Source organism: Roseibium sp. AWQ4_254, from assembly GCF_056161025.1.
Genome location: NZ_JBSWYH010000010.1, coordinates 112,609 through 164,074, shown reverse-complemented (window position 1 = coordinate 164,074; position 51,466 = coordinate 112,609). Strand labels below are relative to the sequence as shown.

Genomic DNA, 51,466 nt, shown 5'->3' with positions numbered 1-51,466 from the left:
GGTTGTTCATCCTTGAAACCTTTCGGTGAATGTTTGGTCGCAAACACCTTCAGGCTTTCAATCTGGATGAACAACCTTCTCAGAACTCACAACTAGGTGGAAAAACCTTCCAGCACATTCACACAATTTGTGCCAAGTGCGTCCACCGCATAGCCGCCTTCCATCACGAACAGGGTCGGCACCTTCAGCTTTTGAAGGCGTTGTCCGAGCAGGAGATAGTCTTCGCTCTTGAATTTGAACCCGGAAATCGGGTCCCTTTCAAAACAGTCAAGCCCAAGGGAGACGATCATGGCATCGGGCTTATAGACCAGAAGCCAACGGCACGCCTCGTCGAGCGCTGGCTTGTACCCGTCCCAGCCGGTCCCAAGGGGCAAGGGCCAGTTCCGGGTAAAGCCTGTTCCGGCATGTTCGCCGGTTTCATCCGAATAGCCAAGGAAATACGGGTATTCGGTCTTCGGGTCGGCATGAATGGACAGGAATAGAATGTCCGGCCGGTCATAGAACAGCGCCTGTGTGCCATTGCCGTGGTGATAGTCCACATCCAGGATCGCGATCCGGTTCATGCCATTGTCGCGCATATATTGCGCAGCCACAGCCGCATTGTTGAAAAAACAATAGCCGCCGAAGAAATCAAAACCCGCATGATGTCCGGGGGGACGGCACAGCGAGAAGGCCGATGCCTCACCGTCCAGAATCAGTTTTGCGCCGGTCAGTGCCGTGTCGGCCGAGGCGCGCGCGGCCTGATAGGTGTGCTCGCCCAGCGGCGTGCCCGCATCCATGGAATAGCGGCCGAGCAATCCGTCAATATTGTTCAGCTCCACATCCTGGCGCAGGCTGCGGATGGGCCAGACAAACGGAAAGGCTTCCTTGGTCCGCCCGACAGCCGTCCATCTGTCCCAGAAGCTTTCCAGAAAGGAAACGTAGTGCGGGGAATGGACCTGATGGATTGGACGAATCGGGAAGTCTTCCGGAGTCACGATCTCGCCGACGCCCCGCTCCCGGACGGTTTTCAAAACGATTTCGGCACGGCTCGGGATTTCCACGGCGGGCTTGAGCTCACCGTCGGAAATCTCCTGAGCAGGCGCATGCGCAAACTGAAGGTCAGAAAATACCGTCTTCAAATGCTGCCCTTTCTGCCGTCATCTGATGATCCTGCGGCGAACGCCGCTCCCCTACTGTAACCTAAATCAGGAAAAACGGAATTCCGTCACATGTGTATATGTTTCAGACGGGTGTAGCAGGACAGGCGTAAATTCTTTCTGATTGACGCTGTCCGGCCAGCGCTGCGCCTCCAGGCACAGTCCGGCATGGGGCCCGTAGCGCTGTCCATTGAGCCCCGGCACCGGCACAGTCATCCGGCTGGCATCATAAAGCTGCAGGCCCGGTTCGCTGGTCCAGACTTCCATGCGCCGGTCCCCGTCCGGGTCCTCCAGCGCGGCCGCAAATTCAACCGCTGGCCGCACCTTATCGTCCAAACAAAAATTGTGGTCATATTCGATGGCCTCCTCGCCCGGCTTGCGGCGCAGCTTGCGGCCGTCGCGAAAGTCAAACGGGGTCCATTCCACCCGCCGGATCTCACCGGTCGGGATCAGCATCTCATCGACCGGAAGATAGTGTTCTGCCGCAATTTCCAGAGTGTGGTCCAGGATCGTGCCGCCCCCGGCGAGATTGAAATAGCTGTGCTGGGTCAGATTGACCGGCGTGGTCTTGTCCGTCACAGCCGTGATCTTGATCCGCAGCGCACCAGCACCGGTCAGGGTGTAGCGCACCAGCGCTTCGACCCGCCCCGGATACCCCATGTCGCCATCCTCAGAGACCATCTTCAGAAGCACGCTTGCCTTGTCGCTCTGCTCCAGGCTCCAGACACGCGCAGAAAATCCCTGGCTGCCCCCGTGAAGGTGGTGCCGCCCGGCTTCGTTCCGGTCGAGCTGGTAGATGGTGCCCCCGGCTTCAAACCGCCCTTCGGCAATGCGGTTGGCACAGCGTCCGGCGATCACGCCGAAATAGGGAGACTGATCAAGATAACTCTGAAGATCATCAAACCCCAGAACAACAGTTTGGCCGTTGACTTTCAGATCCCGGATAATGGCACCATAGGTCAGAACCGCCATCTCCAGCGGCCCCTTTTTCAAGGTGATTTCCTGAACAGCGGTTCCGTCCGCAAGAGTGCCGAACTCTCTGATCATCCCGTTTCCCATTGCCCCGTCTTCCTCCAAGCAGCTCTGAGCAGCCAGCCTGGCTGAAACCTTCCCTCAAATCGTCTGATTGTACGCGCCGACTTCCGGGTTCTCCCGCAAGATCCCGTCGACAGCCTTGAACATGGCATGAAGCCGGTCTTCAGAAACCGGGCTTTCCACCACGACCACCAGTTCCGGCTTGTTGGAGGAGGCCCGTACAAGGCCCCAGGTGCCGTCTTCGCTGACTATACGAACCCCGTTGACCGTGATCAGCTCTGTGATGGCCTGTCCGGCAAGCTGGTCTCCCTGCACCTTCATGGCCTCGAACCGGGAAACGACCCGGTCCACAACATCATATTTGATCTCGTCGGCGCATGTGGGAGACATGGTCGGCGAGCCCCAGGTCCTGGGCAAGGCGCGCCGCAGATCCGCCATGGTCTCGTCCGGCGCCCGGTCGAGCATATCGAGAATGGCAATTGCGGACACCAGCCCGTCATCATAGCCCCGGCCAATCGGCCCGTTGAAGAAATAATGGCCGGACTTTTCAAAGCCGACAATCGCCTCCAGATCGCGCACCCGGCGCTTGATATAGGAATGCCCGGTCTTGAAATAGTCCGTCCGGGCGCCGTTTTCCTGCAGCACGGGATCGGTGTTGAACAGGCCGGTCGACTTCACATCGACCACAAACCGGCAGCCTGGGTGAAGCGCTGAAATGTCCCTGGCCAGCATGACACCGACCTTGTCGGCGAAAATTTCCTCGCCCTCATTGTCGACAACACCACAGCGGTCACCATCCCCGTCAAAGCCCAGCCCGAGATCCGCCCCGGTTTCCAGAACCTTGTCCCGCAGGGCATGCAGCATTTTCAGGTCTTCCGGGTTGGGATTGTAGCGCGGAAACGTGTGGTCCAGCTCCGCATCCAGCGGGACAACATCGGCGCCAAGCGCTTCCAGCACCTTCGGCGCGAAGGCTCCGGCCGTGCCGTTGCCGCAAGCGGCGACCACTTTCAAGGGCCGGTTCAATTTCGGCCGGCTGGTCAAGTCCTTGAAATAAACCTCAGGGAACCCGTCAACAAAGCGGTAGCTGCCCGCCCCTTTAACGACAAACGCAGCCTCCAGAACAATCTCCTTCAGCCGGGCCATTTCCCCCGGCCCAAAGGTCAGTGGCCGGTCGATGCCCATTTTCACACCCGTCCAGCCATTGTCATTGTGGGACGCGGTGATCATGGCAACAGCCGGGACATCTAGGGCAAACTGGGCGAAATACGCCATGGGCGACAGGGCAAGACCGATGTCATGCACGTTGATGCCCGAAGCCATCAGGCCGTTTATGACCGCCATCTTGATCGAGGCGGAATAGCCCCGGAAGTCGTGCCCCACCACAATCTCCGGCGCAACGCCCCGCTCATGCATCAGCGTTCCGATTCCCAGCCCCAGAGCCTGCATGCCCATGAGATTGATTTCTTTTTCGAACAGCCAGCGTGCGTCATATTCCCGGAAGCCCGTCGGCTTCACCATGGGCAGGGCTTCATATTCAAACGTATTGGGCGCCAGGGCCGGACGCGGTCTGGGAAACATCTGTGCCTCTTGCGTGGCGAAAAGGAAAACGCTCAGCGACGCCAGACAGGACGGACGTCAAAGCTATTGAACAAGTACTAGCGTGCCACTTGAAAAGTCAAACCGCTTGAGCTGGCCCAGCACCGACATGCCCAGAAGCGGTGAGCTCAGGCGTTCGTCTGAAAGGACAACCGCCTCCACATTTCGCAGGCGGATCGCGCCGATGCGCAGCCGGTCGATCACCGCGCCCGCGCCGTAGATCCTGCCATTGGCCGTTCCGATGGGCATATCGAAATCTGACGGGCGCAAGTGAATGCCGATATCCTCGGCAACCGATACAGGCAGCACGGTCAGGGTCGCCCCCGTGTCGACCAGCATATCGATGGCACGGCCGTTCAGATAGGCATCGGCAACATAGTGCCCGCTGCGGTCAACGGAAATCCGGTGGGTTCTTGGCCCGGTCTCCCGGGTGGCTTCAGCGGCGTCCGGGCCGTCGTCCTGAAGGGCAGCCAGGCGTGTTTCAATCAGGCCCGGCACAAGTGGCGCCGCACCGGCAAGCAACACAAGAACAAACACATAGCGCCACATAGCGCCCCCAGGGTGTCACAACGGTCCCTGCCGGATAGCACAGTTTCCTTAGCGGCCCGTAAAATCAATTCAGACGATTTGACCGGCCAGCCGGTCAATATCGGCCCTTTGCGGTGCGCTCGACTGGGCGCCGGTCACAGTGCAGGCCAGGGAGCCTGCAGCGACCCCTTCCTTGAGCGCCCGATCAAAAGCTTTACCAGCATCGAGCGCGGCGGCCAGGGCCCCGCAAAAAGCGTCCCCGGCGCCGGTCGTGTCCACGGGATCGACCTTGGGGGCAGACAGGGAAAGACGGTCCGCCCCTCGTCCGGCCAAAACACCCTTGGCACCAAGGGTAACGACAACAGCCTCGAACTCTCCGGCAAGGGCGTCCACAAAGGCGGCCGGCTCTCCTGAATGTCCAAGCCGGGTGGCAATTTCGGCCGCTTCGCTTTCATTCACCACAAGGATGCTGACCTGTTTGAGTGCGGCGGTTAGATCCCCCATCGGAACAGGAGCCGGGTTCCAAACGACCCGGGCCCCGGACCGGCGGGCAGCGGACATGGCCGACACCGCTTCCTTTAGCGGCACTTCGCCTTGAAGCACCAGGAGGTCTGAGGCGGAAAGCGCCCCCTCCAGCCACGCGGCCTCCACCCGGGCATTTGCCCCGCTGGCCACAATGATCTGGTTTTCCCCGGAAGCCTCGATCCCGATCAGGGCGAGACCCGTTGCCCCGGGAAGGCTGCGCACACCGGACAGATCAACGCCCGCCGCCTTCAGATTGGCCAGAGCAAGAGCTGCAAAAGCGTCGCCGCCAACCGCGCCGATCATTTTGACCTCAGCCCCGGCCCGGCAGGCCGCGAGCGCCTGATTGGCGCCCTTGCCGCCGGCAAAGGTCTGATGATCCGGGCCGCTGACCGTTTCGCCCGCCGTGGGCAAGCGCTCCACGGCAACCACGAGATCCAGATTAATGGAACCGAAAACCGTAATCATGCATCCGCCATCATAGGGTTATTTGGTGCCATACATGCGGTCACCCGCGTCGCCGAGGCCGGGCACGATGTAGCCCTTCTCGTTGAGCTTCTCGTCAATGGCCGCCGTATAGATCGGAATGTCCGGATGGACCGCGTTGAAATTGGCCACCCCTTCCGGCGCTGCGAGCAGGCACAGGAAGCGGATATTGTTGGCGCCCCGTTCTTTCAGTTTCTGAACAGCGGCAATAGCTGAATTGGCCGTGGCCAGCATCGGGTCAACCACGATAACCAGCCGTTCATTCAGGTCTTCTGGCGCCTTGAAGTAATATTCCACCGGCTGCAGGGTTTCCGGATCGCGGTAAAGACCCACATGGGCAACGCGGGCGGAGGGCACCAGCTCCAGCATGCCTTCCAGAAGGCCGTTCCCGGCCCGCAGCACGGAGGCAAAGACCAGTTTCTTGCCAGCCAGCATCGGCGCCTGCATTTCGGCAAGCGGTGTTTCGATGGTCTGGCGGATCAAAGGCAGGTCCCGGGTCACCTCGTAGCACAACAGAGTGGAAATTTCGCGCAGCAGGCGGCGGAACCCCTGGGTGGACGTTCCCTTGTCGCGCATAATGGTCAGCTTGTGCTGGACCAACGGGTGACTGATGACGTTGGCTCCGGACATATCTGCCTCTCTTGCATTCAGGTCCCGCAGGAACCGGGACCGGTTTTCATTTTTATGTTCAGGACCTATGCCCCGAACGGCAACCAAAAAACAGCCCCCGGGTTGAGATAACGCCCGAGTTTTTGCACCTCCGGGCCCGATTGCTGCAAAATCCGGTGGCCCAACCGGCTTGTCCCCCCTTCCAGAATACAGGTCAGCGGCAATTGATCCGGCGGCACGTCGAGTTCCTGGCGCAGCAGATCGGCCAGCATGCCGGTCAGGGCAAGGGTGAGCGCGCGCAGTTCAATCATCCGGTCGCGCGCGCCCTCCGCGTCAAGGCTCCCATGGCCAGTGCGCAGCTGCAGCACACCGGCGTCCACAAACAGGGCCGCATGGGCGTCATCGGCAGGACCGGTGAGCTGCTCCAGATCCGACACCTCGAAGCCTGCCCAGGCGAAGGGCTCGATCAGGGAATAGACCATGTCCTGCGCAGCCAGGTGGAACGGGACCACCTGACGGCTGTCCAGACCGTGCCGCGTGTCGTCAGGCCCTTCGTCAGCCCCCTCTGCAGGTGCTGTCTCAACCTTGGCCACAGAATGGTGAAAACTGTCACCGAGAACGATATCGCCCAATTGCGCCCCGCCCTCCCAGACCGGCGCCAAAGCCCCAAGGAAGAGGTCCAGAATTCCGGCGGCACTGACCACGCCTGCCCCACTTGCCGCAGCCTGTTTCAACGCCAAAAGCCCCGGCCGGGTTGCCTCGCCTTCAGAAAAGAGATCCGGCCGCAGGGCCAGAGCCTCCCCAAACCGTTTCAGGTGCCTGCGCATGGCCTCCACCAGATCCCTGGCGGTCTCCGGGTCCCATTGCAGCGCAAATGCCAGTTCTTCCGGTTCCAGCCGGATCAAAGTGTCCGCATCCACCCGGTAAGGGTCGCTCATGTCGCTTGAAACCGACCCAGCAGCAAACATATGAAATGCTGCAAGACCTGACGCCTGCGACCCGCGCACTTTCGTGCCGGTCATCGGGTCCTCATAGACCCAGCCCTCCGGAGACATGGTTTTCATGACGCAGGCAAGACAAGCCAGATCCGCAGCGGAGACCAGCATCTCATCAGCGCTTTCAAACGCCCTGGCCCCGGCCAATGCGCCCCAGCGGTCAAGGCCGTCCGGTTCGAAGGCCCGCCACGCACCATAAGGGGGAATTTGAAAATCCGGATAGGTCTCCTTGGTAATCTCCAGCACGTTCAAAAGAACACCGCCCAGCCGGGAGAGATCCACCCGGGCATGGGCAAGATCCCCCGCCTCCGCCTGTTGCAACAGGGTCTGCGCCCGGCTCAGCACCTCAGCCGGCTTAAACAGCTTGAGCGTGTTTGTGGTGTTCAGATCGTTTTGGGCAATCTCCAAAGGCCCCGTCTCCCTCAGCTCCGGCCGCCGGACTGTTTGGCACTGTCCAGCCTGACCAGAAGTCTCTGTTTTGTTGCCGAATCGCAAAAGGCGGCTTCGATTGCGGTCCGGGTCACGGCCATCTGGTCGTCAAAAGACCAGCCGAAGGTCCCGGCGACCGACGTATATTCCTTGCCCAGCGTGGTGCCGAAAAAAGGCGGATCATCCGAGTTGAGGGTGATCCTTACTCCCGCATTGCGCAGGAGGTTCACCGGATGGAAGCGCAAATGTGTATAGACGCTGAGGGCGATATTCGACCCGGGGCAGACTTCAAGCACCACCTCCTCATCCACGAGTCGTTTCACCAGATCCTTGTCTTCGATGGCCCGCACGCCATGCCCGATACGTTTGACCCTCAGAAATTCCAGGGCCGCGATCACGCTGTCCGGACCGCCAAATTCGCCCGCATGGGCGGTGGTGCCAAGGCCCGCCTCGGCAGCCATCCGGAAAGCCTTGGAAAAATTCGCCGGGTGCCCTGAGCGCTCGTCCCCCGCCAGTCCAAATCCGGTCACAAGCGGATGCGGGTTGCCGACCACCTCCTTGGCCACCCGCTCCACGGACGCAGCGCCGAAATGGCGGACCCCAATGGCGATCATGCGCCCTTCGATGGCTGTATCCGTCTTGGCCCGCTCGATCCCGGCGGCAAGCCCTTCCACATAGGACCGATAGGACAGTCCCGTGGCCTGGGCATGGTCGGGCGAGATGGTGATCTCCCCATAGACCGCCCCTTCAGCGGCCAGCATGCGGAAATAGGTTTCCGACAGCAGGGAATAGTCAGCCGGTGTCTTGAAGACAGAGCTGGAGACATCATAAGCCTTCAGGAAGCTGGTGAAATCGGACCAGATATACTTACCGGCCCCGTCAATCACCTCGGACACGTCCACCCCGTGATGCTCTGCCAGGCGCAGCACCAGACTGGCCGGAGCCGCCCCTTCAATATGGCAATGCAATTCAGCTTTCGGGACGTTTATGGTGTCATTCATCTGTGGCGGACCCTGCCAAGCTGTTTCATCCGGGGACCGCACCGGCCCTCTCGGTCCCCTTTGCGGCGGCGGGACGTGTGACCTGCCCGCTCGTGCCCGCAGACCCTACAAGAAACTTGTCCCGTGGGGACCTTGCGCGATCCGAAGATGCTGCGCAACACTCTCGCCGATATCCGCATAGGTTTTCCGGCCGCCAATGCCCCTGCCGGGAACTCCGGGACCGGTGGCAATCACCGGAACATGCTCGCGCGTATGGTCCGTGCCCTGCCAGGTGGGATCGCAGCCATGGTCCGCAGTCAGGATCAAAAGATCCCCCTCGCGCAGCCGGGCAGTCAGTTCCGGCAGCCGCCGGTCGAAGGCTTCCAGGGCAGCGGCATAACCCGGCACGTCGCGCCGGTGGCCGTAGAGCGAATCAAAATCGATGAAGTTCGAAAAAACCAGATCCCCGTCCCCGGCCATCTCCATGGCCTCCAGCGTCCTGTCAAAGAGCTGATCATTGCCCGCGCCTTTGAGCACTTTGGCCACCCCCTGGTGGGCGAAAATGTCGGAGATCTTGCCGACACCGATCACTGTGCGGCCCGCGTCCGTCAGCCGGTCAAGCAAGGTCGGTTCGGGCGGCAGCACCGAATAGTCGCGCCGGTTAGCCGTGCGCTGGAAAGTTGCGGCTGTCTCTCCCTCAAAGGGGCGCGCGATCACCCGGCCAATTGTGTAGGGATCGGCAAATTCCCGGGTGATTTCACAAAGCTTGTAAAGGTTATCGAGCCCATACTGCGCTTCATGTGCCGCAATCTGAATCACAGAATCAGCGGATGTATAGAAAATCGGCTTGCCCGTGCGCAGGTGCTCTTCACCAAGTTCGGCGATGACCTGCGTACCCGACGCATGCTTGTTGCCCAATATGCCGGTCAGCCCCGCCGCCTCTTTGATCTTCCCGATCAGCTCATCGGGAAAGGCGGGAATGGTCTGGGGGAAATAGCCCCAGTCGAACCGCACCGGCACGCCGGCAATCTCCCAGTGTCCGGAGGGCGTGTCCTTGCCGTTGGACACTTCTGCAGCATAGCCCCACAAGCCGTCCGGCTCCGCCGCATGATCGAGACCGGGCAGGGTCTTTCCAGTCGACAGGCGCCCGGCCGCGCCCAGGCCCAGACGGTCCATGTTCGGCACTTTCAAGAGCCCCTGGCGCAGGCCGTCCCTGTCGCCGTTGCCACGGGCGCATTCTTCGGCAATGTGGCCCAATGTATCGGACCCGGAATCGCCAAAGGCGGCTGCATCTTCAGCTCCGCCAATGCCGAAACTGTCCAGGACGCACAGGATTGCACGGGGCATGGGGTTTCCTCACTTTGTTTTTTTACCGGTTGATGAAACCGGAGAACGCGCCGGACCCGTCCGGTCCGGCCCCCTATAAACCGGACGCGCTTACGGTGCGATCCGTTCAACCACGCTCGGGCGGTCGGGAACAGCGGACGCTGCCCCGATCTGATAAGCGTTGCGCACGGCAATGGCCGCAGCCGCAGCCTCGTCTTCAGAGCGGGCATGAACGATGGCCAGCGGCGCATCCGCATCCACCGTGTTGCCGATCCCGGCCAGATCCGTCAGACCGACGGACGGGTCGATCACATCGGCTGCGGCCCGGCGCCCGCCGCCAAGCGCCACAACCGCCACTCCGACAGCCCGCGCATCCACGCCGGTCACCGTGCCGTCCCGGTCCGCATAGACCGGGGCCTGGACCGGGGCCTTGGCGAGATAGAGCTCGCTTTTTTCCATGAAGTCGGCGGGCCCGCCAAGCGCGTGCACCATCTGGGCAAATTTTTCTGCCGCCTTGCCGCTGTCAAAGGCCTGGCGCATCATTTCAGCCCCGGCATCCGCCGTGGACGCAATCCCGCCGGAGGCCAGCAGCTCCCCGCCCTGGGCAACCGTTACGTCCCACAGGCGATTGTCCACCGCCGTGCCTTTCAGAAAATCGACCGCATTTTGCATTTCAACCGCGTTTCCAGCAGCCGACGCCAGCGGCTCGTTCATGTCGGTCAGGAGGGCTGTTGTCTTCAGGCCCGCCCCATTGGCAACCAGAACCAGGCTCTGGGCAAGCCCGCGGGCCTCGTCGAGCCCGGCCATAAACGCACCGGTGCCCCATTTCACATCCAGCACCAGGCCTTGCAGCCCGGCGGCCAGCTTCTTGGACAGGATCGAGGCGGTGATCAGATCAATGCTCTCCACCGTCGCCGTCACGTCGCGAATGGCATAAAAGCGCTTGTCGGCTGGTGCCAGATTGCCGGTCTGGCCGATAACCGCGCAGCCGATGTCCTTGACCACTTTCTTGAACAGCAGATTGTCCGGCTGGGTCTGATAGCCCGGAATGCTGTCGAATTTGTCCAGCGTACCGCCGGTATGGCCAAGGCCGCGCCCTGAGATCATCGGAACGGCAGCCCCGCAGGCTGCAAGCGCCGGGGCCAGCATGAGAGACACATTGTCCCCGATGCCACCGGTGGAATGTTTGTCCAGAACCGGTGCGTCAATGCCGGTCCAGTCCATAATATCTCCGCTGTCGCGCATGGCCAGCGTCAACGCGACCCTTTCCTCAACACTCAAGCCTTGAAAAAAGACGGCCATCGCCAGGGCAGAAACCTGCCCTTCTGTCACCGAGCCATCGGCGAGCCCTTTGACGAAAAACGCAATTTCGTCTGCGTTCAGGGCGTTCCCGTCACGCTTTTTGCGGATGACTTCCTGCGGCAGCATGTTGTTGTCCTTGTCTTGCAGGTCCCGCCTGTCGGGTGACCTGCAACAGGCACCTGAAAGGCTCTCGCATCTTGAAATCGAGCAGCATCTTGCCGGCATTGCCATGAGGCCTGAGCGGCCAGCGAGCCGGAGCATGTCCCGTTCAGTACGGGTTCACTCCTTTGGAGTGCGCTGCGCCCTAATATCCTTCTGCAGCCCTCATATCCTTGCCTTCGATGGTGGCAATCAGCGCGTCCAGAAGGCCGCTCGCCCCAAAACGGAATGTGGATGTGGAGACCCAGTTGTGCCCCATGATCCGGTCCGCCAGGGCCAGATAGGCTTCCGCATCTTCGCTTGTGCGGATTCCGCCGGCGGGTTTGAAACCGATGACCCGTCCGGTGTGGTCCCGGCGGGCTTCTTCCAGCACCGTGAGCATGATCTCGGCGGCCTCAAGCGTCGCGTTGACGGCCACCTTGCCAGTTGAGGTTTTGATGAAATCCGCCCCGGCTGCAACCGCCATGTTCGAAGCGGCGTGGATCAGAAGCGGATCCTTGATCTCGCCCGTTTCTAGAATGACTTTCAGGAGGGCCGGATCGGGAATGGCTGCCTTCACCCGCACGATCTGCTCTTCGGCATAACCCTTGCGCCCTTCGGCAAAGGCCCGATACGCCATGACAAGGTCGACCTCGTCCGCGCCGTCGGCAATCGCCTGTTCAGTTTCGGCCACAACGGCCGTGGTATCCTCGCCTCCATGCGGGAAGTTGACGACGGTCGCGACCTTGACACCGGTTCCGGTCAGTTCCCGGACCGCCTGGGCCACGAAACGCGGCCACACACAGACAGCGGCGACAGAGCCGTGATCGGTCACGGTCCGGCTGGTCAGTTTGGTGATGTCCCCGCCGGAGCAATCGTCATTCAGATTGGTCAGATCCACCAGGCCAAGAGCCCGCTTGGCGTTTTCAATCCTGTCACTCATCGCCAATTTCCTTCACAAACGCGCGCACAAGCTGTTTCATGCGTTCCATGCCCTTCAGGGCAACAGCCTTGGTTTCGTCATGGGACAGTGCGTGGGTCTGCATGCCGGCCCCGTAATTGGTGATGATCGATATGGCGGCCACGCGCAACCCCAGGAACCGCGCCAGAATCACTTCGGGAACCGTCGACATGCCGACCGCATCGGCGCCCAGGATCTTGGCCATGCGGATCTCTGCCGGTGTTTCGAAAGAAGGGCCGGAAAACCACATATAGACGCCTTCGGCGATGGCATCGCCCGTTTCTGCGGCCACCTTTTTCATGGCGGACCGCAAGTCCGGATCATAGGCCGCGCTCACGTCCAGAAAGCGCTTTTCGCTCTCTTCACCGATCAGTGGATTCTTGCCCGACCAGTTGATGTGATCGGAAATCAGCATGGGCGATCCGGGAGCAACCTCCTCGCGCAGCGAGCCCGCAGCATTGGTGGCCAGCAGCACCTCGCAGCCAAGCTCTTTCAGCGTTTCCACCGGCGTGCGCATAATGGCCGGGTTGCCGCTTTCATAATAATGCGCCCGCCCGGACAGGATCACCACCGGCACCCCGGCCAGCGACCCCGCCACCAGTTCGCTCGAATGGGAGGTCACGGTCGAGACCGGGAAATCCGCCAGACGCGCATAGGGAATACGCACGGCATCTTCCACCTCTTCTGCCAGCGCGCCGAGCCCCGACCCCAAAATCATGCCAATCTTGTAAGAGCCCTTGCGGGCAGCGCGGACAATGTCCGCGCATTCACGGCCGTACCCAGTCATGGCGGGTCAGTCCTTCTTGTCGTCTTGTGTGTCTTCCAGTTCAAATGCGGCCGGCAGCAGTTCTTCCAGCGTGAAACTGCGCTTGATGCCGTTCAGATCCGCAACGTGAACCACAAGGTTTTTCGTTCCGAATTCGGCGAACCTCTGGCGGCACATGCCGCAGGGCGTGCACAGGGCCGCGTCGCCAATCACCACCGCTTCTTCGATTTGACGGTGGCCTGCCGCGATCATAGCACTGACAGCGCCCCCTTCGGCACAGACACTGACCGGATAGGACGCATTTTCCACGTTGCAGCCGGTAAAGACCGTACCGTCCGGCGTGCGGAACGCGGCCCCGACCAGAAAATTCGAATAGGGCGCATAGGCCTTCTCCCGGACCGCCTTGGCGGCCTCGAACAAGGCATCCAGATCGCTCATGACCGCTCCTTCAGATAGGGAATACCCGCCGCCTTTGGCGGGATCGCCTTGCCGATGAACCCGGCCAGCAGGATCACGGTCAGAATATAGGGCAGAGCCTGGAAGAGCTGGACCGGGATTTCCCCGATGCCAGGAACTTCCTGCCCCTGCATGCGGATGGCCACCGCATCCAGAAAGCCGAACAGAAGACAGGTGAGCATGGCACTGGCCGGACGCCACTTGGCGAAGATCAGCGCGGCCAGCGCAATGAAGCCCTTGCCCGCAGTCATGTTGACCCCGAAGCCCGCCCCCTGGGCAATGGACAGATAAGCCCCCGCAAAGCCGCACAGGGCACCACAGGCAATCACGGCCCGGTAGCGCAGCCAAAGGACCGAAATACCGGCCGTGTCGACGGCAGCCGGATTTTCCCCGACCGCGCGCAGGCGCAGGCCAAAACGGGTGCGGAACAGAACCCACCAGGTGAAGGGCACCGCCAGAAACGCCACATAGACCAAGATATTATGACCGGACAGAAGCTCATAGTAGACCGGGCCGAGAACAGGCACGTCGCGCACCTGATCGGCAAAGGGCAAGGTGATTTCCGTGAAACGGCCGCCCTGCGGCAGCGCCGGGGTCCGGCCGCCCTGCCGGAACCAGGACTGGCCCAGAAGCGCCGTGAGCCCGGCGGCCAGAAAATTGATCGCCACCCCGGAAACAATCTGGTTGCCCCGGTTGGAAATCGAGGCAAAGCCATGCAGCAGACCCAGCGCCACAGCAACGGCGATGCCTGCCAGCAGGCCCAGCCAGGCATTAGCGGTGAGATAGGCCACTGCCCCGGCGCCAAAAGCCGCGCCCAGCATCTTGCCCTCCAGGCCGATATCGACCACACCGGCGCGTTCTGAATAGAGCCCGGCCAGACAGGCCAGCAGCAGGGGCGTTGACAGGCGGACGGTGGAATCGAGGATCAGAATGAAATCTTCAAACATGATTACGCCTCCTTCGCCTGCAGGGGCTGGGCTGGGGTGAACAGCCGGATGATCGCCGGGCGGAACATGTATTCCAGCGCCCCGGCAAACAGGATCACCAGCCCCTGGATGACGATAATCATGTCGCGGGTGATGTTCGGCATTTCAAAGGAAAGTTCCGCGCCGCCCTGGTAGAGCATGCCGAACAGGATGGCGGCCAGAACAATACCAACCGGATGCGCCCGCCCCATAAGTGCCACCGCGATGCCGACAAAGCCGTAACCGGTGACGAAGTCGATCAGCAGCCGGTTCTGGGACCCCATGATTTCGTTGATCGCCATCATGCCGGCGAGCCCGCCGGAGATCAGCATGGTGATCACGATCGTGCGCACCGGCGGGATGCCCGCATAGACCGCGGCCGTGGCATTGGCTCCGAAAGACCGGATTTCAAAGCCGAGCCGGGTCCGCCAGATCAAAAGCCAGACCAGAACGCAGGCCGCCAGCGCGATGAACAGCGACAGGTTGACCGGCGCATAACCGAAGCCGAAAGACGGGAACAGGTCATTGAGGAACGGCAGCCGCCCGCCGGCTTCAAAGGTGCGTGTTTCCGGCTGCATGGAGCCATGTTCCTTCAGCACCCCGTTGAGGAGATAGACCATCAGCGAAGAGGCAATGAAGTTGAACATGATGGTGGTGATGACCACATGGCTGCCGCGCGTTGCCTGCAGCCAGGCCGGGATGAGGGCCCAGGCAGCGCCCGCTGCAGCAGAGCCGAGAATGGCAAAGGGCAGCGTCACATACCAGGGTACATACCGGTCCAGCGCCAGACAGGCAATCGCGACCCCAAGGCCGCCCACATAGGCCTGCCCTTCCCCGCCGATATTGAAGAGACCGGCATGGAAGGCAACGGCCACGGCCAGGCCGGTGAAGATGAAGTTGGTGGCGTAAAACAGCGTGAAGCCGATACCTTCACCATAGCCGAGCGATCCCCAGACAAGGATCTCAACCGCATCCAGCGGGTTCTCGCCGATCAGGATCACGACGAGCCCGGACACGAGAAAGGCCGCGGCCAGGTTCAAAAAAGGGATCAGACCGAGGTCGACCCAGCGAGGCAACTGGCCCTGTGTCATTGCACATTTTCCTCTTGTGGCTGTTGACCCTTGTCGACACCGGCCATGAGAAGGCCGAGGTCGCCTTCTTCCGCGTTGGCGCCGCGCTCGCCAACAATGCGGCCGTCAAACATGACCAGCACCCGGTCGGCCAGGGCGCGGATCTCGTCAAGTTCCACGGAGACCAGCAGGATGCCCTTGCCAGCGTCGCGCAGTTCGACCAGCCGTTTATGGATGAATTCAATGGCGCCAATATCGACCCCGCGGGTCGGCTGGCCCACCAGAAGCACCTCCGGATCGCGCTCGATTTCCCGGGCCAGAACGATCTTCTGCTGGTTTCCACCGGAGAAATTCGCGGTCTTCAGCATCGGATTGGGGGGCCGGATATCGTATTTTTCGATTTCGGCCACCGCATTTTTCTTGATGGCCTGCAGGTCCATGAACGGCCCTTTCGCATAGGCCGGGTCCCGGTGATAGCCGAGAATGGAATTCTCATATTCGGTGAAGCTGTTGATCAGGCCCATACGGTGACGGTCTTCCGGAACATGGCCAAGGCTTCTGGCACGCATGTCGGCGGCATCCAGCGTGCTGGTGCCCAGATCGATGACTTCCCCGCCCAGGGTCATCGTGCCCGACGAGGCCCGCCGGATACCCGACACCGTCTCCAGCAGTTCCGACTGACCATTGCCCGAGACACCGGCAATGCCGACAATCTCCCCGGCGCGCACGCAAAAGGACACATCCTTGACCACCTGCACACCGCGAGCGTCGGTCACGGTCAGGTTCTGGATGTCCAGAACCGGCTGTTTCGGCTCGGCAGGAACCTTGTCAACCTGGAGCAGCACCGAGCGGCCGACCATAAGCTCCGCAAGTTGCTCCATGGAGGTGTCAGCCGTCTCGACCGTTGCCACCATCTCGCCCCGGCGCATCACAGAGACCGTGTCGGTCACGGCCATGATCTCGCGCAGCTTGTGGGTGATCAGGAGAACCGTCTTGCCTTCGTCTTTCAGGACTTTCAGGATCTTGAACAGGTGGTCGGCTTCGGCCGGGGTCAGAACACCGGTCGGCTCGTCCAGGATCAGAATCTCGGCGCTGCGGTAGAGCGCCTTGAGGATCTCGACCCGCTGTTGCAGGCCCACCGGCAGATCCTGAACCAGCGCGTCCGGATCGACGCGCAGCTCATATTCGTCTTCAAGGCGCTTCAGTTCGGTGCGGGCCCGGGCCAGGCCTCCGGCGAGCATGGCGCTGTCCTCGGCGCCGAGCACCACATTTTCCAGAACGGAGAAATTGTCGACCAGCATGAAGTGCTGGTGCACCATGCCGATTCCCATGGTGATCGCGGCCTTGGAATCGGGGATCGTGACCGTGCGGCCATCGACGCAAATGTCGCCATCATCGGCCTGATAAAAGCCGTAGAGGATGGACATGAGCGTCGATTTGCCCGCGCCGTTTTCCCCGATGATTCCGTGAATGGAGCCCTTTTTCACCACAAGGTCGATATCCTTGTTGGCGTGAACCGGGCCAAAGCGCTTGTTGATCTTGCGCAGTTCGATCGCCGGCGTTTCGCTCATGCCTTCCCCCAGGCGTGACGTCTGCTCTTTGCCATTGTTGTTGTCCCTGTCGGCGCTTTTTTTGATCGCGCTGTTTTTCTCGGCTCTTGTCCGGTTTCTTTGCCCGGTCCTAGAACGGGCACGGCCCGTCGCTTACAACATCATGAACCTTGATGTGTCCTTCAGAGATCGCGGCCACCGCCGCATCCGCTGCTGTCTCCATCTCTTTGGAAATCAGCCGCGCATTGTTACCGTCCAGCACCCAGTCCATGCCGCCATCGGCCAGACCGAGCACCTTGACACCCGATGTGAAGCTGCCGTTTCGAGCCGACTGGAAACTGTCATAGACCGCATTGTCGACCCGCTTGCGGATGGAGGTCAGAACATGGCCCGGATGCAGGCCGTTCTGGTTGCTGTCCGTGCCGATGCCAAGCACGCCCTCATCGGTGGCCGCCTGAAGGACGCCAAGACCGGTGCCGCCAGCGGCCTGAATGATGACATCAGCGCCGCGCTTGATCTGGCCGAGCGCAAGCTCGCCACCCCGCACGGGATCAACAAAGGCCGCCGGCGTGTCGCCTGCCATGTTGAACAGGACCTTGATCTTCGGATTGACCGACAATGCCCCTTGTTTGTAGCCGCACAGAAAGCGGCGGATGATCGGGATATCCATGCCGCCGACAAAGCCGATCGTGCCGCTTTTCGAGGCCATGGCCGCCAGAAGGCCGCCAATATAGGCGCCTTCCTGCTCCTTGAAGACATAGGAGCGCACATTGGGCTGCTCGACGACCATGTCCACAAGGGCAAATTTCGTGTCCGGAAAGTCTGGCGCAACCTGATTGAGCGCATTGGCCTGGTTGAAGCCGATGGCCACGACCGGCTCATTGCCGCGGCTGGCAAAGTTGCGCAGGGCCTGAAGGCTCTGGGAATCCCGCTCCAGCTCAAATTCCCGCACGCTGTCACCGGTTTCTTTGCGGAAGCGCTCGACACCGGTATAGGCGCTTTCATTGAACGAACCGTCGAATTTCCCGCCGACCGAATACACAATGGCCGGATCGGCCAGCGCAGGCAACACGCCCCCAACACTGCCAGCCAGCACCACAGCAAGAATACATGTTTTCAAATCGATCATACGGTCCCCCAGCAGCTTGAAAAAATCCGGCGGCAGTCATGATTTGGAAAGCGGCCTCCGCGCAGCAAGGCGCGAAGGCCGGGATTGTCTCTAATCTGCCTTAAAACGGGCAGGAATCATCGGACATGTAGTCGTGAACCTTGATCTCGCCGGAGATGATCTTCTGGGTTGCCTCTTCGACAGCCGCTTTCATTTCGTCGGTGACCAGCTCGGCATTGTTTTCATCCAGAGCCCAGTCCACACCGCCTTCCTTCAGGCCGAGAACTTCAAAGCCGGACGACCAGGTGTCGTTTTCCGCGTCTTCAAACGCCTGATAGACAGCAATATCGACACGCTTGAGCATGGAGGTCAGGACGGAGCCCGGATGCAGGCCGTTCTGGTTGCTGTCCACGCCGATGCCCAGCTTGCCCGCGTCGGCTGCGGCCTGAAGCACACCAATGCCGGTGCCGCCGGCTGCGTGATAGACAACATCCGCACCCCGGTCGAACTGGGATTTGGCAAGCTCGCCGCCCTTGACCGGGTCATTCCAGGCAGCACCGGTGGTGCCGGTCATGTTTTCAAAGACTTCCGCATCCGGATTGGCTGCCAGAACACCCTGCTTGTAGCCGCAGGCGAATTTGCGGATCAGCGGAATGTCCATGCCGCCAACAAAGCCCAGCTTGCCGGTTTCAGAGGCCATGGCGCCCAGCATGCCGACAATGTAAGAGCCCTCATGTTCCTTGAACAGAATGGAGCGCACATTCGGCAGATCGACGACCATGTCGACAATGGCGAATTGGGTGTCCGGGAATTCCTTGGCGACTTTCTCAACCGCATTGGCCTGGGAGAAGCCGATGGCCACGATCGGATTCATGCCGCGCTTGGCGAAGTTGCGCAGCGCCTGTTCGCGCTGGCTGTCATTCTGGATTTCGAAGTCCCGGTATTCGATGCCGTAGTCCTGCTTGAACTTTTCAGCGCCGTTATAGGCCCCTTCGTTGAACGACTTGTCGAACCGGCCACCCAGATCATAGAGCACGGCTGGCTTGGTATCAGCCGATGCGCTTGCGATAGACAAGGCCAGTCCGGCGAGTGCCGTGCCGATGGTTAGAAACTTTTTCACTTATATGTCCTCCGACATTGCGGGGGCCAGCCCCGTTCGACCGGCCCGTTTCCCCTCGTGACCCAGCCGCCTCACGCCGACTGTGCCAGTTGCAGTCCGGCCCGGGACCTGAGAGCCCTTGCCAGGGTCTCGTCGGCCACCAGGTCGGTGATGACACCGGTGCGCAATGCAGCGAGCGTGGCATCCACCTTGCTCTCTCCACCCACCAGCGCAATGACACGGCGCCCGCGCACTTCATCAAAGTGCAGTCCGACGGCACAATCGCCGAGGGAATTGGGTGCCAGCTTTCCTTCAATCGTCAAAAATCGGCCCATCAAATCACAGACCGCGCCGCATGACATCAACTCTTCCTGTTCCTGCTTGGAAATCATGCCGCGCTGGACCAGATGCCCCTCGTTCTCGACCGACCCGATGCCGATAAGAACCGCATCGGACTGGCGCGCCCGCTCCATCAGGTCCTGAACGCTGCGCTGCGACAGGAACAAAGCTTTTTCGTCCGGCGTCTCGGTGAAATAGGGCACGGGCAGGAAATAGCCGATCCCGCCGGTCCGCTCCTGCATCTTCTGGACGATATCGTAAGGATTTGCCGCCAGGGTTCGCGTCAGCGACCCGCAGATCGACATGATTTCAAGATCCGGACGGGCCGCCTTCGGCAGCGCCTCGACAGCCGCTGTCAGGGTCATGCCCATGCCGACCCCAAGCCGCTTCACGCTTGCCCCGGTCAAAAGCCCTGTCAGGAACTGGGAGGCAGCGGCGGCAACGGACCGCAAATTGCTGTCCTCATCGCCACTGCCAAGATCCGGCGCGACGATGCAATTGGACAGTTTGAAATGGCGGGACAGATCTTCTTCGAGCTGAAGGCATTCCATCGGCCGCCCATCAACCTGGAATTTCACATATCCGGATTTTTGGGCGTGGGCGATCAGGCGGTGTACCTTGGCAGGCGAAACACCGAGCTGGGACGCGATCTCTCCTTGCGTCCGCCCTCCCACAAAGGAAAGCCAGGCCGCCCGGATGGCCATATAGGATGTCCAATCGTCTTCACCCGCCTGCATCCGGCCCCGACACCTTCCCCTCAAACCGGCAGAAGATGCGTCTCTTCCACCCCTGTTCTGCGTCCTCTCCCGGCGGAGAGTGATTCGTTTTCGGACCTCTTCATTGCCGGAGAGCCGAAAAATTCTTCACCTTGTGAGAATTTCTTCAGATCATGCCCAGCCAGTCTTTTGCCGTCAACCCGAAAAACAGCTGAATTTTGGGCAAATTGCTGCATTCCTGGGCATCAACCCTGTCCCCTGACAACTTTTCATAGCGGCAAAATTTGCCTAGCCGGGCTGCAATTCTCCGGAGATCCGGCAAAAATTGCCGAACTATCCGGCACTTATTTCCTATCTGTGGATTTACGCACTCCGTGCGCATTTGATTTTGCCAGATAAATTAAAATCCTGTAGATTTGGCACATGGCTTGCAAAGTAAAACTCCAAGCTAAGACAAGGCATCTTTGCCGGCCTAAGCAGGAATAACGAGGACTATAAAGAAGACTGATAGAACAATAAAATAAAACTGGGGAGACGTGGCAACGCGGCTGAAAGGCCGACAAAAGGAGAAAAAAATGCGTCTCGACATCAAGACCAACTGTGCACTGACAGTAGCGACGATACTGTCCTTTATAATAACGGCGACTTGGAACGCCGCCCCCGCCGAGGCCCGCGATGGCCGTCTGGCGCGGACTGCCTCGATGCAGTATTCCTACAATCCAGCCAATGAAGTGGACGTGGAACTCGTCCTGGCTGTCGACATCTCTCAATCGATGGACACGGAAGAGCAGGAAATCCAGCGTGCGGGCTATGTCGCAGCCCTGACCTCCCGGGAATTCCTCGACGCCATCCAGGTCGGTCCGATCGGGCGGGTTGCCGTGACCTATATGGAATGGGGCGGTGTCGATGAACATTTCATTGTGGCCGACTGGACCGTGGTGCAGGACGCAACGTCTGCTGCGCAATTCGCGTCCATGATTGAAGAAGCCCCACTCCGGCAGGTCCAGCGGACCTCGATCGCCTCGGCCCTGGAAAAGTCGGTCGAACTGGTCAACACCAACCAGTATGTCGGCCTGCGCCGCGTGATCGATATTTCCGGCGACGGCCCCAATAACCAGGGCGGCTCTGTCACCGAAATGCGCGACCGCATGGTCGCCTCCGGGGTCACCATCAATGGCTTGCCGCTGATGATGAAGTCGAACAAGAACACCTGGCAGGCAATGCTCAATCTCGATCACTACTATGAAGACTGCGTGATCGGCGGTCCGGGCTCCTTTGCTATCCCGGTGCGCTCCAAGGAAGGGTTCGCCGATGCCATCCGGATGAAACTGGTTCTGGAGATCGCCGGTCTTCACCTCAATGAACCGGATCCCTACTTCCAGCGCGTGTCCGGACGCGAGCCCGTGCGCTGCAACTTATTTGACTGACCAAGCCACGTTTACTCTCCTTCACCTGCCGTGTTCCTCCCCATCGGAACACGGCTTTTTCTTTGCCTGCTCTTGAATCTCCTCAACCATGCGTGCAAGCGGAGGAACGCCCGCCTGCACCCTTCCCTCCGGTTTTGCAGGTTTCGGTCCCCTCCCCGATAACATCCTTTGCGCGTTGCTGACTTTACGGCTAATACCAAGTCCGTTGCCCTTACAAAAAGGAACCGCAATGCCCGACATGCCCACGCTCGCGCTTGTTGCCCATGATGCCAAAAAAGACGTGATGGTCGATTTTGCCCGCCGCCACCGGGAGAAGCTGGCCGGCTTTCATCTGGTATCCACCGGCACAACCGGTGGTCGCGTTCTCGAGGCCTGTCCGGAACTCGATCTGACCCGGCTCAAAAGCGGCCCCTTGGGAGGCGATCAGCAGATCGGTGCAATGATCGCCGAAGGCAGGCTGCAGGGTCTTTTGTTTTTTGTCGATCCCCTGTCACCCATGCCCCATGATGTGGATGTGAAGGCCTTGATGCGCCTGGCGCTGGTCTATGACATTCCGATGGCCCTCAACGAGACCACCGCTGACATTCTGCTGCGCTCGGCCCGGCTCAAGGGCCTGCAAACAACCTCAGATACGCCCGAAGTCGGTACCCGAGAGGCGGGCCGCGCCGGATCATGACCCTTTCCAAACGCTCCCGGACCTTTTCCTATCCTGTTCTGGTGGCCGATATCGGCGGCACCAATGCCCGTTTTGCCCTGGTTGACAATCCAGAGGCCCCCACCCGCATGTGCGGCAAAACCGCGACAGCTGATCACAAGGATATTTCCAGCGCCGTCCGCGCCGTTGTCTATCCGGACGCGCAGACGAACCCCAGAACTGCCATCATTGCCGTTGCGGGGCCCGTGACCGGAAATGCCATCGCACTGACCAATGCGGCCTGGGTGATTGAACCCTTGAAATTGATTTCCGATCTCGGGATCGAGGAAGTTATCGTGCTCAACGATTTTGAGGCCCAGGCGCTGGCCCTGCCCGGCTATGAAGGCGCGGATATCGAGCAGATCGGACCCGGCGCTATCCGCCCCGAAAGTGCAAAATTCGTGCTCGGCCCGGGCACCGGGCTCGGTGCGGCCTCCATGATCCATGCCTCCAGCACCTGGGTGCCCGTGCCCGGCGAAGGCGGTCATGTCGAACTGGGACCGGTGACGCCTGAAGACATGGTCATCTGGCCCTTCATCGAGCGGGTCGGCGGGCGCATCGGCGCAGAGCAGCTTCTGTCCGGCAGCGGCCTTCCCCGGCTGGCCCGGGCGGTGAGCCAATGGATGACACTCGACCGGTCCTTTGAGACTGCCGCCAGCATCACCAGTGCCGCCGGGGACAATGATCCTGTGGCGGTCAAGACCCTGGAAGTCTTTGCGCGCTGCCTGGGCCGGGTCGCCGGAGACTGTGCCCTGACCGTTCTGGCCCGGGGCGGCGTCTATCTGACCGGCGGCGTCACCCCCCGCATTGCCCGGTTTCTGACCGGGGACGGTTTCCGGGCAGCCTTCGAAGCCAAGGCACCCCATGAGGCTTTGATGGCCCGGATCCCGACCTTTATTGTCCGCCATCCGGACCCGGCGCTGGAAGGACTGGCCTCCTTTGCCCGCCAGCCCGGCACTTTTTCGGTCAACACCCATGAGCGGCAATGGAAAGCCGCCGCCAGCCCCGCATCCGCCTGAGCCTCCCTGCCATGACGGTACCTCGCTCCTTTGCCGTGCCGCTGCCCATTGATGGCGTTCTGCCGGATCTCCTGCGCACGCTGGACAGCCATAGCAATGCGGTTCTGGTAGCGGAGCCTGGAGCCGGCAAGACGACCCGTGTGCCGCTGGCCCTGCTGGACGCGGACTGGCGGGCAGACGGGCGCATTCTGGTGCTGGAACCCCGCCGCCTTGCCGCCCGGGCCGCCGCCCGCCGCATGGCCCAGGAGCTGGGGGAGCGGCCCGGGGAGACGGTCGGCTACCGGGTGCGCATGGAAACCAAGGTCAGCGTCCGCACCCGGATCGAGGTGATCACCGAAGGTGTGTTCACAAGACTGATCCTTGATGACCCGGAACTGACCGGCGTTGCAGCCATTCTCTTTGACGAATTTCACGAACGCTCCCTGGACGGGGATCTCGGGCTGGCGCTCGCCCTTGATGTACAATCGGCCCTGCGCGAAGATCTGCGGCTTGTGCCCATGTCCGCCACCCTTGACGCTGCCAGCATTGCCAGGCTGCTCGGGGACGCTCCGGTCCTGGAAAGCAAGGGGCGCAGTTTCCCGGTGGAGACCCGCTATCTCGGCCGCGATCCGAAGGCCCGGATCGAACCGCAAGTGGCCCGCGCCGTCAGCAAGGCCGTGCAGGAGGAGACTGGCTCGCTGCTGGTGTTCCTGCCCGGTCAGGGGGAAATCAAACGCACCGCTGACCTTCTGGCCGGTTCTGTGCCTCAGGACTGCCAGATCGCCCCGCTCTTCGGTGGTCTCGATGCCAAGACCCAGGATGCGGCGATCCGCCCCGCAGGGCCCGGCCAGCGCAAGATCGTGCTGGCCAGCGCCATCGCCCAGACCTCGCTCACTATTGAAGGGGTGCGGGTTGTGATCGATAGCGGACTGGCCCGGGTGCCCCGCTATGAGCCCCAGACCGGCCTGACCCGGCTGGAAACGGTCCGGGTCTCACGGGCCTCCGCCGACCAGCGCAGGGGCCGGGCCGGACGGACGGAGCCGGGCGTGTGCTACCGGCTTTGGGATGAAGCCCAGACCGCCGCACTTCCTGCGAATGAAGCTCCGGAAATTCTGGAAGCCGATCTGACCGGCCTTGTGCTGGATCTGGCTGCCTGGGGCACACTGGACCCGGCGGTGCTAGCCTTTGCCGATCCGCCGCCAGACGCTGCATGGAGCGAAGCCAAGAACCTTCTGAAAGACCTTCACGGCCTGAATGCGGCTGGCCATTTGACCGGACAAGGCAAGGCGCTGGCCAAGCTGCCGCTGCATCCCCGGCTGGCGCATATGGTGCTGGAGGGCTGCCGCCAGGGGCTTGGCTATACCGCTGCGCTGATCGCTCTGGTCCTGTCGGAACCCGGCCTTGGCGGCCGCGATCCGGACCTCAAGACAAGATTGCGCTGTCTGCTTCAGGACAAAAGTCAGCGGGCAAAGGACGGACGGGCTCTGGCCAGCCGCTGGCTGGCCCTGGCCGGTGGACGTGGCACGCAGACCGATCTGGACAGCGCTGGCGCCCTGCTGGCGCTGGCCTATCCCGACCGGGTCGCCCAGGCCCGCGGCCAGACCGGCCGGTTCCGCCTTGCCAATGGCCGGGGCGCCGAACTGGACCCCACCCATGGGCTCGCCGGGGAGCGGTTTTTGACCGTTGCCGACATTCAGGGCAAAGCCGCCAGCGGCCGCATTCAGCTTTGTGCGCAAATCAGCCGGGACGAGATTGAAACGCTTTTTTCAGACGCCATCCTGGAAGAAGATCTGGTCGAGCTGACCGGAGACGGGGCTTTGAAGGCCCGCAGGGTGACCCGCTACAAAGCGATGGAGCTGCAGTCGGCGGCGGTTGGCACGCCAGATCCGGCGGCGGTTGAAACAGCGCTGATCAAGGCGATCCGTCGCAGGGGCACCAGCCGCCTGCCCTGGAGCAAGGACCAGGCCCGGCTGCGAAAACGGGCGGCCTATGCCCGTGAGACCGGCTCTGCCGCCCTGCCTGACCTGAGCGATCCTCATCTGACCGCTACGCTGGAGGAGTGGCTCCAGCCCTTCCTGTCCGGGCTGACCAGTCTTGCCGCGGTGGATTCCGCCCTGCTCGGCACTGCCTTGTCTGCGCTTTTGCCCTACGACGCCATGACGCAGCTCGACGCCCTTGCGCCCTCTCACTTTAAGGCGCCCACCGGCAGCAAGGTGCCGATTGACTATGGGGCCACCGCAGGTCCGACCCTGTCGATCCGGGTGCAGGAACTCTTTGGCCTCAAGGACCATCCAAGCCTGTGCGGCGGCAGCCTGCCGCTGATCCTGGAACTTCTGTCCCCCGCCCAACGGCCTATCCAGATCACCAGAGATCTGCCCGGTTTCTGGGCCGGGTCCTGGGCGGACGTGAAAGCGGATATGAAAGGCCGCTATCCCAAACACCCCTGGCCGGATGATCCGACCGCGGCCGAGGCAACCCGGCGCGCGAAGCCGCGGGGCACCTGACTTCAAAAACGCTTTCGATCAAATTTGGATATTTGTCTTCAAACAAAAGAAAAACCCTCTCCCGTTGGGCAGGAGAGGGTCTGAAGGAGGAGCAAACCTGTCGTTAAGCGACAGGTTGCCTCTCGGGAGGCGCCTGCAGTTCCGCGGCCAGGTGGGTTCGGGCACGGAACTGTTCCGGACAGGAGGCGCTTCTTGTTAGGTGGCGGGGTAAACCGGGGACCGTGCACTAATCGTCAGATGCAGCAACAAGGCTGGCATTGCCACCCGCTGCTGCTGTGTTGATCGAAACCACCTGTTCCAGCGCGAACCGGGTCAGGTAGAGCGGGCCGCCCGCCTTGGGGCCGGTACCGGACAGACCCGAGCCGCCAAAGGGCTGGGTGCCGACAACAGCGCCAATCGTGTTGCGGTTGACATAGACATTGCCGACGGACAGACGGTCGACCACTTTCGTCACCGTCGCGTCAATGCGGCTGTGAACGCCAAGCGTCAGGCCGTAGCCGGTCGAGGCGATTTGATCGAGCACCTGATCAATATCCTTGGCCTTGTAACGCACCACATGGAGCACGGGGCCGAAGACTTCCCGGGTGAGCGCCTCGGCCTTGTCCAGCTCGATGATATGCGGGGCAACCCAGGAGCCATTGGCGAGTTTGCCCGCCGGCGTTTCGCCCGCAAAGCGCAGGGTCTGCTTTTCCTTCATGTCGTCGATATGGCTGACGATCACCGACTGTGCCTCATCATCGATCACCGGGCCGATGTCGGTGGAAGGAAGGCGCGGATCACCAAGGCTGAGCTCCCGGGCAGCGCCTTCCAGCATCTGCAGAAGCGAGTCCGCCACATCGTCCTGCACATAGAGCAAGCGCAGGGCCGAACAGCGCTGCCCGGCGGAGCGGAAGGCCGACATGACAACATCGTCGCAGACCTGCTCCGGCAGGGCGGTGGCATCCACCAGCATGGCGTTGATGCCGCCTGTTTCGGCAATCAGCGGCACAATCGGGCCGCGCTTGGCCGCAAGCGTCCCGTTGATGGCCCAGGCGGTTTCGGTCGAGCCCGTGAAGGCCACCCCGGCAACGGCCGGATGGGAGGTCAGCGCAGCGCCGATATCGCCCTCGCCCGGCACCAGAAAGAAAGCATCTTGCGGGATGCCGGCCTGATACATCAGCTGCGCCGTTTCATAGGCAATCAGCGGCGTCTGTTCAGCCGGTTTGGCGACAACCGCATTGCCGCCCACCAGCGCAGCGCTGATCTGGCCAAGGAAAATGGCCAGCGGGAAATTCCATGGCGAAATGCACACGAAGACACCCCGGCCCCGGTGCCGGTAGCGGTTCTCTTCGCCGGTAGGCCCGGGCATCAAACGGCCTTCGCCGAACAGCGTGCGCGCTTCATTGGCATAGTAGCGGCAGAAATCAACGGCCTCGCGGATTTCTGCAATCCCGTCCGGCAGGCATTTGCCCGCTTCCATAGACAGGATCATCATCAGACGGTCCCGGTTGTCTTCCAGAAGATCGGCCAGCTTTTCAAGAGCGGCGGCGCGCTCGTCCACCGGCTTGCGCGACCAGGCCTCGAAGCCTTTCTGAGCGTTTTCCATGGCCTTGCGGGCCGTGTCCTGATCGGCAAAGCGCACGGTGCCAACCTTGGTCGAGCCGTCCATCGGCGCAAAGACCGGATGGGGCTCCCCGCCCTGCGGCAAGCCCGCGCCGAGCGGACCGGCGTCCAGGAAGGGCGCCTTGGTGCGGGCCATGCCGTCCACCAGGGCAGCACGTTCCGCTGCGCAGCCAAATTCGATACCGTCCGAGTTGCGGCGGCCGTCCCCGTAAAGACCGGCCGGTAGCGGAATGGACCGGTTGACCGCATGGTGGCCATTGTCCAGCAGAACCGCCGGGCGCTTCAAAAGCGCTTCCACGGAAACGGAAGTGTCGCCGACAATGGTGACAAAGGACGAGTTGGCACCGTTTTCCAGAAGACGGCGGACCAGATAGGCCAGAAGATCCTTGTAGCCTCCGACCGGAGCATAGATCCGGCACGGGAACCCGTCCCGCTCGCACACCGATTTATAGAGGCTTTCGCCCATACCGTGGAGGCGCTGGAACTCATACCCCTCAGACGATCCGCCCGCCACTTCGATGATCTGGGCGACGGTCAGGGCGTTGTGAGTGGCAAATTGCGGATAGAGCACATCCCGGGCCGCCAGCATGCGCTTGGCGCAGCACAGATAGGAAAGATCCGTGGCCGCCTTGCGGGTGAAGACCGGATAGCCGTCGGCGCCGCCTTCCTGGGCATGCTTGATTTCCGTATCCCAATAGGCACCCTTCACGAGCCGGACCATGAGACGGCGGTTGGTCTTGCGGGCTGCATTCACCAGCCAGTCGATCACCTGGGTGCCCCGCTTCTGATAGGCCTGAACCGCCAGGCCGAACCCGTCCCAGCCTTCCGTCACCGGGTCGGCCAAGAGGGCTGCAATCACATCCAGGGAGATTTCCAGCCGGTCGGCCTCTTCCGCATCCACCGTGAAGTTGAGGTTCCGGTCTTTCGCCATCTGAACGAGTTCGCGCAGCTTCGGCAGAAGCTCGTCGCGCACCCGCTCGCCATTGACCGCCTCGTAGCGCGGATGCAGGGCGGACAGCTTGACGGAAATGCCCGGCCGGTCTGGCAGTGGCTTCTTACCTGCGGCGCTGCCGATGGCTTCAATGGCGCTGGCATAGGACTGGAAATAGCGCTCGGCATCCTTCTGGGTGCGGGCGCCCTCGCCCAGCATGTCATAGGAATAGCGGTAGCCTTTGGCTTCCTGGCCCTTGGCCCGCTCCAGCGCCTTTTGAATCGTTTCACCGAGCACGAATTGATGGCCAAGCAGGGTCATGGCTTTACGGGTCGCGATCCGCACCGTTGGCATGCCCATGCGCTTGACAAGGCTCGACAGAATGCTTTGCGGCGTATCACCCGGGTGCAGCAGACGGGATGTGACGCCCAGCGCCCAGGAGGAGGCGGACACCAGCCAGGTGTCAGATTTCGGGCCCGAAGGATCATCGAACCGGGCCGCCGCCAGCTTGTCCTCGATCAGTTTGTCGGCGGTATCCGCGTCCGGCACGCGCAGCAGGGCCTCGGCCAGCACCATCATGGCCAGACCTTCACGGGTCGTCAGGCCGAATTCGCGCATGAAGTCTTCGACGCCGCCAAGACCCACCTGAACCGACCGCATGTCTTCGATATAGCCGCGGGCCCGCTGATCGATCAGCTTTTCAACCACCGGATCGCCCGACGCGTCCTTCAACAGCGTCTCCACCACCTTGCGCTCTTCAGGCGCGTAAGGCTCCCGGAACGGCTCAAGATCGGCATGTGTCATTTTTGTGGTGGCGGTAGACGGTACGTTCATGAGAACCTCCGGAAAGGGCGCATCAGCGCCAAACCAATACTTCCCCTAATTTATACGAAAATTTCTTGTTTTTATCCCTGTTTTTAGGCCAGTGTTTAGTGTATTTCTTCGTTAGATTTCATTTTATAGTGAAAATAACATGCTGAACGCGACAGACCGCCGGATTCTGAAGGTGCTTCAGGAAGACGGCCGCATTACCAACACCGAGCTGTCGGAGCGGGTCAGCCTGTCCCCCACAGCAACAGCCGAACGTATGAAGAGGCTGGTGCGGGAAGGATATATCGAGAGATTTTCCGCAACGCTGGACCCGAAAAAGGTCGAGCGGGGCCTTCTGGTCTTTGTGGAAATCCGGCTGGAGCGAACGTCACCGGAAATCTTTGACGCGTTCAAGCTCGCGGTTGAACGCTCAGTGGACATTCTGGAATGCCACATGGTTGCCGGGGGGTTCGACTATCTGGTGAAAAGCAGGGTGAAAGACATGGAAGCTTACCGCGCATTCCTCTCCGATGTGGTGCTAGCCCTTCCCGGGGTGCGTGAAACCCACACCTATGCGGTCATGGAAGAGATCAAGGACACCCACATTCTGCCTGTCTAGACCCGTGGCGGCAGAAAAAGAACTTGCCTATGACGTTCACAAAGCCTTGTCTTGACCGTGCGGCGTGGGCTGCGCGAGGGAAAGGGCACTGACATTCAGACCGGTCTTTTCAGACCGGCGACACGGGGACTTTGCATGAAACGAGTGTGCGCCGCCGGCCTTGGCCTCCTTGCAACGCTGCTGATGCCGGGTCTTGCCGCCGCCCAGGAGCAGACTGTTGACCCGGCCTGGCAGCAGGTTCTTGAGGAGGCAAAAGGCGAGACCGTCTATTTCCATACCTGGGGCGGCGAGCCGCGCATCAATGCCTATATCCAATGGGCCGCCCGCGAGGTGGAACGGGACTACGGCACCCGCGTGGTGCACGTGAAGGTCAGCGACACGGCCAGCGTCGTGTCCCAGGTGCTGGCCGAGAAATCCGTCGGCAAGACCTCCGGCGGGGCCGTGGATCTCATCTGGATCAATGGCGAGAACTTCGCCTCCATGAAGGAAAACGGGCTGCTGGCTGGCAAAGGCTGGGCCGAAACACTGCCCAACTGGGCCTATGTGGATGTTCAGAACAAACCAACGGTCAAGGTCGACTTCACCGTACCGACAGACGGGCAGGAAAGCCCCTGGGGCATGGCCCGGCTTGTCTTCATGTATGACGCGGCCCGCCTGTCCGCCCCGCCCACCAGCCTCAAGGGTCTTCTGGCCTTCGCCAAAGCCAATCCGGGGCGCTTTTCCTATCCCCAGCCACCCAATTTCTACGGTACCACCTTCTTGAAGCAAGCTTTGCTCGACACGGTTGCCGACACAAGCATGCTGTCGGCCCCCGTCAACAAAGAGACTTTTGAGGACACCGCCGCACCGTTATTTGCCTTTCTGGATGAGCTGCATCCGCATCTGTGGCGTCAGGGCAAGGCTTTCCCGAAAAACGCTGCGGACATGCGCCAGCTTCTCGCCGACGGCGAAGTGGACATCGCCTTTTCCTTCAATCCCAGCGACGCCTCGGGAGCGATCGCCAACGGGGAACTGCCGGAAACGGTGCGCACCTTTGTCTTTGACGGCGGAACCCTCGGCAACACCCATTTCGTGGCCATTCCCTTCAACAGTTCCAACAAGGCCGGAGCAAAGGTGTTTGCCAATTTTCTGCTGAGCCCGATGGCCCAGATGCGCAAGCAGGAGCCGGAGATCTGGGGTGATCCAACCGTTCTGGACGTGGCTGGCCTGCCCGCCAATGAAAAAGCGCTGTTTGACACCATGGAGCGGGGTCCGGCGACGTTGCCCCCGGAAGACCTTGGACCGGTTCTGCCCGAACCCCATCCCAGCTGGGTCGCTGCCCTGGAAGAGGCATGGTCGGCCCGCTATGGCGCCGGAACGGACTGAGACAGCTTGCGAGTGACCCGTCTTGCCTCCCCCGGCTGACCGCCCCGACCTGCCAACGGCCTGTGTGCTAGTGCTGCTGGCCGGACCGGTGCTGGCCGGTCTGGCGGGCACTGCCCTGCCCGCCTTCGGCTACCTGCCGGCGCTGGGCTACCGGTCCTTGTCCTTCGCCCCGTTTCAGGATCTTCTGGCAACACCGGGCCTGTGGATGTCGGTTCTCCTGAGCTTTACCACCGGACTGGGCGCGGCCTTTGTGTCGCTTGTGGCCGTCTGTGTGTTTTCAGCGGGCTGGTACGGCACGCGCACTTTCCACCGCCTGTCCCGGTTTTTATCGCCACTACTCTCCGTGCCCCACGCAGCGGCGGCCATCGGCCTTGCCTTTCTCATTGCCCCTTCCGGTTTTCTCGCCCGCCTTGTCTCGCCCTGGGCAACCGGATGGGACCGGCCGCCGGATCTGCTGATCCTGAATGATCCGGCGGGTCTGAGCATGACCTTTGCCCTCGTGGCCAAGGAAGTGCCGTTTCTGTTCCTGATGATGCTGGCGGCCCTGAACCGGCCGCACCTGCAAAACACGTTGAAGGCAGGCGCCAGTCTCGGCTACGGCCGTATGGCGGCATTCTTCAAATGTATCCTGCCGCAGGTCTATCCGCTGATCCGCCTGCCCATGCTGGCGGTCATTGCCTATTCGACCTCCGTGGTCGACGTGGCCCAGATCCTGGGGCCCACAACACCGCCGCCGCTGGCACCGCGTCTGGTCCAATGGATGAGTGACCCGGACCTGACCAAACGTTTGATGGCCTCCGCCGGAGCCTTGCTGCAGCTCTGTGTCAGCGGCAGTGCGCTTGCAGGCTATCTTCTGCTGGAACGGTTGGCCGCCGCCTGTTTTGCCCGCCCGCTTGTGAACGGGCACCGCCATGGCAACGACCGGATCTGGCGGCGCGCTGCCCTGGTCCCCATGCTTGTAATTGTGGCGGCCATGGGCCTTGCCCTGCTGCTGCTTGGCCTTTGGTCCCTGGCGCGGTCCTGGTGGTTTCCCGCCGCCCTGCCAAGCCGCTGGGGCCTCGCCCGATTTCAGGAAACCTTCGCCATGGCCGGACCGGCATTGTCGGCCACCTTCGCCCTTGCGGTCGCCGCGTCCCTTCTGGCCACAGCCCTGACCCTGTGGCTGCTGGAAAGCCGGAGCAGAGGCGCACGTCCGGCGGGGCCCGCTTTGAAAGCCATCTTGTTCCTGCCTCTGCTTCTGCCGCAGATCAGTTTTCTGTTCGGCCTGCAAATGCTGTTTCTGGTTCTGGATCTGAGCGGCAGCTTCCAGGCGGTTCTTCTTGCTCATCTGATCTTCGTGCTACCTTACGCCTTTCTTGCGCTCAGCGATCCCTGGGCCCGGCTTGATCCCCGCTACGCCAAGGCGGCCGCAGCGCTTGGGGCCTCTCCCCGCCGGATTTTCTGGCAGGTGAAGCTGCCGCTGCTGTTGCGATCCGTGCTTGTGACCCTGGCCGTTGCCGCCGCCGTATCGGTGGGACAATATCTGCCAACGCTCATGATCGGGGCGGGCCGTCTCGTCACGGTCACAACGGAAAGCGTTGCCCTGGCCAGCGGCGGAAACCGGCATATTGCCGCGCTATACGGCCTCCTGCAGCTGCTCATCCCGCTTGCGGGTTTCGCTTTGGCCGCCCTCGTGCCTGCGCTCGCCTTCCACAAGCGAGCCACCCTGCGATTGGAAAGGTGATCCAGATGGCTGCACCCAAGCCCCGGCCGGGGCTCATTCTGGACGCTGTGCGCCTGTCCCTTGAAGGCACCATGCTGCTTGAGATCGATTGCCATATCCCCCCGGCCACCGTGCTGACCGTGATGGGAGAGAGCGGCAGCGGCAAATCGAGCCTGCTCGATTTCATTGCCGGGTTCCTCAGGCCCAGCTTTCAGGCAGACGGACGGGTGCTGCTGAATGGGCAGGACCTGACAGTCTGCCCAGCCCAGGCGCGGCAGATCGGGCTGATGTTCCAGACACCTGTTCTCTTTCCCCACATGTCGGTGCTGCAAAATCTGCTGTTTGCCCTGCCCGGGCAGATCAAGGGGCGCGCTGTCCGGAAGGCTCTGGCTGAAGCGGCTCTGGACGATGTCGGTCTGGCCGGATTTGGCGGCCGCGATCCGGCAACCCTGTCCGGCGGGCAACAGACCCGCGTTGCGCTCATGCGCACACTTCTGGCCGCCCCGCACGCCCTGTTGCTGGACGAACCCTTTTCCAGCCTGGACAAGGCCCGGCGGTCGGACATACGCGATCTTGTGTTCCGCCTGGCCCGGCAAAAGGGCTTGCCGGTACTGCTCGTTACCCATGACGAGGAGGACGCACGGGCGGCGGGCGGCCCGGTTCATCTTCTGAACACAGCCCCTCGAACACAAAACGGCTGCTCCGGACCGGAGCAGCCGTAACTGATTTTCCCTTATGTCCGGCGGCTCCCCCGGCCGGCAGGCTGGGGCGCGCAAGACCCTCAGATCATTCTGCCTGATCGGCAGACTTGGCGTTCAACAGGGAATAATTGTCGATGCCGATCCGTTCGATCAACTCCAGCTGGGTCTCCAGAAAGTCGATATGGCTTTCTTCGTCACTCAAAAGCTGCTCGAACAGCTTCATGGAGACATAGTCCTCCTTATCGCGGCAGACTTCCCGCGCTTCATGGTAAAGGGCGCGGGCCACATATTCAGCCGCCAGGTCGCCTTCCAGGCACTCTTTTACATTCTGGCCGATACGCAGCGGATCAAGGGTCTGCAGGTTGGGCAGGCCTTCCAGGAAAATGATCCGGTCCATGAGGTCCTGGGCATGCTGGCGTTCTTCGTCCGCCTCTTCCAGTTCCTTGTCCGCGAGCTTGCCGAAACCCCAGTCGGCCAGAAGCCGGGCATGGACCCAATACTGGTTTACCGCAGTCAGCTCGTGGCGCAAAGCCTTGTTCAAATAGTCGATTACTGTCGGTTCACCCTTCATAGGCCCTCTCCATCTCACCGGCTGGCGGAGCGCTTCATCCGCACGGGCGCCGGTTCAGTTTGCGTCGCCTCTTCAGAGCCTTTTTCATGAATGATGTCAATAACAGAGGGAAAACAACTGCCGCATCTCGGGCGGCAGCCCAGATGCCGGAACACGGCACCGGGGGTCGGCACCTTGCCATCGGGGTCGGAGCGCATTTCTTCCGCAGCTTCTTTCAGCTGCTTTTGAGAAAGAACATTACAGGAGCAAATGATCATTGTAGGGTTCGCGCTGGGTCCAGTCACCCGGTCATATCGGCATCAGGGTTCAAAGCGCAATAGCCAAACCCTACTATAAGAGTCAACTTTTTCTGAACCTCCTGCGAAGAAACAAGGTCCCCCATGAGCGGCAAAGACGCCTCCGACACACGGCCGACACTCGTCCTGACTGGTGCGAGCCGGGGCATCGGTCACGCAACGGTCAAACGGTTTTCTGCCGAAGGTTGGCGCGTGATCACCTGTTCCCGCCAGGCATTTTCCGACAAGTGCCCCTGGCCCATGGGACCGGAAGACCACATACAGGTGGATCTGTCCGATCCGGAAAATCTCGGCTTTGCGGTACAGGAAATCCGCAAACGCCTGGAAGAGAACGGCTCTCAGCTGAATGCACTGGTCAACAATGCCGGCATCAGTCCGAAAGGCCCCCAGGGCGAGCGGCTCAACTCACTCAACACCGCAATGCATGAATGGCGGACCGTGTTTCAAGTCAACCTGTTTGCACCGATCCTGCTGGGGCGCGGGCTGTTTCTGGAACTGAAGAAAGCCGGAGGGTCGGTGGTCAATGTCACGTCGATTGCCGGCATGCGGGTGCACCCGTTCGCAGGCACAGCTTATTCCACCTCAAAGGCAGCACTGGCGGCCCTCACCAGGGAAATGGCCGCCGATTTCGGCCCGCACGGAATCCGGGTCAACGCCATTGCGCCGGGGGAAATCGACACCTCCATTCTCTCACCTGGAACGGAAAAACTGATCGATGACATTCCGCTGCGCAGGCTTGGCCGCACGGACGAGGTGGCCGACACAATCTTTTATTTGTGCTCGGACCGGTCGAGCTATGTTACCGGATCGGAAATCCACATCAACGGCGGACAGCATGTGTAACGGCGCTGGCCAACGTGCTCCCTGCCATTCCTGCCAATAGCTCACGACCAAACACAATTGATAACCTCCGTAATACTGACCAAAATACAACTCCTCGTGTCAAAACAAGAGCTTCCAAGGTTCATTCAAAATTAATCGCTCCCGCAAATAATATTCCAGATGAAGAATGCTCAGCTGGCATTGGGGAGAAGAATGAACCGGCTTCTGAAAACTCTGGTTGATCTTAAATTTGGTTTCAAGGTTGGGGGAGGCTTTCTGGCCGTCCTTTTGCTGACAGCGGTTGTGGGTGCCGTCGGCTTTCTCGCCATCTTGAACCTGTCAGCAAGTTTCACCGTTGCCGACCACGCCGCGCAGGCGTCCGGCCAGGTGCAAGCGACCTCCCTGAAGCGGGAAGATTATCTGAAAACCCCCTCACAGCAGCAGGCCAGCGCCGTCCACACAGAAATCGCAAAGCTGGAAGCGACCCTGCAAAAACTGCGGACAGAGGTTGCCGGAGATCCTGCGGCCGAAGCCCAGGTGAGCGGCGCGGAAGCAGCCGTCACAGAATTCGGGGCCACTTTTGATCTTGTTGTCGAGCAGACCGAACAACAGGCCGCGCGTCTGGCAACCTTGCAGGACAGCACCACCAATCTGAGCAAACTGGCCAGCACCATCACGGACGCCGTCGCCACTGAAGAAAAGCGCGTCAGCGCGGAAGCTTTTGCCGCCGGCAGCCGTCTGGATGATGTAAACCAGATGCAGCGTGACGTCTTCGAACTGAAGGATGATGTCCTCCAGATCCAGCTAAAATATCTGGAAGGTAACGGCAATCTGGAGGGCGAGGCCCTGCAGCAGTCGATCGGTATCGCCCGCACTCTGGTTTCGCTCACCAAACAGATGCGCTTCAAGCAGATCGAGGGCATCGATCGCAAAGCCATGGCCAAGCTGGCCGGTCAGGCCAACAAGCTGAACAAGGTACTTGAGAACCTGACAACGGATCTGGGCTTTTCCGAAGCCTATGAAGCCCGCCTTGCCGTTGGCACCGCCATTGAGGGCCTGCAGGCACGCACTGAAGACATTCTTAAGCTGTCAGAACCGGTCGTCAGCCAGACAAAAACGGAAGCGCTTTCGGCTGCAAGCCGTCTGGCCACCATCCGGTCCATTTCCGACAAAGCTAAGACCATGAGCCAGTTTGCGCAAAGCGCACGGGCCGAATTGCTCTATCTCTTCGGATCATTTGGCGCCCAAGCCACGGAGCCGGTTGAACAGCAGATCGCCAAGTTGTCGGGCCTTGAAGAACAGATGTCTCAATATGCAGATGTCCTGCCGGCGGCCGCAGATGCGATCGGCGAAATTCCCGTCTCGCTTGCCATGCTGGACCGGGCCTTCAAGGAGATGCAGGCCACGGAGGCTGATCTGGCGGACAAACGGGCGCAGCTGGATGGCCTGACCCGTAAGGTGAACACCGACATTTCAGCGATCGCCCACTCCCAGTCCAAGGTGTCCAAGGCAGCCGCCGATTCGGCCAAAGCACAGATCATCGTCACGATCGTTCTGGCAACGCTCGGCGGCATCGGTCTGGCGGTTATTTTGAACCTGGCCATTACCCGCCCGATCCGCACCATCACCGAGGTCATGGCCCGGCTGGCTGGCGGGGAAAACGAGGTCGACATTCCGGGAATCGACCGGGGAGATGAAATTGGCGACATGAGCCGGACGGTTCAGGTGTTCCGGGACAATGCGGTTGAGCGGGCCGAGCTGCGGGTGCAAAGTGAGCAGGAAGAGGCGGCCCGGCAGGAACGCCAGCAGCGCATCGACGACCTGATCAACGGCTTCCGGGCCACAGCCGAAGAGGCGCTCGGGTCCGTGGCCATGACCGCAGGTGGTCTGGACAGCACCGCGCAGGCCCTTTCGGAAATCGCACGGGACAGCGCCACCCATTCCGGCGAGACCCAGGAAGCCACCACCGAAACCACCAATAACGTGCAGACCGTTGCGAGCGCGGCGGAAGAACTGGCCACATCCATCGGCGAGATTTCACGGCAGGTCTCCAAGACAACCGAAATCGTCGACCGGGCAACCCGCGGCACCCGGAACACCAATGAAAAGGTGGAAGGGCTTGCGGAAGCGGCCACCAAGATCGGCGAAGTTGTTACCCTGATCCAGGCGATTGCCGAACAGACCAACCTGCTGGCCCTGAACGCGACCATCGAGGCCGCCCGCGCCGGTGAAGCCGGGAAAGGTTTTGCCGTGGTGGCCTCCGAAGTGAAGGAACTGGCAACGCAGACCTCCAAGGCCACGGAAGAGATCTCCAGCCAGATCACCGAGATCCAGAACGCGACCAAGGACTCTGTCGTCGCCATCGGCGAGATCACCGAGATCATGAACGAGGTCAACAGCTATACCGCCGCCATTGCCTCCGCCGTTGAGCAGCAGGGCTCCGCCACAGACGAGATCTCCCAGAACGTCCAGCGTGCAGCCGAGGGCACAGGTGCGGTCACCTCCTCCATGACCGAGCTGTCCCAGGCCGTCGATCAGACCGCCTCGTCTGCGGATATGGTTCTGTCCGCCTCCGGCGAACTGACTGACAAGACCGACCAGCTGAAACAGGAAGTGGAACGCTTCCTGTCGGAAGTCGCTGCGGCCTGACAACGGCCGTCTTTAAGAGTCCATCAAGGGCGGGGTGCCGGGTGCCCCGCCCTTATCTTGTCCGCAGGCGTCTCAAAAGATTGACCTCAGCCCAAGAGAGGACTAGGTGACGGACCCACGCAGGATAACCAGAAACGAGAGAATGACGTGGCGGACAAGACCAGCGCCCCAGCCTTTGCCCCCTTCGGCTCGCCCCCCAGCCAGGACTGGCCAGTCATTCTGGAAACGAAGGGCTGGAAGGACTACCGGCTTCTGGACATGGGTGCAGGCGAAAAGCTTGAACGCTATGGCCGCTTCACCATTGTCCGTCCGGAACCCCAGGCCATGGGCGCCCGCCGCCTGAAAGACAGCCAGTGGGCCCGGGCCGATGCGGTCTTTTCCGGCGATACGGAAGAAGAAGGCCCCGGCCGCTGGAAATTTGCCGGCAACGCTCCGGAAACCTGGCCCATGTCCTATGGGCCGGTGCGCTACAATGGCCGCTTCATGTCCTTCCGCCATGTGGGCGTTTTTCCTGAGCAGGCCGCCCATTGGGACTGGGTAAACGGCAAAATCCGTGCGGAACGCCAGCGCAGCCCGGACAGGCCTTTGAAGATCCTGAACCTGTTTGGCTATACCGGGCTGGCCTCCCTGCTGCCAGCCACCGAGGGCGCGCAGGTGACCCATGTGGACGCGTCCAGGAAAGCCATTGGCTACGCAAGGGAAAACCAGGAGCTGTCCGGCCTTGAGGACCTGCCTATCCGCTGGATCTGTGAAGACGCGTCCAAGTTCGTTGCGCGTGAGGTCCGGCGCGGCAACACCTATGACGGCATCATTCTCGACCCGCCGAAATATGGCCGCGGCCCCAAGGGGGAAGTCTGGGACCTTTACACCAGTCTGCCCGGCATGCTGGAGGATCTGAAGCAGCTTTTGACCGATCAGTCCCTGTTCATGATCCTGACCGCCTACGCGATCCGCTCCAGCTTCGTGTCCATTCACGAGCTGATGGCCGAGACCCTGGCCGATCAGGGCGGGCTGCTGGAATCGGGGGAACTTGTGATCCGGGAAGAAACCGGCGCGCGGGCCCTGTCGACCTCGCTCTTTTCCAGATGGAGCAGCCGATGATGGAACGCCGTCAGGGCGCGGTGAAGCAGATCACCAGCCACTCCAACCCGATCGTCAAGGAAATCAAGGGCCTTGTTGCCCAGCGCAAGCACCGCACCCAGTCGGGCCTGTTTGTGGCCGAAGGATTGAAACTGGCGGCCGATGCGCTGGAAGCAGGCTGGGGCGTGCGCTATCTCGCTCTCGGGCCGGAGGCCCGAGACAATCCGGTGGCCCAAAAGGCTGCCGCCAGCGCCAAATCCCGGGGCGCCCTGATTCTGGAAGTTTCCACCGCAGTTCTGTCAGCCATGACCCGCAAGGACAATCCGCAGATGGTTGTCGGCGTTTATGAACAGCAGACCCTTGCGCCCCAGGACCTCACCCCGCAGACAGCGACCGTCTGGGTGGCGCTGGACCGGGTACGCGATCCGGGCAATCTGGGCACGATCCTGCGGACCGTGGATGCGGTCGGCGGCAGTGGTGTCATTCTGGTGGGCGACTGCACCGACCCCTTTGCGGTGGAAGCGGTGCGGGCCACGATGGGTTCGCTGTTTCACGTGCCCATCGCCCGGATGAGCAAGGACGCGTTCAAATCTTTCGCCGGCGCGTGGCCGGGTACGGTTGCAGCCACCCATTTGAAGGGCTCAGTGGACTACCGCACGCCCGACTATGACGAACCGGTTCTCTTGGTGATGGGCAACGAGCAGCAGGGTCTGGAAGACGACATGGCGGCCGCCTGCTCCACCTTGATCCGCATTCCCCAGACCGGCCAGGCCGACAGCCTGAACCTTGCAGTGGCCACCGGCATCGCGCTTTATGAGATCCGGCGCAACCATCTGGAGCTATGATCTGATGCGGCTGTTTATTTTCGGGGCGGGATTTTCCTCCAAGGCCTTTGCCGAAAAGGTCAAGAACCGGTTCGACTGGATCGGTGGCACGACCCGTTCTCCTGAAAAAGCGAACGCGCTGAAAGCGCTTGGCGTAACCCCGTTCCTGTTTGACGGCACAAACAAGGGCGAAGGTATTGCACAGGCCCTGGCAAAAGCCACCCATGTTCTGGTGTCCATTGCCCCTGATGAACACGGCGACCCGGTGCTTCTGCAGCACGGGGCCGATATCGCCGCAGCCTCGCCAGTCTGGATCGGCTATCTGTCGACGGTCGGCGTTTATGGCAATCATGACGGGGCCTGGATTGACGAGGAGACACCCTGCAAACCGGTATCTCAACGCTCCAAGCAGCGCGTGGCGGCCGAAGAGGCCTGGCTGTCCCTTTCCCGGGAGCAGGATGTTCCGGTTCAGATCTTCCGCCTGTCCGGCATTTACGGACCCGGCCGCAACGCCTTTGAGAATTTCAGGAAAGGCAAGGCGCGGCGTCTGATCAAACCGGGTCAGGTCTTCAACCGGATCCACGTGGCTGACATTGCTGCGGCCCTGGAAATGGCCATGGACCAGCCCACGACACGCATTTTCAACGTCACAGATGACGAACCGGCCCCGCCCCAGGATGTGGTGACCTATGCCGCCGGGCTTCTGGGCGTCGACCCGCCCCCTGAAATCCCGTTTGAAAGCGCGGAGCTCTCGCCAATGGCCCGCTCGTTTTATGGTGAGAACAAGCGTGTCTCCAACAAGCGCCTGAAGGAAGAACTCGGCTTTTCCTTCCGTTATCCGAATTACCGCGTCGCCCTGAAAGACCTCATCACCACTTTGTAACGTGCTTCTTCTGCACAAAAGCCGGTGGCCTGGACTTGACGCGGCACAGTTGAACCCCCAGCTTCGGCGCCGGAAACAAGGAAGGATCAAGAGATCATGAGCGACTGGCGTGTCTACCTCTCCGGTGAAATTCATACCGACTGGCGCGAGCGGATTGTTGCAGGCGTCAAGGCGCTGGACCTGCCGGTGAGCTTTTCCGCACCGGTGACCGACCACGCGGCCAGCGATGACTGCGGCGCGGTGATCCTGGGTGAGGAAGACAAGAAATTCTGGTACGATCACAAGGGGGCCAAGGTCAATGCGATCCGCACCCGCACCCTGATCGAGAAAGCCGATATCGTGGTGGTGCGGTTTGGCGATCAGTACAAACAGTGGAACGCGGCCTTCGATGCCGGGTACGCTGCAGCCCTTGGCAAGTCCCTGATCGTGGTCCACGACCCCTCGCTCACCCACCCGCTGAAGGAAATCGATGGCGCTGCGCTGGCGGTGGCCGAAACCTCTGAACAGGTTGCCGAAATCCTTAAGTATGTGATCCTCGGCCACTTGGACCGCTAGTGTGGTGGAAGTGAAATACGCCCGATTTGCGCAGCGCGTGTCGTGGCGTATTTCAGTTCAGAAAACCACATTAGCAACAAAGACTTGCCAGTCTCCTTCATGAATCTGATATTCGTTCTGAACGCGCCGGAAAAGGACACGAACTTCCGGTTTGGGTGACTGGGGATCAGTCCCCATATATGTGGCCTTCAGGCTCCCGCACGCGGAAGCGAAGCGGGGGACCTTGCCCGTCGACCGGGCCGCACAGGGTGAGACCTTTTCCACCTTGCCTTACGGTCTCTTGACATTAACGAATTTCTTACCATATCAGACCAAGCTAAGAGTTACCGCGCTTTTTAGCCGGAAAAGCGATTACTTCTTTCAATGAACTGCGCATTCGGATGCAGCAGCAACGTAAGCTGCGCATGAATTCGAATAGTTCTGAAGGTCAAGCGCGAAGTACTTTAGTATTATCAAAAACACTGTCATCAAGACGTCGAAATTTCGGACTAGATGTCCTTCTTGTATGTTTTGATGCGTAAAATTGGAAAGAAACTCCATGCAACATGGAAATGTGAAATGGTTTGATCAGGGCCGTGGGATTGGCACGATCGAACCGGAAGATGGCGAGGACATCCTTGTCGATATCTCGGCCCTGCACCGGTCCGGCATCCATACCTTGAAGGAAGGCCAGCTTGTTGCCTTTGATCTGGAATGGCGCCGCGGTCAGATGGTGGCTGAAGACCTCAAAGTCCTGTAAGGTCACTTTTCAGGACTTACCGGGAACAAGGGCGGTTCGACCGCCCTTTTTTGTTGGGGGACACCATGCCGGCCAGTGACAGGCTTCAGGACGGAATCGCAGCCCACCAGAACGGCGACCTTGAAACGGCGCAGGACATCTATCTGGATATCTTGAAGGAAAATCCGGACAATCCGGACGGCCTGCATTTTCTGGGCCTGCTGCATTTTGATGCGGGCCGGCAAGACAGCGCCATCGCCCTGATCCAGACCTCCCTTGAAAAGGACCCGCACAACACCTCCGCCCTCAACAATCTGGGAAACATCCTCAAGCTCACCGGCGAGCCGCAGGCCGCCTTCGCCGCTTATGTGCGCGCGGTGGAACTGGACTCCCGGCACGCGGAAGCCTGGAAGAACATCAATCTTCTGGTGCGCTCATGCGGCAACTACGACGAAGTCCTGACAATCATGTCAGAGATCGTACGGATTGATCCTGAAAATCCCAGCGCCTGGCACACATATGGCCTCGCGCTGATGTTCACCGGCGCCAGGGAAGAGGCGTCCGAGGCCTTTGAAAAATCTCTCAGGTTCGATGACCCGAAAGCGCCCAATGCCCTCTGGCGCGCCCGTATCTTGAGCGCGCTCGGGCGCCGGGACCTGTCGCAGCTCTATCTGGAACGCATTGTCGCCGCCGATCCGGACAACACATCCGCGCAGTATCACTTGGCAGCCGTGCGGGGCGACAAGCTGGAACATGCTCCTGAAGACTATGTGAAGACCCATTTCGACAAGTTTTCAGAGTCCTTTGACGACGTTCTGCAAAATCTTGGCTACCGCGCCCCGGAACTGGTTGCCGCAGATGTGGCAATCCTTGCAGGGGCCGCCTCCGGCCCGTTTCAGGATGTGGTGGATCTGGGCTGTGGCACGGGTCTGTGCGGCCCTCTGATCCGCAAACACTGCGTCCGCCTGACCGGGGTTGATCTTTCAAGGGGCATGATGGAAAAGGCGGCCCAGCTCAAGATCTATGACTATCTGGTGGAAGGTGAGCTGGTCGCGTTCTTAAAATCCGACCTGCCCACCCTGTTCGATCTGGCGGTCTGCGTCGACACGCTCTGCTATATCGGCAATCTGCGGCCATTCATGTCCGCCCTTGCCACGGCCTTGAAGCCGGGCGGTCGGCTGGTGGCCAGCGTTGAACACCTTCAAACGCCCACTGCCACGGGTTTCAAGGTCGACAGCACCGGGCGCTATGCCCATACACCGGACTATATCAGAACCTGCGCCGAAGAGGCCACGCTGATCTATGCCCAGGACCGGAAAGACGTTCTGCGCAAAGAGCTTGGCCAGGATGTCCAGGGCCTGATCTTCCAGATCCAGAAGCCGCATTTGAACTGAAACGGGGCTGCTCTTTCCCGTTTGACTTCCCCCTCCCAGCTGTTTCCAATAGCGGTCCGGCTCCCATAGAGGTTCCAAAGGTCCCTGTTGCTCCGCCACGTATGAAAAACCGCAGCGCCCTTGTCTTTATTCTGGTCACCTTGACGCTCAACTCCATGGGTATCGGGTTGATCATGCCCGTCATGCCGTCCCTGTTGACCGACCTGACCGGACTGGCCGTCAGTGAAGCGGCCCGGTGGGGCGGGGCCTTGAGCGTTGTCTATGCCTTGATGCAGTTTCTGTGCGGTCCAACCCTTGGCAACCTGTCCGACCGGTTCGGACGGCGGCCGGTGCTGCTGACTTCCATGGTGACCCTGGCTGTGGACTATCTGATTATGGCCCTGTCCTGGCATCTGGCCATCCTGTTTCTTGGCCGCCTGCTCTCCGGAATTGCCGCAGCCACCATTTCGACCGCCTCTGCCTATATTGCGGATGTATCGCCCAGGGAGGACCGGGCCAAGAATTTCGGGCTGGTGGGAGCCAGCTTTGGCGTCGGCTTTGTGCTGGGGCCTGTTATCGGCGGGTTTCTGGGAGAACTCGGCCCGCGTGCGCCATTTTATGCCGCCGCTGCCCTGTCTTTTGCCAATTTCCTGTTCGGCTATTTCATGCTTCCGGAATCCTTGCCCATCGGAAAGAGACGTTCCTTGGATTGGAGCCGGGCCAATCCGCTGGGGGCTTTGAAACAGATCGCGCATTATCCGGCGGTGCGCGTTTTGCTGTTGGCCCTGTTCCTGTTCGACATTGCCCACTACGTCTATCCGGCCATCTGGAGCTACTATGTGGAAGAGGTCTTTGCCTGGACACCGGGTGATATCGGCCTGTCGCTTACGTTTGTCGGCATTGGTTTTGCCATCGCGCAAGGCTACCTGATCCGTGTTCTGGAGCCGAAGCTCGGGCCCGGGCGGCTGCTCCTGTTCGGCCTGTGCGCCAGCCTCGCTGCCCTTGCGGGTCTCAGCGTCGCGGATCAGGGCTGGATGATCTATGTGCTGATCGTCTTTGCGTCTCTGGGCGCCTTGCCGACCCCGGCCTTCACGGGGCTCATGTCCAACCGCATTCCCGACGATGCGCAGGGCGAATTGCAAGGACTGATTGCCAGCGCAGCCGGCCTTGCCATGGTGGTCAGCCCACTCGTTATGACCCAGGTCTTTGCGGCCTTTTCCGGGCCACAGGCAAGCGTCTCTTTTCCTGGGGCTCCCTTCGCCCTTGCGGGCCTTCTGGTCCTTGCCTCCATGGCGATTTCCCTGAGTGTCCTGCGCAGCTCCGCCGCTGCCCTGTCTCCACCCACCCGCCCCTGGCCAAAAGACGGATAAAGAGTTTGTCATGACCGGTCCCCCTGCCCTTGACGGACCCCGCCTTGCGCCCGCCTCCGGAGGGCTTGCGCGCCAGCTTGTGGTGCTTCTCCATGGCTATGGCGCCGACGGCACCGACCTGATCGATCTTGCCCACGCCTTTCAGGCCCGCTTGCCAGACGCGGCTTTTGTCCTTCCCCACGCCCCGGAACATTTGCCCTTTGAAGCGCTGTCCGGGCGGCAATGGTTTGCCTTGAGCGAGCGCACGCCGCACGAGTACCAGCTCGGCGCGGAAGCGGCCGCCCCCCGTCTCAACCATTTTTTGGACCGCGAGCTGGACAGGCTTTCTCTGGAGGATCACGCTCTCGCCCTGGTTGGCTTCAGCCAGGGCGCCATGATGGCGTTTCAATGCGGGCTGCGGCGCCCGGCGGCCCCTGCCGCGCTGATCGCCTATTCCGGGCTCTTGCCCGGAGCGGCAGAGATGACAGCCGGGCGGCCAGGCGCCACCGGCAAGGCCATACCGGCCGAAGGTCCACCGGTTCTGATCGTGCATGGCTGTGAAGATGACATTGTGCCAGCCTATCACGGGCAGATGGCCCATAAGGTCCTGACCTCCTCCGGACGGTCCTGCTCGTTTCACGCGCTGGAGGGGCTCGGCCACGGGATCGACGGTCGCGGGCTCAAGCTTGCCGCGACGTTTCTGGAACAGGCCTTTGCGAGAGGTTAAAGGCCTGTTAACCAATTTCCGGGATGCTTTGAAGACCTGTGCCGGACCAGAACGGGCTGGCGACACCGGGAACCAAGCACATGCAGATCACTGTCGAAACGACAACCCAGAGTGCAAGCCTGTTTTCCGCGTCCTTTTCCAGCGGTGGTCCAGAAGGGCAGAAAAACACCCCTAAGGGAAACGCATTCGGGCATGATATCGGCCAGCGTAACGGCCAGGACAAAGCGGCACCTGTCTCGGCGCTGGAAGCTGCCAGCAAGAAGGCAGAAGAGGATGCGGTCGTTATCGCCGCCCTGCAGCAGGCCGTTGAAAAGGGCAAATCCGGCGAGAGCGATGAGGATGGCAAGGACAAGAAGCTGGCCAGCATCGAGGATTACCAGAAGACGGCCGGCCAGCTGAAAGCCGCCCTTGGGGAAGACGAGGCAGGCTCTTCCGCATCTGCGTCTGTTGCCTATGAAAGCGCGTCGATCTCAACAACGACCATTGAGGCTGAAATTGGCGGCGAGACCATTTCGGCCCAGTTCGTCTCATTTGAGCGGGTGTCCTATGACAGCGAAACCGGCCTATCAGTCCGCTCCGCCAGCGCAGCCGCCATTGAAGGGGAATTCGACGGCGGCTCCTTCAGCTATTCCAGCGCTTCGGTGAGCGAGCTTTACGCCGGAACGGGCGATCAGATTTCAAACCTGGCAGGGTATCTCGCCTGACGCAGACACAAGAGTACGGGGCCGCCTGAGCCGGCTTTTGCAAGTGCCCCCGGGACTTGAAGCCCCGGACGGTTTTTCTTTTGCGCAGGACAGCCCGGGCACCCGGCCGCGGAAACGGCCGCGGCCCAGGTGAAGGGAGCCCCGGCTCCCCTCCATGTCCTCACGCCTTTTTCAGATACGCCACCAGCACATCCAGAGCCGCCTGAAGGTCCGATTTGTGGATCATCTCAGTGACCGTGTGGATGTAGCGGGTGCCAACCACGATCCCAACCGCCTTGGCCCCCGCAGCGGCCTGCTGGGCGGCCGCGCCATCCTGGCCTCCGGCGGCCAGCATGGTGCGCTGGAACGGGATGTTTTCCTTTTCCGCCAGCGCCTCGAACTCCTTCACCAGCTCCCGGTCGGCAATGAAGCTGGAATCCTTCACATGAAGGCCGAAGCCTTCGCCCTGAACCGTGGTGCGGTCCTGTTCGGGAACGCCCGGCGTGTCGCAGGCCAGGGTCGTGTCGATGCCAAGGCCGATGTCCGGTTTGATGGCGAAAGACGCAGTGCGCGCCCCGCGCAGGCCGACTTCTTCCTGGCAGGTGAAGGCCACATGGATCTCGCATTCATGCTTTGCCTTGCCCAGCCCTTTCAGCGCTTCCACCCCGAGCCAGCAGGCAATGCGGTTGTCCAGCGCCTTGGAGACGATCTTGTCACCGATCTCGATGAGCGGCTCGTCCATGGTCACCATGTCGCCGACCTTGACCACATCCTTGGCCTTGTCGCCCAGGCCGAGATCCACCACGAAGTCCTTCGGCTCAGGCACTTTCTTGCGCTCCTCGGGTGAAGAGATATGGATCGGTTTGCCGCCCGGATTCATGACTCCCTTGAAGTCGCCTGAATCCGTGGAGACCAGAACCCGGCGGGAGAACAGATTGCGTGCGTCAAAGCCACCGACCGGCTGCACATGCAGAAATCCCTTGTCGGTGACATGGGAGACCAGAAACCCGATCTCATCCATATGGCACAGCAGCATGACCTTCTTCGGCGTCCCCTTTTTGAGCGCCTTGCGGCTGTCCCGGCGGCACAGCAGCGAGCCCATCGGGTCCACCGTGACCTCGTCGAAAAGGCCCTTGATCTCTTTTTGAATGATCTCGCGCACCCGGTGCTCATGGCCCGGCACACCAGGCGTTTCGCAAAGGCGGCGAAGTAAGTCGATATTCATGGAACATCCTGTTGGAGGGGTGAAGTACCGGTCCGATCCTATGCCAAACCAGCCGGAGGGATAAAGGGTCCCCAAAGGAAATTCCGGTCTTTGCAGAAAGCTGCAAAGAAAACGGGCACGATTTGAGAAGGAAATTTCCGGTCCGGTTAACCTTCTGCTCTCCAATTTCAGAATTTTCACCCTATCTGAAGCCCATTGCCATGGCAGTGTCTTAATTGGCAGACAAACTTGAACCAACGTTCAGATAAGCGTTTGACGCAGATCTGCGAACAAACGCTGCCCCGTCCGGTTCGATCACAGTGGGGATCCAGCATGACCCAGAAAAAACGGTTTATTCTTTCCATTGATGGCGGCGGTGTCCGTGGCCTCATCCCCTTGCGCGTACTTGAGTCTCTGGAAAGCCGGCTCAGCCAGCGCGGCATCGACGCCCCCCTTCACCAGGTGTTCGACCTGATGGCTGGAACCTCCACCGGCGGTTTGATCGCAGCCGGCCTGAGTGCGCCCCGCCCTGGCGGCACCGCAGGAGAAGCGGCCGCCACCATCGCCGAATTGCGCACCTTCTATGAGCGTGATGCCCGGGAGATCTTCCAAAATTCCATCAGCGCGCGCATCGCACGGGCGCTGACGAATCCGCTCGGCCTGTTCGACGAAACCTATGACGCCCGCCCGCTTGAAAAGCTGCTGAAGGAGCGCTTCGGCTGGACGTCTATGGCCAGCGGCCTGACCCGGCTGGTGCTGACCGCCTATGACATTGAACAGCGCAAAGCGGTGTTCCTGACCAACGGGCTTGAGGAAAATGGCAGCCGCCCGGACGACTATTATTTCTGGCAGGCCGTGCGGGCCACAACCGCCGCTCCGGCCTATTTCGAACCGGCCCGGGTGGAAAATCTGAGCCGCAAGCGCGACGAAGCGCTGGTTGATGGCGGCGTGTTCATGAATGACCCGGCCATCGCGGCCTATCTGGAGGCCCGCAAACTGGGCTGGGACCAGGAGGACATCGTGATCCTGTCGCTTGGCACCGGCCGTGCTCCGGGACGGCCCTTCCCCTATCAGGAGGCCATCGGCTGGGGCTCACTGGGCTGGATGCAGCCGTCCAAGGGCGTTCCGCTGTTGTCGATCTTTGCCGACGGGCAGACCCAGACGGCCTCCTATCAGGCCGAGCATCTCTTCAACGAACTGCCCAACGTAACCTATCACCGGCTGAACACGGTACTGGAGCCAGAGGCAGAAGATCTGGACAATGCCCGTCCGGGCAACCTGATCCAGCTGAACGGGGCCGCCGACCGGATGATCCGGGACAACACCGTGTTGCTCGATAGGCTGGCCGATCTGTTGAAAGACCATCTTCTCCCAACGGAAGAAGATGCGCCCGAGGCCGATTTGGTGCATGCTGCCTGAACCCGTCCGGTTGCCGGATCATGACTGATCCCGGCGGCCGGAGCCAGCAGCGGCCCGGCGAAAGGGCCCGCAACCCCTTTGAGGCCCCCGTGAGCGAGCCCACCAGATCCGTGCGCCTTTTTTGGAGTTCTTCCCTGCCGGGGCTGGCCGGAATGCTTGCAGCGGCCCTTTTTCCTCTTGAGGTCTCAGGCGCACCGGTGCCGGCGGCAAAGCCTGGCGCGGCCCCTGTGCAAACCGCAGCCCCCGGTGCGGCGGCTGCCGTTTCGGCAGTTCCGGTACCTTTCAAGAAGCGGGCCGTACCGGAGGGATATGTCCCCCAGACGCCCAAACTGGTGCTGCGTTCCCAGCTTCCGGCAAAGGACTATTTCGGGGCGGCCAACGGCCCGGCGCCGTTGAAAGCCCGCGCCATCGGCTCCTATGCCAAGGGCTGTCTGGCGGGCGGCGCCAAACTTCCCGAAGACGGCCCTACCTGGCAAGCCATGCGCCTGTCACGCAACAGGAACTGGGGCCATCCGGAGTTGATTGCTTATCTGAAGGATCTGGCAGCCGATGCGCCGGAAGTGGGCTGGAACGGCCTTCTTGTCGGCGATCTGGCCCAGCCACGCGGCGGGCCAATGCTGTCCGGCCATGCCAGTCACCAGATCGGGCTGGATGCGGATATCTGGCTGACGGAAATGCCGAAAAGACGCCTGTCCGCGCAGGAGCGGGAACAGGTGTCCGCGATTTCCATGCTGAAGGGCCCGCTGGATGTGAAAGGCGCCGACCGGCGCGTCGACCCGCGCAAATGGACCGATGTTCACGCCCGCCTGATCCGCCGGGCTGCATCCGACAAGCGCGTCGCCCGGATCTTCGTCAATCCGGTGATCAAGAAAGCCCTGTGCACGTTCGAAAAAGGCCGGAACCGGGCCTGGCTGCGCAAGGTCCGTCCCTGGTGGGGGCACCACTATCATTTCCATGTGCGGCTGGCCTGCCCAAGAGGCAGCACCGGTTGCAAGAACCAGGCGCCTCCTCCCCCCGGAGATGGCTGCGGTGCCAATCTCGCATACTGGCTGTCGGACGAACCTTGGGTGCCGAAAAAACCGCGGAAACCCGGAGAAAAGCCGAAGGTCGTCAAAAAACGGGCCATGGCGCTTGCTGCCCTGCCGCCGGACTGCCGCACCGTGCTGACAGCCCAATAGACATGTGAGGCCGAATGTTGGTGAGCCAAGCATGACCCCACTGCCCTCTCAAGGCAAAAAAGCGTGCCGCGCGTGATCAAGCCGGGTCTGGTCTCCTGACGCCTTCACCTCCTTGAGGTCTCCGTACGGCCAATCCCATGGAACGGAATTCGTGCTATCCGTCCGGCGCATCCATCGGGCTAAGCACCTTGGTCAAGAACACCAGATCCAGCCAGCGGCCGAATTTGGTGCCGGTCTCCGGCAAAATACCGGCAATATCGAAACCGAGTGCCCGGTGCAGACCGATCGAGGCTGAGTTCTGCCCGTCCACGACACCGACCAGCACATGAAGGCCGCTTGTGCCTGCAATCTCGATAAGACGGCTCAAGAGTTTCCGCCCGACCCCGCGCCCCTGTGCCGCCGGATCAACATAGACCGTATGTTCCGCCGTCAGCCGGTAGCCTTCGCGCGGGCGGAATGGGCCAAAGCTGGCAAAGCCGACAATCTTGTTGTCCGGGCCGCACGCGACCAGAACCGGGAGCCCGTCCGCAGCCCGCTTCTCAAACCAGGTGAGCCGGTCGTCCAGTGTTTCCTCCGCCGTGGTCCAGGCGGCTGTCGTTTCACGCACCGCCTGGTTGTAAAGCGCGAGGATATCGGGAACGTCCCGGGGCTCCGCGCCCCGGACCAATACTGTTTCATTTGTTGTAATGGGGTCAGGTCCTTCTGTTGAGCCTGGATCAGGGAGGAGCGCAGCAATCTGCATCTTGATGCAGATCTCATCTGCGACCTAAGGCAAAAATGTGGCTTACCGCCGGAAAGAAGCGCGAAAAGCAGCGGACTTACGCTGGGAAAAGTGTTCATTTTTCTGGTGGAAACCGGATTGCGATGGTAAAGGGGCGGCCATGACGACGAAGACGCTTTCCAACATCCGCAACTTTTCGATTGTGGCCCATATCGACCACGGCAAGTCGACCCTTGCCGACCGCCTGATCCAGATGACCGGCACCTTGACCGACCGGGAGATGACCGAGCAGGTGCTCGACTCCATGGATATCGAGCGGGAGCGCGGCATCACCATCAAGGCCCAGACGGTTCGTCTGATCTACAATGCCAAGGATGGCCAGCAATATACGCTCAATCTGATCGACACACCGGGCCACGTGGATTTTGCCTATGAAGTGTCCCGCTCGCTTGCGGCCTGCGAAGGCTCGCTGCTGGTGGTGGATGCCTCTCAAGGGGTGGAAGCGCAAACGCTTGCCAATGTCTATCAGGCCATCGACAATGACCACGAGATCGTCACCGTTCTGAACAAGATCGACCTGCCTGCGGCCGAGCCGGACCGGATCAAGGAACAGATCGAGGATGTGATCGGCATCGATGCCTCCGAGGCCTGCATGATTTCCGCCAAGACCGGGCTTGGCGTTGAGGATGTTCTGGAAGCGATTGTCCAGAAACTGCCCGCTCCCGAAGGTGATCCGGACGACACCCTGAAGGCCATGCTGGTCGACAGCTGGTACGACACCTATCTTGGTGTCATGGTTCTGGTGCGCGTGATCAACGGCTCTCTCAAGAAGGGCCAGAAGATCAAAATGATCGGCACTGGCGCGTCCTATGACATTGACCGGGTCGGCGTCATGACCCCGAAATTCATCCAGGTGGACGAGCTGCGCTCAGGCGAAATCGGCGTC

At 61.0% G+C, this 51,466-nt stretch carries 46 protein-coding genes (1 of these 46 cut by a window edge); 22 read left to right on the top strand and 24 right to left on the bottom strand.

The window, feature by feature from the left end; translation table 11 throughout:
• Window positions 1-92 precede the first annotated feature (92 nt).
• From ACXAIC_RS10105 to ACXAIC_RS10015, 19 genes are all read right to left on the bottom strand, one after another.
• The gene (locus tag ACXAIC_RS10105) at window positions 93-1,121 is read right to left on the bottom strand and encodes a histone deacetylase family protein (RefSeq protein WP_475177090.1); all 1,029 of its coding nucleotides are present in this window, start codon (window positions 1,119-1,121) and stop codon (window positions 93-95) included.
• Between the two features lie 66 nt (window positions 1,122-1,187).
• On the bottom strand, window positions 1,188-2,186 hold the full coding sequence (locus ACXAIC_RS10100) for an aldose epimerase family protein (protein WP_475177084.1): 999 nt from the start codon (window positions 2,184-2,186) through the stop codon (window positions 1,188-1,190).
• Window positions 2,187-2,252: 66 nt separating this feature from the next.
• A complete protein-coding gene (locus ACXAIC_RS10095; protein ID WP_475177080.1) occupies window positions 2,253-3,752 on the bottom strand; it encodes a phosphomannomutase/phosphoglucomutase in 1,500 nt (499 codons plus the stop codon).
• 63 nt (window positions 3,753-3,815) lie between these two features.
• Entirely contained in the window at window positions 3,816-4,319 is a 504-nt protein-coding gene (locus ACXAIC_RS10090; RefSeq protein ID WP_475177076.1) for a retropepsin-like aspartic protease family protein, read from the bottom strand.
• Window positions 4,320-4,388: 69 nt separating this feature from the next.
• Window positions 4,389-5,288 carry a ribokinase gene (locus ACXAIC_RS10085; protein ID WP_475177071.1) on the bottom strand — a complete coding sequence of 300 codons (900 nt, stop codon included), beginning with the start codon at window positions 5,286-5,288 and terminating at the stop codon, window positions 4,389-4,391.
• Window positions 5,289-5,306: 18 nt separating this feature from the next.
• Window positions 5,307-5,936 (bottom strand): uracil phosphoribosyltransferase, encoded by a 630-nt coding sequence (gene upp, locus ACXAIC_RS10080; protein WP_475177065.1) that lies wholly within the window; start codon window positions 5,934-5,936, stop codon window positions 5,307-5,309.
• 65 nt (window positions 5,937-6,001) lie between these two features.
• Window positions 6,002-7,318: a DUF1688 family protein gene (locus ACXAIC_RS10075; protein ID WP_475177058.1), complete on the bottom strand. Its 1,317-nt coding sequence runs from the start codon at window positions 7,316-7,318 to the stop codon at window positions 6,002-6,004.
• A 14-nt stretch (window positions 7,319-7,332) separates the two neighbouring features.
• A complete protein-coding gene (locus ACXAIC_RS10070; RefSeq protein ID WP_475177053.1) occupies window positions 7,333-8,340 on the bottom strand; it encodes an adenosine deaminase in 1,008 nt (335 codons plus the stop codon).
• 105 nt (window positions 8,341-8,445) lie between these two features.
• Window positions 8,446-9,666: a phosphopentomutase gene (locus ACXAIC_RS10065; RefSeq protein ID WP_475177048.1), complete on the bottom strand. Its 1,221-nt coding sequence runs from the start codon at window positions 9,664-9,666 to the stop codon at window positions 8,446-8,448.
• A gap of 90 nt (window positions 9,667-9,756) precedes the next feature.
• Complete coding sequence (gene deoA, locus ACXAIC_RS10060; RefSeq protein ID WP_475177043.1) at window positions 9,757-11,073, bottom strand: thymidine phosphorylase; 1,317 nt, start codon at window positions 11,071-11,073, stop codon at window positions 9,757-9,759.
• 178 nt (window positions 11,074-11,251) lie between these two features.
• On the bottom strand, window positions 11,252-12,028 hold the full coding sequence (gene deoC, locus ACXAIC_RS10055; RefSeq protein WP_475177035.1) for a deoxyribose-phosphate aldolase: 777 nt from the start codon (window positions 12,026-12,028) through the stop codon (window positions 11,252-11,254).
• Entirely contained in the window at window positions 12,021-12,833 is an 813-nt protein-coding gene (locus ACXAIC_RS10050; RefSeq protein WP_475177028.1) for a purine-nucleoside phosphorylase, read from the bottom strand. The genes deoC and ACXAIC_RS10050 overlap by 8 nt, the downstream gene beginning before the upstream one ends.
• A 6-nt stretch (window positions 12,834-12,839) precedes the next feature.
• The gene (locus ACXAIC_RS10045) at window positions 12,840-13,250 is read right to left on the bottom strand and encodes a cytidine deaminase (RefSeq protein WP_475177025.1); all 411 of its coding nucleotides are present in this window, start codon (window positions 13,248-13,250) and stop codon (window positions 12,840-12,842) included.
• Complete coding sequence (locus ACXAIC_RS10040) at window positions 13,247-14,215, bottom strand: ABC transporter permease (RefSeq protein WP_475177020.1); 969 nt, start codon at window positions 14,213-14,215, stop codon at window positions 13,247-13,249. Before ACXAIC_RS10040 ends, ACXAIC_RS10045 begins: the two co-directional genes overlap by 4 nt.
• A gap of 2 nt (window positions 14,216-14,217) precedes the next feature.
• Window positions 14,218-15,324, bottom strand: coding sequence for an ABC transporter permease (locus ACXAIC_RS10035; protein ID WP_475177016.1), 1,107 nt, complete (start codon window positions 15,322-15,324; stop codon window positions 14,218-14,220).
• The gene (locus ACXAIC_RS10030) at window positions 15,321-16,874 is read right to left on the bottom strand and encodes an ABC transporter ATP-binding protein (protein ID WP_475177012.1); all 1,554 of its coding nucleotides are present in this window, start codon (window positions 16,872-16,874) and stop codon (window positions 15,321-15,323) included. The genes ACXAIC_RS10035 and ACXAIC_RS10030 overlap by 4 nt, the downstream gene beginning before the upstream one ends.
• 109 nt (window positions 16,875-16,983) lie before the next feature.
• Window positions 16,984-17,973 carry a BMP family lipoprotein gene (locus ACXAIC_RS10025; protein ID WP_475177114.1) on the bottom strand — a complete coding sequence of 330 codons (990 nt, stop codon included), beginning with the start codon at window positions 17,971-17,973 and terminating at the stop codon, window positions 16,984-16,986.
• A 109-nt stretch (window positions 17,974-18,082) separates the two neighbouring features.
• The gene (locus ACXAIC_RS10020; protein ID WP_475177009.1) at window positions 18,083-19,081 is read right to left on the bottom strand and encodes a BMP family lipoprotein; all 999 of its coding nucleotides are present in this window, start codon (window positions 19,079-19,081) and stop codon (window positions 18,083-18,085) included.
• Window positions 19,082-19,152: 71 nt separating this feature from the next.
• The gene (locus ACXAIC_RS10015; protein WP_475177006.1) at window positions 19,153-20,136 is read right to left on the bottom strand and encodes a sugar-binding transcriptional regulator; all 984 of its coding nucleotides are present in this window, start codon (window positions 20,134-20,136) and stop codon (window positions 19,153-19,155) included.
• 554 nt (window positions 20,137-20,690) lie between these two features.
• Here ACXAIC_RS10015 and ACXAIC_RS10010 point away from each other — a divergent pair.
• The 4 genes from ACXAIC_RS10010 (at window position 20,691) to hrpB (ending at window position 25,738) form a co-directional block, all read left to right on the top strand.
• A complete protein-coding gene (locus ACXAIC_RS10010) occupies window positions 20,691-21,542 on the top strand; it encodes a DUF1194 domain-containing protein (RefSeq protein ID WP_475177001.1) in 852 nt (283 codons plus the stop codon).
• A 229-nt stretch (window positions 21,543-21,771) separates the two neighbouring features.
• The gene (locus ACXAIC_RS10005; protein WP_475176996.1) at window positions 21,772-22,218 is read left to right on the top strand and encodes a methylglyoxal synthase; all 447 of its coding nucleotides are present in this window, start codon (window positions 21,772-21,774) and stop codon (window positions 22,216-22,218) included.
• Window positions 22,215-23,255: a glucokinase gene (gene glk, locus ACXAIC_RS10000; RefSeq protein WP_475176993.1), complete on the top strand. Its 1,041-nt coding sequence runs from the start codon at window positions 22,215-22,217 to the stop codon at window positions 23,253-23,255. The genes ACXAIC_RS10005 and glk overlap by 4 nt, the downstream gene beginning before the upstream one ends.
• A gap of 11 nt (window positions 23,256-23,266) precedes the next feature.
• Window positions 23,267-25,738 (top strand): ATP-dependent helicase HrpB, encoded by a 2,472-nt coding sequence (gene hrpB, locus ACXAIC_RS09995; protein ID WP_475176988.1) that lies wholly within the window; start codon window positions 23,267-23,269, stop codon window positions 25,736-25,738.
• A 226-nt stretch (window positions 25,739-25,964) separates the two neighbouring features.
• On the opposite strand, the gene putA is transcribed toward hrpB, so the two are convergent.
• Window positions 25,965-29,105 (bottom strand): bifunctional proline dehydrogenase/L-glutamate gamma-semialdehyde dehydrogenase PutA, encoded by a 3,141-nt coding sequence (putA, locus tag ACXAIC_RS09990; protein ID WP_475176985.1) that lies wholly within the window; start codon window positions 29,103-29,105, stop codon window positions 25,965-25,967.
• Between the two features lie 139 nt (window positions 29,106-29,244).
• Here putA and ACXAIC_RS09985 point away from each other — a divergent pair, with 139 nt between their 5' ends.
• The 4 genes from ACXAIC_RS09985 to ACXAIC_RS09970 all read left to right on the top strand — a co-directional run bounded on the left by ACXAIC_RS09985 (window position 29,245) and on the right by ACXAIC_RS09970 (window position 33,489).
• The gene (locus ACXAIC_RS09985; RefSeq protein ID WP_475176982.1) at window positions 29,245-29,700 is read left to right on the top strand and encodes a winged helix-turn-helix transcriptional regulator; all 456 of its coding nucleotides are present in this window, start codon (window positions 29,245-29,247) and stop codon (window positions 29,698-29,700) included.
• Window positions 29,701-29,835: 135 nt separating this feature from the next.
• Window positions 29,836-31,065, top strand: a complete 1,230-nt coding sequence (locus tag ACXAIC_RS09980; RefSeq protein ID WP_475176979.1) for an ABC transporter substrate-binding protein — start codon at window positions 29,836-29,838, stop codon at window positions 31,063-31,065.
• Between the two features lie 22 nt (window positions 31,066-31,087).
• Window positions 31,088-32,788 (top strand): ABC transporter permease, encoded by a 1,701-nt coding sequence (locus ACXAIC_RS09975; RefSeq protein ID WP_475176974.1) that lies wholly within the window; start codon window positions 31,088-31,090, stop codon window positions 32,786-32,788.
• Window positions 32,789-32,793: 5 nt separating this feature from the next.
• Entirely contained in the window at window positions 32,794-33,489 is a 696-nt protein-coding gene (locus tag ACXAIC_RS09970) for an ATP-binding cassette domain-containing protein (RefSeq protein ID WP_475176968.1), read from the top strand.
• 64 nt (window positions 33,490-33,553) lie between these two features.
• Here the strand turns inward: ACXAIC_RS09970 and bfr are convergent, their stop codons facing one another.
• Window positions 33,554-34,039 carry a bacterioferritin gene (gene bfr / locus ACXAIC_RS09965; RefSeq protein ID WP_475176963.1) on the bottom strand — a complete coding sequence of 162 codons (486 nt, stop codon included), beginning with the start codon at window positions 34,037-34,039 and terminating at the stop codon, window positions 33,554-33,556.
• Window positions 34,040-34,053: 14 nt separating this feature from the next.
• Window positions 34,054-34,296, bottom strand: coding sequence for a (2Fe-2S)-binding protein (locus ACXAIC_RS09960; RefSeq protein ID WP_475176958.1), 243 nt, complete (start codon window positions 34,294-34,296; stop codon window positions 34,054-34,056).
• Between the two features lie 123 nt (window positions 34,297-34,419).
• Between ACXAIC_RS09960 and ACXAIC_RS09955 the strand changes: the two genes are divergently transcribed.
• The 11 genes from ACXAIC_RS09955 to ACXAIC_RS09905 all read left to right on the top strand — a co-directional run bounded on the left by ACXAIC_RS09955 (window position 34,420) and on the right by ACXAIC_RS09905 (window position 46,019).
• Window positions 34,420-35,178, top strand: coding sequence for an SDR family NAD(P)-dependent oxidoreductase (locus tag ACXAIC_RS09955; RefSeq protein ID WP_475176952.1), 759 nt, complete (start codon window positions 34,420-34,422; stop codon window positions 35,176-35,178).
• A gap of 192 nt (window positions 35,179-35,370) precedes the next feature.
• Window positions 35,371-37,806, top strand: a complete 2,436-nt coding sequence (locus tag ACXAIC_RS09950; protein ID WP_475176947.1) for a methyl-accepting chemotaxis protein — start codon at window positions 35,371-35,373, stop codon at window positions 37,804-37,806.
• A 147-nt stretch (window positions 37,807-37,953) separates the two neighbouring features.
• Window positions 37,954-38,907, top strand: a complete 954-nt coding sequence (locus ACXAIC_RS09945; RefSeq protein ID WP_475176943.1) for a class I SAM-dependent rRNA methyltransferase — start codon at window positions 37,954-37,956, stop codon at window positions 38,905-38,907.
• Window positions 38,904-39,731: a TrmH family RNA methyltransferase gene (locus tag ACXAIC_RS09940; protein ID WP_475176938.1), complete on the top strand. Its 828-nt coding sequence runs from the start codon at window positions 38,904-38,906 to the stop codon at window positions 39,729-39,731. Before ACXAIC_RS09945 ends, ACXAIC_RS09940 begins: the two co-directional genes overlap by 4 nt.
• Before the next feature lie 4 nt (window positions 39,732-39,735).
• Window positions 39,736-40,593: an NAD-dependent epimerase/dehydratase family protein gene (locus ACXAIC_RS09935; RefSeq protein ID WP_475176935.1), complete on the top strand. Its 858-nt coding sequence runs from the start codon at window positions 39,736-39,738 to the stop codon at window positions 40,591-40,593.
• Window positions 40,594-40,689: 96 nt separating this feature from the next.
• A complete protein-coding gene (locus ACXAIC_RS09930) occupies window positions 40,690-41,148 on the top strand; it encodes a YtoQ family protein (RefSeq protein ID WP_475176930.1) in 459 nt (152 codons plus the stop codon).
• 538 nt (window positions 41,149-41,686) lie between these two features.
• Window positions 41,687-41,887, top strand: a complete 201-nt coding sequence (locus ACXAIC_RS09925; RefSeq protein WP_475176926.1) for a cold-shock protein — start codon at window positions 41,687-41,689, stop codon at window positions 41,885-41,887.
• A 65-nt stretch (window positions 41,888-41,952) separates the two neighbouring features.
• Entirely contained in the window at window positions 41,953-43,260 is a 1,308-nt protein-coding gene (locus ACXAIC_RS09920; RefSeq protein WP_475176923.1) for a tetratricopeptide repeat protein, read from the top strand.
• Window positions 43,261-43,361: 101 nt separating this feature from the next.
• Entirely contained in the window at window positions 43,362-44,609 is a 1,248-nt protein-coding gene (locus tag ACXAIC_RS09915) for a TCR/Tet family MFS transporter (RefSeq protein ID WP_475176919.1), read from the top strand.
• Window positions 44,610-44,619: 10 nt separating this feature from the next.
• Window positions 44,620-45,315, top strand: coding sequence for an alpha/beta hydrolase (locus tag ACXAIC_RS09910; RefSeq protein ID WP_475176914.1), 696 nt, complete (start codon window positions 44,620-44,622; stop codon window positions 45,313-45,315).
• A gap of 80 nt (window positions 45,316-45,395) precedes the next feature.
• Window positions 45,396-46,019 (top strand): hypothetical protein, encoded by a 624-nt coding sequence (locus ACXAIC_RS09905; RefSeq protein WP_475176911.1) that lies wholly within the window; start codon window positions 45,396-45,398, stop codon window positions 46,017-46,019.
• Between the two features lie 160 nt (window positions 46,020-46,179).
• Here the strand turns inward: ACXAIC_RS09905 and ACXAIC_RS09900 are convergent, their stop codons facing one another.
• Window positions 46,180-47,223 (bottom strand): M42 family metallopeptidase, encoded by a 1,044-nt coding sequence (locus tag ACXAIC_RS09900; protein ID WP_475176907.1) that lies wholly within the window; start codon window positions 47,221-47,223, stop codon window positions 46,180-46,182.
• Between the two features lie 312 nt (window positions 47,224-47,535).
• Here ACXAIC_RS09900 and ACXAIC_RS09895 point away from each other — a divergent pair, with 312 nt between their 5' ends.
• On the top strand, window positions 47,536-48,621 hold the full coding sequence (locus ACXAIC_RS09895) for a patatin-like phospholipase family protein (RefSeq protein WP_475176903.1): 1,086 nt from the start codon (window positions 47,536-47,538) through the stop codon (window positions 48,619-48,621).
• Window positions 48,622-48,773: 152 nt separating this feature from the next.
• Window positions 48,774-49,799: a penicillin-insensitive murein endopeptidase gene (mepA, locus tag ACXAIC_RS09890; protein ID WP_475177109.1), complete on the top strand. Its 1,026-nt coding sequence runs from the start codon at window positions 48,774-48,776 to the stop codon at window positions 49,797-49,799.
• 154 nt (window positions 49,800-49,953) lie between these two features.
• On the opposite strand, the gene ACXAIC_RS09885 is transcribed toward mepA, so the two are convergent.
• Complete coding sequence (locus ACXAIC_RS09885; protein ID WP_475176900.1) at window positions 49,954-50,466, bottom strand: N-acetyltransferase family protein; 513 nt, start codon at window positions 50,464-50,466, stop codon at window positions 49,954-49,956.
• A 214-nt stretch (window positions 50,467-50,680) separates the two neighbouring features.
• Between ACXAIC_RS09885 and lepA the strand changes: the two genes are divergently transcribed.
• Window positions 50,681-51,466 carry the beginning of a translation elongation factor 4 gene (gene lepA, locus ACXAIC_RS09880; RefSeq protein ID WP_475176897.1) on the top strand. Its footprint extends 1,020 nt past the window's final position, so 786 of the gene's 1,806 nt are visible here — the first part of the coding sequence; it begins with the start codon at window positions 50,681-50,683; its stop codon lies beyond the right edge, outside the window.

Coding starts and splice junctions, on each gene's coding strand:
- ACXAIC_RS09970 (WP_475176968.1), top strand. CDS start 32,794: ATGGCTGCACCCAAGCCCCGGCCGGGGCTCATTCTGGACGCTGTGCGC.
- ACXAIC_RS09980 (WP_475176979.1), top strand. CDS start 29,836: ATGAAACGAGTGTGCGCCGCCGGCCTTGGCCTCCTTGCAACGCTGCTG.
- hrpB (WP_475176988.1), top strand. CDS start 23,267: ATGACGGTACCTCGCTCCTTTGCCGTGCCGCTGCCCATTGATGGCGTT.
- ACXAIC_RS09905 (WP_475176911.1), top strand. CDS start 45,396: ATGCAGATCACTGTCGAAACGACAACCCAGAGTGCAAGCCTGTTTTCC.
- ACXAIC_RS09935 (WP_475176935.1), top strand. CDS start 39,736: ATGCGGCTGTTTATTTTCGGGGCGGGATTTTCCTCCAAGGCCTTTGCC.
- ACXAIC_RS09895 (WP_475176903.1), top strand. CDS start 47,536: ATGACCCAGAAAAAACGGTTTATTCTTTCCATTGATGGCGGCGGTGTC.
- ACXAIC_RS10065 (WP_475177048.1), bottom strand. CDS start 9,666: ATGCCCCGTGCAATCCTGTGCGTCCTGGACAGTTTCGGCATTGGCGGA.
- ACXAIC_RS10030 (WP_475177012.1), bottom strand. CDS start 16,874: ATGAGCGAAACGCCGGCGATCGAACTGCGCAAGATCAACAAGCGCTTT.
- putA (WP_475176985.1), bottom strand. CDS start 29,105: ATGAACGTACCGTCTACCGCCACCACAAAAATGACACATGCCGATCTT.
- ACXAIC_RS09915 (WP_475176919.1), top strand. CDS start 43,362: ATGAAAAACCGCAGCGCCCTTGTCTTTATTCTGGTCACCTTGACGCTC.
- ACXAIC_RS09910 (WP_475176914.1), top strand. CDS start 44,620: ATGACCGGTCCCCCTGCCCTTGACGGACCCCGCCTTGCGCCCGCCTCC.
- mepA (WP_475177109.1), top strand. CDS start 48,774: ATGCTTGCAGCGGCCCTTTTTCCTCTTGAGGTCTCAGGCGCACCGGTG.
- deoA (WP_475177043.1), bottom strand. CDS start 11,073: ATGCTGCCGCAGGAAGTCATCCGCAAAAAGCGTGACGGGAACGCCCTG.
- ACXAIC_RS09920 (WP_475176923.1), top strand. CDS start 41,953: ATGCCGGCCAGTGACAGGCTTCAGGACGGAATCGCAGCCCACCAGAAC.
- ACXAIC_RS10005 (WP_475176996.1), top strand. CDS start 21,772: ATGCCCGACATGCCCACGCTCGCGCTTGTTGCCCATGATGCCAAAAAA.
- ACXAIC_RS10050 (WP_475177028.1), bottom strand. CDS start 12,833: ATGACTGGGTACGGCCGTGAATGCGCGGACATTGTCCGCGCTGCCCGC.
- ACXAIC_RS10035 (WP_475177016.1), bottom strand. CDS start 15,324: ATGACACAGGGCCAGTTGCCTCGCTGGGTCGACCTCGGTCTGATCCCT.
- ACXAIC_RS10090 (WP_475177076.1), bottom strand. CDS start 4,319: ATGTGGCGCTATGTGTTTGTTCTTGTGTTGCTTGCCGGTGCGGCGCCA.
- ACXAIC_RS09925 (WP_475176926.1), top strand. CDS start 41,687: ATGCAACATGGAAATGTGAAATGGTTTGATCAGGGCCGTGGGATTGGC.
- ACXAIC_RS10095 (WP_475177080.1), bottom strand. CDS start 3,752: ATGTTTCCCAGACCGCGTCCGGCCCTGGCGCCCAATACGTTTGAATAT.
- ACXAIC_RS09930 (WP_475176930.1), top strand. CDS start 40,690: ATGAGCGACTGGCGTGTCTACCTCTCCGGTGAAATTCATACCGACTGG.
- ACXAIC_RS10040 (WP_475177020.1), bottom strand. CDS start 14,215: ATGTTTGAAGATTTCATTCTGATCCTCGATTCCACCGTCCGCCTGTCA.
- ACXAIC_RS09940 (WP_475176938.1), top strand. CDS start 38,904: ATGATGGAACGCCGTCAGGGCGCGGTGAAGCAGATCACCAGCCACTCC.
- ACXAIC_RS09900 (WP_475176907.1), bottom strand. CDS start 47,223: ATGAATATCGACTTACTTCGCCGCCTTTGCGAAACGCCTGGTGTGCCG.
- ACXAIC_RS10015 (WP_475177006.1), bottom strand. CDS start 20,136: ATGCAGGCGGGTGAAGACGATTGGACATCCTATATGGCCATCCGGGCG.
- ACXAIC_RS09960 (WP_475176958.1), bottom strand. CDS start 34,296: ATGATCATTTGCTCCTGTAATGTTCTTTCTCAAAAGCAGCTGAAAGAA.
- upp (WP_475177065.1), bottom strand. CDS start 5,936: ATGTCCGGAGCCAACGTCATCAGTCACCCGTTGGTCCAGCACAAGCTG.
- ACXAIC_RS09950 (WP_475176947.1), top strand. CDS start 35,371: ATGAACCGGCTTCTGAAAACTCTGGTTGATCTTAAATTTGGTTTCAAG.
- ACXAIC_RS10010 (WP_475177001.1), top strand. CDS start 20,691: ATGCGTCTCGACATCAAGACCAACTGTGCACTGACAGTAGCGACGATA.
- ACXAIC_RS10085 (WP_475177071.1), bottom strand. CDS start 5,288: ATGATTACGGTTTTCGGTTCCATTAATCTGGATCTCGTGGTTGCCGTG.
- ACXAIC_RS10070 (WP_475177053.1), bottom strand. CDS start 8,340: ATGAATGACACCATAAACGTCCCGAAAGCTGAATTGCATTGCCATATT.
- deoC (WP_475177035.1), bottom strand. CDS start 12,028: ATGAGTGACAGGATTGAAAACGCCAAGCGGGCTCTTGGCCTGGTGGAT.
- glk (WP_475176993.1), top strand. CDS start 22,215: ATGACCCTTTCCAAACGCTCCCGGACCTTTTCCTATCCTGTTCTGGTG.
- ACXAIC_RS09955 (WP_475176952.1), top strand. CDS start 34,420: ATGAGCGGCAAAGACGCCTCCGACACACGGCCGACACTCGTCCTGACT.
- ACXAIC_RS09985 (WP_475176982.1), top strand. CDS start 29,245: ATGCTGAACGCGACAGACCGCCGGATTCTGAAGGTGCTTCAGGAAGAC.
- bfr (WP_475176963.1), bottom strand. CDS start 34,039: ATGAAGGGTGAACCGACAGTAATCGACTATTTGAACAAGGCTTTGCGC.
- ACXAIC_RS10100 (WP_475177084.1), bottom strand. CDS start 2,186: ATGATCAGAGAGTTCGGCACTCTTGCGGACGGAACCGCTGTTCAGGAA.
- ACXAIC_RS10045 (WP_475177025.1), bottom strand. CDS start 13,250: ATGAGCGATCTGGATGCCTTGTTCGAGGCCGCCAAGGCGGTCCGGGAG.